The following is a 57,264-nucleotide window of genomic DNA, read 5'->3' on the forward strand; positions in this document are numbered from 1 at the left end:
TCGTAGGGCTGGTTGGGGGAGTCGGGGATGACCGTGTTCAGGCGCCGGTCGTCGTCGGTGATCTCGAGCTCGGGCTCGGCGTCGTAGACAGGGGCATCCGACATGTTGTTGTCGGGAAGGAACGAGATGAGCGTGCGCGCGTAGTCGAGCGCGTCGGACTCGTCGCTCGCGAGGTAGTGCGCCACACCCGAGACGGTGTTGTGCGTCAGCGCGCCGCCGAGCTCCTCCATGCCGACGTCCTCGCCGGTGACGGTCTTGATGACGTCGGGACCGGTCACGAACATCTGGCTGGTCTTGTCGACCATGATCACGAAGTCGGTGAGCGCGGGCGAGTAGACCGCGCCGCCGGCGGCGGGGCCGCAGACGATCGAGATCTGGGGGATGACGCCGGATGCCGCGGTGTTCCGCCGGAAGATCTCGCCGTACTTGCCCAGGGCGACGACGCCCTCCTGGATGCGCGCGCCGCCCGAGTCGAGGATGCCGATGATGGGCACGCCGGTCTTCAGCGCGAGCTCCATGACCTTGATGATCTTCTCGCCGGCCACCTCGCCGAGGGAACCCCCGAAGATCGTGAAGTCCTGCGAGTACACCGCGACCTGCCGGCCGTGGATCGTGCCGGTTCCGGTGACCACGGCATCGCCGTAGGGACGCTTCGCCTCCATGCCGAACGCGTGGGTGCGGTGCCGGACGAACTCGTCGAGCTCGACGAACGAGCCGGGATCGAGCAGCTCGGCGATGCGTTCGCGAGCCGTCATCTTGCCCTTGGCGTGCTGCTTCTCGATCGCGGACTCGCCCGACGCGGTCACCGCTTCGTGGTACCGCCGCTTGAGGTCGGCGAGCTTGCCGGCGGTCGTGGAGAGGTCTGGGCCGTCAGTCGATTCGGTCACGCCGTTCACTCTACCGGCGAGCATCCGGCCGACTTCGTTGATGGTTTCCTACAAATCCGCCGGGTGACGTGGTGCATTCCCGTCACGCGCGGAACTGGGAGACTGTCGGCATGGACCTTCCGCTCAGCCGCGCGGCGGTGCCGCGCCTCGAGTTCCTCGCGTCGACGGGCTCCACCAACGACGACCTCCGCGCCGGCGCCGTCGGACCTGAGGCGGCGGCCTGGCCGCATGGATCCGTGATCGTCACCGACGACCAGACCCGCGGGCGCGGGCGCCTCGGTCGCGTCTGGCTCGCCCCGACGGGCAAGACGCTCGCGATCTCCGTGCTCCTGCGTCCGGCGCTCCCGGGCGGGACGGAGTTCCCCGCCGACGCGTACGGCTGGATCCCGCTCATCGCCGGCGCCGCCATGACGGAGGCGGTGCGACGCGAGGTCGACGCCGCGGCATCCGCAGTGCTCGACGCCGACGAGGACGACCGCAGCGGCGGCGTCGACGTGGCACTCAAGTGGCCGAACGACGTGCTCGTGTCGGACTACAAGGTCTGCGGCATCCTCTCGGAGCTGCTGCCCGGGGCCGGCGCGGTCATCGTGGGCGCGGGCCTGAACCTCACCCTCGACGAGCACGACCTTCCCACGCTCACGTCCACGTCGCTCCAGCTCGTGACCGGCGTGCCGCCGCACGCCGACCGGGTGCTCGCCGACTACCTCGGCACCTTCCTCGGGCTCGTGCGGGCATTCTCCGAGCACGGGGCGGACGCCGCGGCGAGCGGCATCGCCGACCGGGTCAGCGGCCTCTGCGGCACCCTGGGAACGGACGTGCGCGTCGAGCTGCCCGGCGGACGGGAGCTCCTCGGGGTCGCCGAGCGCCTCGACCGCGACGGCCGGCTGGTCGTGCGCGACGGGAATGGGGAGCTGCAGGCTGTCGCCGCCGGGGACGTCACGCACCTGAGGTATTAATGGGCGTATGAGCCCAGCCGTGCCGCAGCCCGCCGTTCCGCCGGCGATGCCGGCCGAGCGCGTCGTCGCACGGCTGCGGCGGCATGCGCGAGTGCTCATCGTGCCCGCAGCGCTGCTCGTCGTGGTTGCGGGCGCCGGAACCTACGGGGTGCTCGTGCTGCCCGAGTTCTGGCAGCAGCTCGCCGTCGTCGGGGTCGGCCTGCTCGTCCTGGTGCTCGGGTGCATCCTGCCGTTCCTCGCCTGGCTCGCCCGGCGGACCACGATCACCACCCGGCGGATCATCTCCCGCAGCGGCCTGTTCGCGCGCGTGCGCCGGGAGCTGCTGCACAGTCGCGGGTACGACGTGGTCGTGCGCCGGACGTGGGGGCAGAGCGCGTTCGGGTCGGGCGACGTGCGGATCAACACGGGGCACGAGCATCCGTTCGTCATCGCCGACGTGCCCAAGCCATTCCAGGTGCAGGCGGCGCTCCAGGAGCTCATGAACGAGGCGCGATCCCACGTGGCCGACCGGCGGCGCGCCGACCAGTCGATCGCCGACGGCGACACCATCGCCTGGGGCGGACGCTGAAGCCGATCGCGGTGCGGCGATCGCCCGATGGCGCCGTTCTTTCCACGTGGTGCGGCGGCGGGCGCCCGGAGGACGTAACGTAGACAGGTGGTCTCGTGCGCCCCCGAGCGCGAGCCGCATGATGAAGGGTTCCAGTTGGCCGACGAATGCATCCACGGTTTCGATGACGGCCTCTGCGCCATCTGCTTCCCGCCGAAGGAGCCCGAGCCCAAGCCGGTGGTCGTCGCTCCGCGCACCCGGAACGCCGACGGCACGCGGGCCGCGCGTCCGGCGCGTCCCGCCGCGCGGGTCCCGGGGAGCGCCCGGGCCGGAGCGCCCGCGGCCGGCACGCCCGTCGACCCCAAGACGGTCCGCATCTACCACCTGACCCACGTCGACAACCTCGCGTCCATCCTCGGGGAGGGCGCGCTGCTCGCCGACGGAGCCGGTGCGGCGCCCGCGGTCGACCTGTCGGCGCCCGACGCGCGCGCGTTCCGTCGGGCCGCCCCGATCGACCACGTCGACGCGGTCGTCGCCGACTATGTGCCGTTCCTGCTCTCCACCGACGCCCACGTCTGGAACGCCATCCGCACCGCGACGCCCGATCCGCGGCTCGCGTCGGGGGCCGTCGAGCGCCAGCCGGCCGACCACGTGATCCTCGTGAGCTCCGTCGCCAGCGCCGTCGGGGCGCGAACCGACACGGCGGGAACGGTGGTCGTCACCGACGCCGACGCCGCGGCGGGCGGCGTGGCCGCGGCATCCGAGTGGCCCGATGTGCTCCGGATGCTGCAGCGACTGCATCGCGAGGAGGAGGGGTCGCGCATGCTGTCAGCCGAGTTCCTCGTGCGGGAGTCACTGCCTCTCGAGCGCGTGCTGCTCATCGCGGTCGGGAACGACCGGGTCCGCGACCGGGTGCGCACGGCGCTCGACGCGGTCGGCCTCAGGACCCGTGTCGCGGTGTACCCGCCGTGGTTCCAGCCTACGGCGCTCGTGGAGGAGTGACCTCGGCGGCACTCGTCGCCGTGGCATCCGTCGCCGTCGCGGCATCCGCCGCTCGCGCGGAATCCGACGCTTCGTCGGGCTCTTCGAAGATCGCGCGCTGCGCCTCCTCGACCCGGTCGAGGTTCGACAGGCCGTCGCTGCGATGCTGCCCGTAGACCCAGTAGCGGTAGAGCACGAATCGGAAGGCCGTGCCGAGCGCGAGGCCGACGACGTTGGTCGAGATGTTGTCGGCGAGCAGGCTGGTGTATCCGAGCCAGTGGTGGGTGATCCACAGGCAGCCCAATGAGATGAGCATGCCGCCGACGGACACGATCGTGTACTCGATGAACTCGCGCACGTAGTTCCGCCGGCGGTGCGCCCGGAAGGTCCAGTAGCGGTTGCCCAGCCAGTTGAAGATGATCGCGACGCTCGTCGAGATGGTCTTCGCGCCGATCGCGGACTGCGCCCAGTGATCGTCGCCGAAGACCCCGAGCCGCAGCAGGTTGAAGAGCGTGACGTCGATCACGAGGCCGATGAGGCCGACCACGCCGAACTTGACGACATACGCGAGCAGGCCGTGCCAGAGGCGGGCGAAGGCGCTGCCGACTCGTGTGGACACCGCCACATCCTATGTCGTCGGCCTCGGCCTAGACTGAACGAGGCGCCCTCGCAGCGGCGCATCGACGGACGACGGCGAATGGAGTGCACGGGTGCGGGTCGGAGTGATCGGCGGCGGGCAGCTCGCCCGGATGATGATTCCCGCGGCGATCGAGCTCGGAGTGGAGCTCCGGGTCCTCGCCGAGGCCGACGGCATGTCGGCGGCGCTGGCCGCCGACCGCGTTGGCGACTACACCGACGCCGAGACGGTGCTCGCGTTCGCGCGTGACGTCGACGTGGTGACCTTCGACCACGAGCACGTGCCGCAGGACGTGCTGCGGCGTCTCGTCGACGCCGGCATCCCCGTGCACCCCGGGCCCGACGCGCTTCGCTTCGCACAGGACAAGCTGCTCATGCGCGAGCGCCTCTCGGAGCTCGGCCTGCCGGTGCCCGACTGGGCGCGCGTGCAGACCACCGACGAGCTCGACGACTTCATCCGCGACCACGGCGGGTCGGCGGTGGTCAAGACGCCGCGCGGCGGCTACGACGGCAAGGGCGTGCGCGTCGTCCGCGCTGCGGCCGAGGTGGCGGAGTGGTTCACCACCGTCGCCGAGGACGGCCGTGGCGGAGCGCTCCTCGTCGAGGAGCTCGTCGACTTCCGCCGTGAGCTGGCCCAGCTCGTGGCTCGCCGGCCCTCCGGCGAGATCGTCGCCTGGCCCGTCGTCGAGACCGTGCAGGTCGGGGGCGTCTGCAGCGAGGTCATCGCGCCCGCCCCGCATTCGGCGGGTCGGCTAGCGGATGTCGCCGCGGATGTCGCGATCACGATCGCCGAGGGCCTCGGCGTCACCGGCGTGCTCGCCGTCGAGCTGTTCGAGACGACCGACGATCGGGTCCTCGTGAACGAGCTCGCCATGCGGCCGCACAACAGCGGTCACTGGTCGATGGACGGCTCGACGACCGGCCAGTTCGAGCAGCACCTGCGCGCGGTCCTCGACCTGCCCCTCGGCGGCACCGGAAGCCACGAGGCGTGGTCGGTCATGGTCAACGTGCTCGGCGGACCATCCGAGGGCACCCTCGCCGACCGCTACCCCGAGGCGCTCGCCGGGCACCCCACCGTGAAGCTGCACAACTACGGCAAGGCACCGCGACCGGGCCGCAAGGTCGGCCATGTCACGGCGATCGGCGACGACCTCGACGACGTCGTCTACGAGGCCCGCGCCGCGGCGGCGGTCTTCCAGGACTGAGCGGGCAGCGCGCGGAATCAGAGGTCGGCGTGCAGCTGCCAGACCCGCTCGGCGGAGTCACGCCAGCTGAAGGCGCGAGCCCGGTCGTGCCCGGCGATCGACAGCCGCTCGGCGATCGTCTCGTCGGTCGCGACCGTGGAGATCGCCGCGGCGAGCCGGTTCACGTAGCCGTCGCCCGCGACGCCGACTGCCACCGCCAGCCCGGCTCCCGCCGCCGTCTCGACGTACTCGGGGATGTCCGAGTGGATCACGGGCGTGCCGAGCGAGAACGCCTCGATGAGCGTCGCGGGGTCGCCCTCCTCATGCCGTGGTGCGATGAACGCGACCGCGCCGCCGAGCACCACCGCCAGGTCTTCGTCGGAGAGCGTGTCGAACGACTGCACCATGCCGCGACGGAGCCCTGACTCCTCCGCCACGTTCGCGAGCTGTTGCTCGCCCCACTCCCGCGGCCCGATCACCGCGAGCGGAAGCTCCGGCATGCCAGGGCGGCCGAGTGCGGCGAGCACATCGCCGACGCCACGGTGCGGCTCGAGCGAGCCGATCGTGACCAGGTAGGCGCGTGGCAGCCCGAGGGCCTCGAGTCGCCGTTCGACATCCGGTGGGACCGTGAGTCCCGACCGAGCCGCGGAGCTGATGACCCGGATGCGGTCCCCGAAGTCGTAGAGGTCGCCGATCCGGCCGGCAAGCGCGTGCGTCGAGGCGACGACGGCGTCCGCGTGCTTCCAGGCGCGCTTGAGCATCGCGCGTCGCCAGGCGCCCTCGACCGTCGACAGCGACTCGGGGTGCGTCGACGCCATGGTGTCGTGCACGGTCACCACCACCTGGTTGCCGCTCGCGCGGTCGTGCTTGCGCAGCGGCGCGAACAGGCTGGGGGAGTGGATGATGCCGCCCCCCGGCGAGGTCGTCAGTCCGACCTGCCACGCGGCGGCGAGCTCGCGGCGGGCCAGTGAGGTGCGGTAGAGGTCGGCGAGCCCGGGGAGTTCGGCCTCGATGCGCTCGTAGTCGGCGGGCGGAGACGACGAGACGATGCCGGCCACCTCGCAGTCGGCGGGAGCGCTCGAGATGAGCGAACGCGTGAGGTCGAGGGTGTACCGCCCGACCGCACCCGGTACGGGAGCCGTCAGCTGGTCGACGATGACGCGCAACCGTGTGGTCATGTCCGCTCGCCTCCTGTTCCCGTTCAATCTATCGCCAGCGTCTGACCGCCCGCCGTGCCCTGTGGAGAGCGCGACGGACCCTCTGCGTGCCTTCGGGGAACTGCCAGTGCAGCCGTCTACACTCATCGGGTGACTGCAGCTACCACCCCGCTCGTGGGCGTCGTGATGGGTTCCGACTCCGACTGGAACGTGATGCGCGAGGCATCCGAACTGCTCGAGGAATTCGGCGTCGCCCACGAGGTCGAGGTCGTCTCGGCGCACCGCACGCCCGAGAAGATGATCGCCTACGGTAAGGAGGCAGCCGCCCGCGGCCTCAAGGTGATCATCGCCGGCGCTGGGGGAGCGGCCCACCTGCCGGGCATGCTCGCCTCGGTCACGACCCTGCCCGTCGTGGGCGTGCCCGTGCCGCTGTCGCGGCTCGACGGGCTCGACTCCCTGCTCTCGATCGTGCAGATGCCGGCAGGCGTGCCCGTGGCCACCGTGTCCATCGGCGGCGCGAAGAACGCCGGCCTCATCGCCGTGAAGATCCTCGCGACGTCGGATGCCGCGTTGAGCGCCGCCCTCGCCGACTACGCCATCGCCCTCGCCGCCCTCGTCGAGGAGAAGAACGAACGGCTCAAGTCCACCCGATGAGTCTCGCCGCAAGCCCGATCCGCTTCCCGGATGTCGCCTCCCGCACGGTCATGACCCGCCGCGCGTGGTGGCTCATCGTGCTCAACGTGCTCATCCCCGGCTCCGCCCAGGTGCTCGCCGGCGACCGCAAGCTGGGACGCTTCGGACTCGGGGCGACCCTGACGCTCTGGTTCCTCGCCGTCGCCGCCCTGGTCGTCTGGTTCGTCTGGCCGACCGTGCTCTACACGGTGTTCTCGACGAGCATCACCCTCTGGGTGGTCGCGGCCCTCCTCGTGTTCTACGCGGTGCTGTGGGCCATCCTGACCCTCGACACGCTGCGCCTCGTGCGGCTCGTGAAGACCGCTCCGTCGGCCCGTGCGTGGGTCGCCGCGCTGTCGGTCGTGCTCATGGTGGCCGTCTCCGGCACGGCTGCCTACGGCGCGTACCTCGCGACGACGGCGAGCGGATTCCTCTCCTCGGTGTTCGTGGCCGGACCGAGCGAGCCGCCCATCGACGGCCGCTACAACGTGCTCCTTCTCGGCGGCGACGCCGGGCCCGACCGCGACGGGCTCCGGCCCGACAGCATCCGGGTGGTGAGCATCGACGCGGAGACGGGCCAGGCCGTCACCATCGGCCTCCCACGCAACATGGTCGACGTCCCCTTCAACGAGGACTCGCCCCTGAATTCGGTCTATCCCGAGGGATACGGAGCCATCGACGGCTGCGAGGTGGACGTCTGCATGCTCAACTCGATCTACACCGAGGTCGAGCTGAAGAGCCCCGACATGTATCCCGACGCGGTCTCGCAAGGCTCCGAACCGGGCATCGAGGCGATGCGGGATGCCGCGGAGGGCATCACCGGATTGCCGATCCAGTACTACGTGCTGATCGACATGGCAGGATTCCAGCAGCTCATCGACGCACTGGGCGGCGTGACGATCAACGTTCCCGAAGACGTACCGATCCACGCCGACGAGACCTTCACCACGGTTGCGGAGTGGATCCCCGCCGGCGAGCAGCACCTCGACGGCTACCACGCGCTCTGGTACGCGCGGTCCCGCCATGGCACGAGCGACTACGACCGGATGGCCCGTCAGCTGCAGCTCCAGGAGGCAGTGCTGGCGCAGTTCAATGCAGCCAACGTGCTCTCGAAGTTCCAGGAGATCGCTGCGGCGGGATCGCAGGTCGTGAAGACGGACGTGCCGCAGGGAATGCTCGGGTACTTCGTCAACCTCGCGTCGAAGACGAAGGAGCTGCCGGTGATCGACGTGCCGCTCGTGCCCGACAACGGCGTGGATCCCGAAGATCCCGACTACGACTACATCCGCCAGCTGGTGCAGCAGGCCGTGTTCCCGCCTGCGTCAGAGGAGCCGGCGGAGGGCTGACCTGCCCCGTGGACGCGACGGTCAGGTGATCAGGGCCTTCAGCCACGTCGGGATCATGCCGCGGCGACGGATCAGGCCGTGCACCGTTCCCGTGCCGATCGCCAGCACCTGCGCGAGGCGCTGGGGGCCGCTCACCATCGAGACGATCATGCCGCCCATCTCGCGCTTCAGCACCGCGAGCACCCAGCGCGGGCGCTTGCGAGCGTTCCGGAAGATGAGGTCGATGTTGTTCCTTGCGATGTAGTAGCGCCGGAACGGGGAGTGGTACTGGTATGTTGCGATGCGTCCGCTTCGACGATGGCGCATGGGGATGCCGAACGGACGCAGCTCGGCGCGCCGTCCGATGGAATGGCGGATGTCGGTTCCCTTCGCGACGGCGATGCGGAAGCCGTGATCGCGCACCCGAAGGCAGTACTCCGTGTCGACGCAGTCGATGACGAGGCCCTCATCGAACACCCCGGCGACTTGGAGGCACTCACGCGAGATGACGAAGCCAGACTGGATGGCCTCCGGGACGAGCCCCAAGCCCTCTGGCGACCACCACGTGGGAATGGCCGGCTGGCCGTTCACCCGGTCGGTGCAGACGATGCCGAGCCGCGTCACGGGGTTGGCGCGTGCGAAGGTGCCGAGGCACGCGGCGACGTAGCCGTCGGGAAGGGCGGTGTCCTGGTCGGTGTTAACGACGAAGTCCGCGCCGTCGTCGAGTGCGGCCGCGACGCCGACGTTGAGCGCTCGAGCGATCCCCGCGTTCCGCTCGAGGCGGATGACGCGCACCGACGGGGCCGCTAGCCGCTCCAGAACCTCATCCGCTGCTGGGCCGGACCCGTCGTCGACGACGATGACCTTGTCGACTTGCGCGGCCAGCGCCCGCACGTTCCCGAGCACGGCGGAGTCGGGTTGGTAGGTGGGAACGACCGCGATGACCCGCGGTGCCGCGCCCCATGGGACCGGCCGTCGCTCGCGGACGGGGACGGTTCCGACGGGGCGCGCATGGGGCATTAGGCTATTTTAGAGCCGCCGTCGGAAGGAAATGATCGAGCGTGTCCGCCGCCAAGAAGCCAGCAGGTCGCGCCACGACGCCCCGACCTCCCTCAGTGGACGAACTCCGCACCGAGCAGGAGCTCTCGCTCGTCGACCGGGTGATCGGCCTCGAGCAGCAGCTCAACGAGCGTTCCGAGCGCCAATTGCTGTCGCCCTCGGAGCAGGTCGCCGTCGAACGGCGCCTGCACGCCATGAGCACCTCGCCTGAATGGCGCATCGGTCGGCTCGCCACCTTCCCGCTCCGCGTGGCCCGCTACGTCAAGCGCCGAGTCATCCGATGACGGCGCGGACCCGAGGCGCCGACGGTATCGAGGTCTGGATCACGACCGCGGGGCGGCCGGGCACGGATGTCGCGACATCCGTGGGCTGCGCCGCCGCGGCAGGCGTCGCTCCCGAGAACATCTTCCTCATCATCGATGCGGAAGGCGGAGCGGATGCCCGCGAGGCCAGGGCGCTCGTGGACTCCCTCGGACTCGGCCAGCTCGCGGCCGACGTCGCGGCGCTCGACGAGCGCCTCGGCGCGACGACGGCCCGCACCATCGTCCTGGTCCGGTCCGCGAGGCTGGCGACGTCGGGATGCGCGGCGATCAGCGGATTCCTGGACCGGTTCGCCGAGGTGGCCATGGTCTACGGCGACTCCAACGACAGCGGCGGCCGTGACGTGCTGCGACCGGCGTACTCGCCGATTCGATTGCGCGGCAGCGACTTCCTGGGCCCCATCATCGGCCTCCGGGTCGACGCCATCCGCGCGCTCGGCGGCATCACGGGAATCGGCGTCGACACGTTCGCTTTCGAGCTCGCGTTGCGCGCCGGCGCATCCGTCGCCCTCCTGCCCGAGGTGATTGCGACGAGCGACGCCCTCGCCGTCGGTCCGACCGACGACCTGCGGGCCGCTGTCGAAGCGGTGTTGCCCCCGAGGGCCGCCGTGGAGCAGCTCACGCCGGGACTCCGTCGCGTGCGATATGGCGTTGCGGGCGAACCCCTTGTCTCGATCGTCATCCCCACACGCGGTGGGTCCGCCTGGATCGCGGGAGCCGATCGCGTGCTCGTGGTGGATGCCGTGCGGGGGATCGTGGAGACCTCGACCTATCGCAACGTCGAGTTCGTGATCGTCGCCGACGCCGAGACACCCGGCGAGGTGCTGGCCGATCTCACGGCGCTCTGCGGCGACCGGCTGACCCTCGTGAGCTGGGATGCCGAGTTCAACTTCAGTGCCAAGATGAACCGCGGCGCCGCGGCCGCGCGTGGCGACTACCTGATCCTGCTCAACGACGACGTCGAGCTCGTCACGGTTGACTGGATCGAGACGATGCTCGGACTGGCACAGCAGCCCGGCGTCGGCATGGTGGGGGCCCAGCTCTACTTTGAGGACAGCACGCTGCAGCATGCGGGCCAGGTCTACTCCGGAGGTGTCGCCGGTCACGCCGCCTTCGGCTGGGCCGGGGGCCGCGACGACTCCCTGCGCTCCCTCACCATCGATCGCGAGGTCTCGGGTGTGACGGCCGCCTGCGCGATGATCTCCCGCGACCTGTACACCGAGGTCGGCGGCTTCACCCTGGCTCTGCCCGGCAACTACAACGACGTCGACCTCAACCTCAAGGTACGCGCCACAGGCCGCACAGCCGTGTTCTCGCCGTGGGTCCGGCTATATCACTTCGAGTCCAAGTCGCGCGATCCGCGTATCCTGCCCACCGACCTCGAGACCCTGCAGGGCAGGTGGCTGCGCCGGATGCAGGTCGAGATGTACTCCCGGATGCTCTGACCCCGACAGTAGGCGCCGTGTCAGAGCCGCTCGGCCAGGCCGGCGTCGCCGCGCACGCGCACGACGGCATCGGCGAGGGCGTCGGGAGAGGTGTCGCAGGCACGCCGCGTTGTAGCGGGCGATCGCATCCGGCGGGGATGGGATCATCTGGTGACCACGATCGAGAGTCGTCACCCGAGTTCGAGTACTCCTGCCGCGGCGGCTACGGAGAGCGCTTCGCGCCAGTCGCGCATCGGCGTGAGTCCTGCGGCCGCCCAGCGGTCGTGACCGAGTACCGAGAAGGCGGGGCGCGGTGCAGGCCGGACGAAGGCGGCGCTGTCGGTGGGGGAGATGCGCTCGGGGTCTAGTCCGGCCTCCTCAAGCACAGCGCGGGCGAATCCGAACCAGCTCGTGCTGCCGCTGTTCGTGCCGTGGTAGATGCCCGCCGGGGCATCCGCGTCGATCAGCTCGACGATCTGCACCGCCAGGTCGGCGGTCCAGGTGGGCTGGCCGACCTGGTCGTCGACGACGGTCCACGTCTCGCGGGAGTCGGCGATCGCGAGCATGGTCTTCGCGAAGTTCGGGCCGCCTGCTCCGTAGAGCCACGCCGTGCGGACGATGTAGGTGCTCTCGGGGTTCGCCTCGAGCGCGAGACGCTCGCCCGCGGCCTTCGTGCGTCCATAAGCCGAGATCGGGTCGTACGGTTCGTCCTCGGCGTACGGCTCGCTCGCCGATCCGTTGAAGACGTAGTCGGTCGAGATGGACACGAACTTCGCCCCCGCCTCGGCGGCCGCGGTCGCGAGGTTCAGTGCTCCGGTGGCGTTCACGGCGTAGGCCTCATCCTCGTGCGTCTCGGCGTCGTCGACCTTGGTGTACGCCGCAGCATTGATGACGACGTCGTGGCCGGCAACGGCTGCGCGGACCGCCGCGGAGTCCGTCACATCCAGGTCCGCCCGTCCGAGAGCGGTCACCTCACGGCCGGTCAGTGCCTTCTGAAGGTCGAGGCCGAGCATTCCGGATGCGCCGGTGATGAGGTATCGCACGGCGCCTACTGCCCCTGGGCGGTGTAGCGCGCCTCGGTGGCGTCCTTCTGGGGAGCCCACCATGCCTCGTTGTCGCGGTACCACGCGATGGTCGCGGCGAGGCCGGCGGCGAAGTCGCCGTACGAGGGCGCCCACCCGAGCTCGGCGCGGAGCTTGGAGGAGTCGATCGCGTAGCGCAGGTCGTGGCCGGGGCGGTCGGTGACGAGGTCGTAGGCGTCGGCGGGCTGCCCGAGTTCGGTCAGGATGAGCTCGACGACATCCTTGTTGTTCTTCTCTCCGTCGGCGCCGATGAGATAGGTCTCGCCGATGCGCCCCTTCTCGAGGATGGTCAGGACTGCCGACGAGTGGTCGTCCGCGTGGATCCAGTCCCGCACGTTCTCGCCGGTGCCGTAGAGCTTCGGGCGTTCGCGGCGCAGCACGTTCGTGATCTGGCGGGGGATGAACTTCTCGACGTGCTGGTACGGACCGTAGTTGTTCGAGCAGTTCGAGATCGTCGCCTTCACCCCGAAGGAGCGCACCCACGCGCGCACGAGCAGGTCGCTTCCGGCCTTGGTCGAGGAGTAGGGGCTCGAGGGGTTGTACGGCGTGTCCTCGGTGAAGCGCTGGGGATCGTCCAGTTCGAGGTCACCGTAGACCTCGTCGGTGGAGATGTGGTGGAACCGCACGTCGTGACGGCGTGCCGCCTCGAGCAGCGTGTAGGTGCCGACGATGTTGGTGTCGAGGAACGGCCGCGGGTCGTCGAGCGAGTTGTCGTTGTGGCTCTCGGCGGCGTAGTGCACGACGGTGTCGTGCTCGGCGAACAGGGAGTCGACGAGCGGGGCATCCGCGATATCGCCCTTGACGAACCGGAAGCGATCCTCGGGCAGTCCTTCGAGCGAAGCGAGGTTGCCGGCGTAGGTGAGCTTGTCGAGCACGGTGACGGTGTGGTCGGTGCTCTTCAGCACGAAGTGCACGAAGTTCGAGCCGATGAAACCGGCGCCGCCGGTGACGAGGATTCTCATGCGCGTGGGTACCTGCTTCTCTCACTGTCCAAATCTCAACGAGTCTACCGGTCGATGGTGCCGCCATCTGGGCCCAGTCGTGTTCGCCGACTCGGAATCGTAGGACGCCCGCGGTGGGCATCCGGCCCCCCATGGTGGAAGATTGATCCACTCGAGTCAGGAGACGATGGCGTGGTCGGACCGGAAGTGTACGAGGATCGATTGATGAACCCGATTGGCGAACTGGGAATGGTTCCTTCGGAACCGCACTGGCGGCCGCGACACCTGCCGGTCTCCGCGTGGCACGAGCACGGATTGTTCGCGCGCTGGCTCGTGGGCGCCGTCCGCCCGCGCAGCGTCGTGGAACTGGGCACGCACAACGGGTACTCCTATTTCGTCTTCTGCGGCGCCATCGCCGAACTCGGCATCGACGCAGGGGCGCACGCCATCGACACCTGGCAGGGAGACGACCAGGCCGGCTTCTACGACGATGCCGTATTCGCCGAGGTCGAACGCATCAACGAGCGGGAGTTCGGCGGATTCTCGACCCTGCACCGCGGATACTTCGACGACTACGTCGGCGAGTTCGCACCCGGCAGCGTCGACCTGCTCCACATCGACGGGCGGCACGGCTACGAGGATGTGAAGCACGACTTCGAGTCGTGGCTGCCCACGCTCTCCGATCGCGGCGTGGTGTTGTTCCACGACATCGCCGAGCACCAGCCAGGATTCGGAGTCTGGAGGCTATGGGAGGAACTGGCCGAGCTGTATCCCTCGTTCGCCTTCGAGCATGGTCACGGGCTCGGCGTGCTGGGAGTGGGCTCCGCGCTCCCCGCCGGAATCACGGGATTGTTCGACCTCGACGAACAGGACGTCGCGACGGTCCGTGCGCTGCACGAGGAGTGGGGGAGTGCGCTGACTGCGGAGTACGAACTCGCCGAGGCGCGCGCCGCCCTCGTCCGGCAGGCCGAGAGGATCGAGGTGCTGGAGGGGGACGTCGCCGCGCTCACTGACGAGGTCCGTTCCCTCCACGCTCGCATCGCCGAGATCCAGCAGACGTTGAGCTGGCGGATCACCAAGCCCCTGCGCGTCGTCCGGGCCCACGGACGGCGCTGAACCGGCCGGAGCGGGCGCCTTCGCTAGACTGTTGCGGTGCAGATCCGAGAACTGAAGATCCCCGACAGCTATGAGGTGACGCCGAAGCAGTTCGGTGACGACAGAGGGGTCTTCCTGGAGTGGTATCGCCATGATCGGCTCGAGGACGTCGTCGGGCACTCGCTCGATCTCAGACAGGCCAACACGTCGCGCTCGGCGCGCGGGGTCGTGCGCGGCATCCACTTCGCCGACATCCCGATCGGCCAGGCCAAGTACGTCACGGCGATGCACGGTGCTGTTCTCGACTACATCATCGATATCCGCGTGGGATCGCCGACCTTCGGCCAGTGGGACTCGGTGCTGCTCGATGACACCGATCGTCGGGCCGTCTACATCGCCGAGGGACTCGGCCACGCCTTCGTCGCACTCACCGACGACGCCGTCGTGAGTTACCTCGTCTCCGACACCTTCAATCCCACGCGCGAGCACGGGATCAACCCGCTCGACGAGCAGGTCGCCCTCGAGTTCCCGATCCCCTTCGACGAGCTCCTGCTGTCACCCAAGGACACCGATGCACCGGGCCTCGCGGCCGCCACCGAAGCAGGGCTCCTGCCGACCTGGGATGGCGCACGGGCGTTCTACGACTCCCTGAACCGGAAGGACGGCTGATGCGCGGAATCATCCTCGCCGGCGGATCGGGCACGCGGCTGTGGCCGATCACCAAGGGCATCTCCAAACAGCTGATGCCGATCTACGACAAGCCAATGGTGTACTACCCGCTGTCGACGCTCATGATGGCCGGCATCCGCGAGATTCTGATCATCACGACGCCGGAGTACCACGAGCAGTTCCGCGCCCTCCTCGGCGACGGGTCGTCCCTCGGGCTGCGCCTCGAGTACGCCTCGCAGCCATCGCCCGACGGTCTCGCGCAGGCCTTCATCATCGGCGAGGAGTTCATCGGCGACGAGAGTGTCGCCCTCGTGCTCGGCGACAACATCTTCCATGGCACGGGCCTGGGCTCGTCGCTCCGCAAGAACACCGAGATCGACGGCGCCGTGATCTTCGCCTACCAGGTCAGCAACCCCCGCTCGTACGGCGTCGTCGAGTTCGACGAGGACTTCACCGCACTGTCGATCGAGGAGAAGCCCGAGACGCCGAAGAGCAACTACGCCGTTCCCGGACTGTACTTCTACGACAACTCTGTCGTCGAAATCGCCAAGAACATCACACCGAGCGCGCGTGGCGAGCTGGAGATCAGCACCGTCAACGAGCGCTATCTCGAGCAGGGGCGTCTGCACGTCGGCGTGCTCGACCGCGGAACCGCGTGGCTCGACACGGGGACATTCGAGTCGATGATGCAGGCATCCGAGTACGTGCGCGTCATCGAGGACCGGCAGGGATTCAAGATCGGGTGCATTGAGGAGATCGCCTGGCGTGCGGGCTGGATCGATGACGACGCGCTTGCGGAGCTCGCGGCCCCGCTGGTCAAGAGCGGCTACGGCCGGTACCTGATGCAGCTCATCGGTCGCTGAACGACGAGGTTCAACGGCCCGCGCGGCGCGTCATCCTCGTCGCCCAGGCAGCGCGCGTCGAGAGGCCGATCGCGATCGTGGCGCGCAGGGGCCACAACAGCGGGTGGGCATACTTCTTCTCGATGAAGCGGCGCGCGCTGGCGTGGTGGGCCTCGATCATCGCGGCCGACGATCCGCCCGAGGTGGAGTGGGCACCCGTGTGGAGCACCTCTGCCGCCGGCTGGTAGACGTTGCGCCACCCCGAACGGTGGAGGCGATAGCCGAGGTCGACGTCTTCGAAGTACATGAAGAACGACTCGTCGAAGCCCCCGTTCTGCTCGAATGCGGCACGCCGCACGAGAAGGCAGGAACCGGAGAGCCAGCCTGCGTCGCGCTCGGCGACGGCATCCTCGGCGGCGTGGTAGCGGTGCGTCCAGGGGTTGCCCGGCCATATCCCGGCGAACAGGGCATGTCCGACGCCGTTGCGCAGCGAGGGGATGCTGCGCGCGGAGGGGTAGACCGTCTCATCGCTGTTGCGCACGAGCGGACCGACGCTGCCGATGCGCTCGTCGCTCTCGGCCGTCGCGATGAGGGTGTCGAGCGATCCCGGAGACAGGATGACATCGGGGTTGCTGATCAGGACCCAGCGAACCGAGGCTGGCAGCGCACGAACAGCCGCATTGATCGCTCCGCCGTAGCCCGGATTGGACGGCAGCGGGAGGTACGTTCCGCCGTAGCGCTCGACGAGCGGTTCCACAGTGCCCTGGGGCAGGTTGTCGGCCACGACTATCGAGACCGGGGTCGAGGTCGAGTCCTCGATGCTGGTGAGGAATGTCGAGAGCTCGTCGTCGGAGCCGTAGCTCACGGTGACGACGGCGCGTTCGATCATTCCATCGATGATACCGAGCGCACCAGACCCGCTTTTCACAGGAGGGCGGGCTCGACGAGTCCGGACACGTTGAACTGTACGTACCCCGCTCCATGCGGATCGGAGATGACATCCAGGTGGGCGGCGGGGTCGATGAGGGCGAGCGGGACGCCGTCGATGGTGGTGGCACCCGCGCTCAGGACGAGTTGCGGCCCGGAGAAGTTGGCTCCGGTGAGCGAGAACGACACGTCGTAGGTGCCCGGCTCGCTCGGGAGCTGCATCCGGAGACCCTCGCTGTTGAGGCGGTACACCGTCTGTGCGAGCGGCGTCGCGAGGGTGAAGCCGGTGATCCAGTCGACCTTCTCGTGCACGACTGCACGGATGATGACTGTCAGGTCGGCGCCCGGGTGGATGGGGCGGCTGACGGGCGTGCCGTCGGGATGCGCGATCCAAGCGCTGGTCAGGGTGATCGGCTCGCCGCTGACCACGTGGTGGCGTTCCGCGGAGGCCTGCTCTGCGGCGACCCTGTCGCGCTCGTAGCCCTCGCGCAGTGTGCGGATGCCCTCGCCCACATCGCCGTTGTGCACGACCTGGCCCGCGTCGAGCACCACGGCGCGCGTGCAGATGTCGGCTACTTGGTCGGCGGAGTGGGAGACCAGCACGATCGTGCGGCCCTCCCGCTGGAATTGCTTGATCTTCGAGATGCACTTCTGCTGGAAGGGCTCGTCGCCAACCGCGAGCACCTCGTCCACGAGGAGGAGGTCGGGGTCCGAATGCACGGCGACGGCGAAGGCGAGCCGCACGTACATGCCCGACGAGTAGAACTTCACCTGCGAGTCGATGAACTCCCCGATGCCCGAGAACTCCACGATGTCGTCGAAGACCGCGGTGGTCTCCTCTTTCGACATCCCGAGGATCGCGGCGTTCAGGTACACGTTCTCACGGCCGGACAGGTCGGGGTGGAAGCCCGCGCCGAGTTCCAGCAGCGCCGCGACGCGCCCGCGTCGCTCGACGACTCCGGACGTCGGGTCGATGATGCCGCCGATGACCTTGAGCAGCGTGCTCTTGCCGGAGCCGTTATGGCCGATGAGTCCGACGGTCTCGCCGATCTCGATGTCGAGTCCGACGTCCCGGAGGGCCCAGAAATCGCTCTTGGACGCCTTCCGGTTCGAGAAGTAGAGCAGCCGCTCCTTGATGGACTTGTCTTTGTGCAGCACGAAACGCTTGGAAACGTCGGTGAGCCGGACGACGGGCTCAGTGGAGGGTGTCGGCATTTACAGTTCCTGGGCGAAGTTGCTCTGAAGGCGGGAGAAGACGCGCTGGCCGATCCACAGTAGGACGACCCCGACTACGAGGGCCACCAGCATCCGCCACTCCAGGTTCGGCGGCCAGTACTGCGCGGGGTCCTCGGATCCGGCCACCCACATGGCTTTCTGCATTCCGAGCACGGCGAGCGTCACCGGGTTGGCGAGGTAGAGCTCCTCGAGCCACGAACCACCCAGCACCTCGTGGACGAATGCCATGGAGTAAACGATGGGGGACGCCCAGAAGAAAATCAGGATGAAGATCTCGACGAGGTGCTGCACGTCGCGCAGGTAGACGTTGAGTGCCGAGAGTACGAGGGCGAGGGCGGTCGCCACCACCATCGTGAGCAGGATCGACACCGGGACGTAGAGCAGTTCGGCGTGCAGTGGCGGGCGGGCGAGCACCAGCGTCGCCGCGACGAGCACGAGGAACTGCACGACGAAGTTGAACAGGGAGCCGCCGACGGCCGCGAGCGGGAAGATCTCGCGTGGCAGGTAGACCTTCTTCACGAGACCGGCGTTGGCGATGACGGAGGTCGTTCCTGAGGTGATGATCTCGCTGTAGAGCCCCCACACGGTGAGGCCGGTGAAGACGAAGATGGCGAAGTCGGGGATTGAACGCGCTGCACCCAGGAACTGGCCGATCGCGACATAGTAGATGAGGAGTTGGGCGAGAGGCCGCACGAGCGACCAGACGATGCCGAGCGAACTGCCCTTGTACTTCGCGCGGAGTTCACGGCTGATGAGCAGTCCGAGCAGTCGCCGGTAGGCGGCGATCTCCCTGATCGATTGGATCGTGCTGCGGCCGACGGATCCATCCCGGCCGATGCGTTTCAACGGCTCCGCGATGACGCGCGCAGGCGGTTCCGTTCCAGGTGACGTTTCCATCGCCCACTCTTTCTGTGCTGATTCCGGCAATCTTACTGGCCGGTACTGGAGGGCCCGTCCACACCCCGCGTGGTCACCGGCATGGCGGGTGTGGTCGCTAGAATCCGTGGGAACGGATGCGTGGTGTGGCCCGTGTCCGAGTGACATGACGAGAGTGACGCGATGAGCCCCGATGTGAACGAGACAAGCCACGACTGCACGGCTGCGCAGTGCGCGCAGATCCGCCGCGAGAGGGATGACCTGCTCGCGGCCATCCGGGATTTGAGCCACTCCCAGCTCATCAGTCGAGACGTCGAACTGGGGCTCCGCGCCGAGCTCGTGCAGGCGCGCATCGACCTCATCCACTCCGAAGGGCGCACGAAGCACGTCGCGGACAGCATCCGCAACTCGACCACCTGGAGGATCGGCAGGCTCTTCACGAAACCGCTCGGAATCGGAAGCCGCCTGCTCGGAAAGGGCAACTGAGCGTGGCGACGCGTCCACTGTTCTCGGTGCTCGTGCCGGTCTACGACCCACCGGCGGGTGTTCTGCAGGAGATGATCGCATCCGTCACGTCGCAGACCTCGGACGACTGGGAACTCGTGCTCGTCGACGACCGTTCCCCCTCGGAGCACGTCGCCCGGATCCTGAGGGATGCCGCGGCGCGCGATCCGCGGATCCGGTGCGTGACCCGGGCCGAGAACGGCGGGATCGTCGCAGCGTCGAACGACGCGCTCGCTGAGGCCCGCGGAGAGTTCATCGCCCTCCTCGATCACGACGACCTCCTCGAGCCGCACGCGCTGAGCACGATGGCCGCGGCGATCCGGCGCCAGCCCGAGGCTGACTACCTGTATTCGGACGAGGACAAGGTGAACACGGCCGGGGACCGTTTCGACCGTTTCGATAAGCCCGACTGGTCGCCCGAGCGGTTGCGCGGGCAAATGTATACGGGCCACCTCTCGGTCCTTCGCACGAAGCTCGTACGCCAGGTCGGCGGATTCTCCGCCGAGGCGGAGGGATCCCAGGACCACGACCTCGTGCTCAAGGTGACCGAGAGGGCCCGGCGGGTCGTCCACATCCCCGAAGTGCTCTACCACTGGCGCCTGGTTCCCGGCTCGACGGCCGAGGACATCGAGAACAAGCCGTACGCCTGGGACGCCGGCGTACGCGCCGTCGACGCGCACCTGTCGCGCGTGGGCATCCGCGGCCGCGCCGAGCGCGGGCCCGTTGCCGGCACCTACCGCATCGACCGCGAGCCGGAGCTCGACCGATCCGTCAGCGTCATCATCCCGACGCGTGGGACCGCCGGCGTGATCTGGGGCCGTGAACGGGTGCTCGTGGTCGAGGCGGTGCGCTCGCTGCTCGCGCGGACCGCCCACCACGACGTCGAGATCGTGGTCGTATATGACGTGGGCACGCCCGATGCGGTGCTCGACGAGCTCCGCTCGATCGCGGGCGACCGCCTCACGCCAGTGCTCTTCGAGGGCGTGTTCAACTTCAGCCGCAAGTGCAACGTCGGAGCGCTCGCCGCGCGGGGGGAGACCCTCGTGTTCCTCAACGACGACGTCGAGGTGACCAGCGACGAGGCGCTGGGTCAGCTCCTCGCGCCCCTGCGCGAACCCGACGTCGGCATGACCGGGGCGTTCCTCTTCTTCGAGGACGGCACCATCCAGCACGCCGGCCACGCCCACCACGACGGTCACTTCTCGCACCCGTACTTCGGGGAGAGCGCAGAGACGTACGGCGCCTTCTCGTCGCTGCTGGTCAACCGCGAATGTTCTGGACTGACCGCGGCGTGCATCGCGATGCCGCGGGAGCTCTACCTCAGGGTGGGTGGATTCTCCGAGGCGTTCCCGGGCAACTTCAACGACGTCGACCTCAGCAACAAGGTCCGATGGCAGGGGTTCCGGTTGGTCTGGCTTCGCGACGTGCGGCTGTTCCACTTCGAGTCGCGCAGCCGCGACCCCCTCGTGCACTCCTTCGAGCATCGCCAGATCCTCGAGCGATGGGGTGCGCCAGAGAGGGACCCATTCCTCGCCTGACCGAACCACCGGCGACGGACTGCCAGAATGGTCGGGCACCCCGGAGCCCCGTGTCGTCAGAACGGATCCGTCCCCGTACACGGCGGCCACGCAGGATCCCGGCCGTTTCCATCGAATCGGTCATGACTAGGTGAAGCAGACCCGCACCTCCGGACGAGGGTTCCGGCCCGAGATCGGCGCCTTGCTCGCGCTCGCCGTAATTGGCGTCGTCCTGTTCCAGCTGCATCCCGCGTCCATGGCCGGCAGATACGTGGGCGTCGTCGTCGTCTTCGCCATCAGCGGCTTCCTCATCACGTCGCATCTCTTCCGCGAACTCGAGACCACGGGTCGCGTGCGGCTTAGCCACTTCTTGCCCGCCGCATCCGGCGTTTCATCCCGGCGGCCACCGTCGTGCTGGTCTTCTGCCTCGTCGCCGCGTTGACGGTCGTCCCCGCAACGGCCCGCGACCAGACGCTGCGACAGATGGCGGCCAGCGCCGTATATGTGCAGAACTGGACGCTCGCGGCGGATTCGACCGACTACCTCGCGTTGTAGAGCACGCCGACGATCGTGCAGCACTTCTGGACGCTCTCGGCGGAAGAGCAGTTCTACATCGTCTGGCCGATCTTGCTCGTGGCCGTCGCATTCTTCACGCGACGACGGACTGCGAGGGTACGGCGCACGGCCGTGATCTGGCCCTCGGCTCGATGCTCGTCGGCTCGTTCCTCGTGTCGGTCGTGGGAACCAAGGCGAACGATTCGCTTGCGTTGTTCGTCGCCCCCACCGCATCTGGGAATTCGCCGCGGGCGGTCTACTGGCGCTGCTCATGCCGGTGTGGGTCGTCGATGCCGTCGCCGAGCGGCCGCGGGCAGTCCTGAGCTGGGCGGGTGTCGCTCTCATCGCCGCCTCGATCTTCCTCATGACGGATGCGGCGCACTTCCCGAGAGCGCTTGCGTCGATTCCCGTGCTCGACACGCTGCTCGTCATCGCGGCGGGCTCGACCGGCGCGAAGTGGTCTCGTTTGTTCGTCGGCGGCACCCGGCCCGTGCAGTTCGTCGGCGAGATCTCGTACTCGCTCTACCTCTGGCACTGGCCGCTCATCATCCTCGCACCGATAGTGATCGGGCATCCGATCGGCATGAAGACGGTTGTGGCCGTCGCGGTGCTCTCGGTCGTGCTCGCGATCGCGTCGAAGTTCGTCGTCGAGGACCCGATCCATCGGCGAAGCGTACTGAGGCGGCGCACGACGTACCTGACGGCGGCGCTCAGCATGTCGGTCGTCGTTGGCCTGGCCGGATGCACGGTCATCGACGACGCCTCGAAGACCGCCCTGGCGGTCGGACAGCAGCAGGCCGTCCTGGCCACCGGGCCGTGTGCAGGCGCGGCGGCCTTCGAGGGACCCGACTGCTCGGACCCCTTCACGCCGACCCGACCACTCAACGTGATGGGCGGCACGAGGGACGGCAAATGGGTCGGTGCGGACTGCGACTCCGGCACGCTGGTCGTCGGCATCGTCGACTCCTTCGAGCGCACGTACGGATCGGGCCCTACAGCGTCGCGCTCATCGGCGATTCGCACGCCGCGGATTGGCTGCGGCCGCTCAGGGATCTGGCCGATCAGCAGCACTGGAGACTCGACACGTTACTTCGCGGATCGTGCCCGATCGGCGCGGGCCCCATGAAGGCGGCCGGTGGCCTCAACGAGGCGTGCAACGCCTGGTAGAAGCAGTCGATCGCGCATCATCGCCGAGAAGCCCGACCTCGTGACCATGTCGTCGCTCATGCCCGTCGTCTACGGGTCGTACGACTACCAGTTCCCCGCGTACGAGCAGCAGGTCGACGGGTACGCGTCGTATATGCGCCGGCTGGAGAACGCCGGCATGGGCGTCGCCGTCATCCGCGACACCCCGTTCATGGCGGCGAACGTCCCCGAATGCCTCACGACACCGGGCCGTGCGCCCCCACTACACGGCCCCGCGACAGGGCTCCCTCGACGGCCGAGCGGAGCCCATGCTCGACGCCGCCGCTCGCGTGCCCGACGTCACGGTCATCGAGATGTCGCAGTACTTCTGCGACGCGGTCGCCTGCTATCCGAGCGCGGTCGACGTGGTGATCTACTACGACCAGCAGCACGTCACGACGATGTACTCGCGCACGCTCGCTCGGCCTCTGCTGGCCGCCATCATGGGCGCAGGCTCCCGCTAGACCACCGGAGGCCGCGGTGTGCCCCGAATGGGCCCACATGACGTGTCTTCTCGCGCACGACGGCTGTCCTGGCGTAGCGTTTAGCGGAGCGTGCTCCGAGCAAGTCCCTACCGGAAGCGCGTCGCACAGAACTAGGAGTCAGGCCGTGCAGGTTGAGAACCTCAACGGGAACAGACCGGTCAAGCGGGCGCGGTGGCGGACACTGGTGGCCCGCGTGGCGATCTTCGGCGCCGTCGCAGCCCTGTTCGTGGCGCTGCCCGCCCCTGCTCAGGCCTTGTCCGGGGCGGAATTCGACCCCGGCGCCATCATCAGCGACGGCGAGTTCTACGACGGCGCGGCGATGACCGAGGCCCAGATCCAGAACTTCCTAGTTTCGCAGGTCGGCTCGTGCGCGAACACGAACTGCCTGGCCGCCTACACGGCCGACACGCCGACCCGCACCTGGGGGTTCGGCACGTGTGCGACATACACCGGTGCTCCCGCTGAGTCGGCCGCGCGGATCATCTTCAAGGTGCAGCAGGCGTGCGGCCTGAGCGCAAAGGTCATCCTCACGACGCTCCAGAAAGAGCAGTCGCTGATCTCCGATCGGGCGCCGTCCGACGGCGTCATGCGGAAGGCCATGGGCTACGGATGCCCCGACACCGCCGCGTGCGACTCGACCTACTACGGCTTCTTCAATCAGGTCTTCGCGGCCGCGCGCCAGCTGACCTGGTACGGCAACCCCGGCGGCTCGTTCACCTACATCCGCGTGGGCGAGGTCAACGCAATCCGCTACCACCCGAACGCGGCCTGCGGTTCGAAGAACGTGCTCATCCGCAACCGTGCGACCGCGGCGCTCTACTACTACACGCCCTACACGCCGAACGCTGCCGCCCTCGCCAACCTGGGCGGCACCGGCGACGCGTGCAGCTCGTACGGCAACCGCAACTTCTGGGTCTTCTACAACAACTGGTTCGGTGACCCGACATCGGGCAGCAACCCCGTCGGCAGCGTCGACGTCGTGCAGGCACTTCCCGGCCATGTGCGCGTGGCGGGCTGGGCATGGGATCCCGACACGTCCGCGTCGATCGACGTGCACGTCTACATCAACGGGGTCGGCACCGCACTGCACGCGACCAACATCCGACCCGACGTCGGCGCCACATGGCCCGCGATGGGGTCGGCCCACGGTTTCGACGCCACCCTGCCGACGACGAGCGAGGGAGCGCAGACCGTCTGCATCTACGGCATCAACCTGGGTGTCGGACGCAACGTGCTGTTCGGCTGCCCGGTCGTTCCCGGCATGACCGGCTCGCCGACCGGCGCGATCGACTCGGTCACGGCTGCAGCCGGCGTCGTGAGCGTGTCGGGGTGGGCGTTCGATCCCGACACCACCGCCTCGACGCCCGTCCACATCTACGTCGACTCGTCCGGGTACGCATTCACCGCGGATGACGCGCGGTCCGATATCGCGGCCATCTACCCTGCCTACGGCGGCGCCCACGGCTTCGTGCGGACGGTCCCTGTGGGTCTGGGGGTGCACACCGTATGCGCCTACGGCATCGAGACGTCGGGGATCGGGGCGAACAAGCTCCTCGGTTGCCGCACCGTGAATGTGATGAGCGGCGCCCCGATCGGAGTCGTCGACGCCGTCGTCGCGACGCCCGGCGCCTTCACGGTCTCGGGCTGGGCGTTCGATCCCGATTCCACCTCCTCTGCGCCGGTGCACGTGTACGCCAACGCGAACGGAATCGCGGGGACCGCCGATCAGCCGCGTGCGGACGTCGCGGCGGCATATCCGGGCTACGGCGCCGCGCACGGCTACTCGATCACCGTGCCCGCGAGCCCGGGGCTGAACTCCGTCTGCGCGTACGGCATCGACATCGCGGCGCCCGGAGGCAACAAGGCGCTCGCCTGTCGCACCGTCGCGGGCATGAGCGGCTCGCCCGTCGGCGTCGTCGACGCCGTGACGGTGAGCGCGGGCAACATCACCTTGACCGGGTGGACTTACGATCCCGACACGGCGGCGTCCATCCCGGTGCACGTCTACGTCGACACGAGCGGCTACGCCTTCACGGCGGACGGCGATCGCCCCGACCTCGCGGCGGCATTCCCGGCCTACGGCGCCAAGCACGGCTTCTCGGTGACCGTGCCCGCGTCATCCGGCTCGCATGCGGTGTGCGCGTACGGCATCAACACCTCTGCAGGCAGCAACGTCTCGGTCGGATGCAAGACCGTCACCGTCCCGTGAGCGACGGTGCCCGAGGGGGACGTGGGGTGCGCGGTACCGAGAACGGTCGCGCAGCAAATCGGCCGGCCGCGATGAAGCAGATCCTACGCATCGCCGTCGCGGCGGTGATCGGTCTCGCCGTCGCTGGCATGATCCTTCTGGCTCGGGGCGCCGACCTGCTCAACGGCACGCGCGGCATCCTGACGCTCGCGTGTCTGGTCGTGCTCGTCCCGCTGTCGCAGAGCCTCTCGCGCCGTCTGGCGATCGGGGGCGCGCTCCTGATCGGGTGGCTTCCGCTGCTCTGGTGGTTCGACCTGTTCGACATGACGGATCGGGCGACGTGGTTCCTCGCCTCCGCCTGGGGCGTGTTCGCCTTCTGGATCGCCGTCGCGGCACGTCCGGTGGACCGTGTGAAGCGCCTGGTGCCGCGGTTCCGTTGGACGGATGTCCTGCCCCTCGCGGCCGGAGCTTCGGCCCTGTGGCTTTACAATCCGTTCTTCGTATCGGCCAACGACACGACAACGCTGAATCTGTTCATGAAGAGCGGATGGGACCATGTGGCGCATTTCTTCATGGTGTCCCATCTGGCCGCCTCGGGCTCGATCCAGGCAGCGGACCTTCAGGCGCCGGACGGCAGTCCGTTTATGGGGTCGGCTTATCCGCGGCACTTCCACGTGTTGACGTATGCGGCGAACGAGTTCACCGGTCGCAGCGCCGAGTATGCGAACGGCGGGATCAACGCCTACGGCGAAGGCACCGCCCTCGTGCTGATATCCATGACTGTCGTGCTGACGGCAGCCCTCGCGCAGCTTCCGGGCCTCGTCGTGCGGCCGCTCTTGGCATGGCCCCTGTCCGCGCTGGTCATCGCGGCGTTCCTATTCGGGCCGGGCTCCGCGTCCGTAGCCGCAGGCTTCCCGAACTTCGTACTCTCGTGCGCGCTCGTGGTCGTGTCGGCCTGCGTCGCCGTGTCCACGCCGCGGGTCCTCGTCCCGCTGCAGGTCGGCGCGATCGGGGGCCTCCTCGTCGCGATCGCGCACACCTGGCTGCTGCTCGTGCCGCTCGGCGTCGCGGCCGCGTTCATTGCCGTCATCCCGTTCCAAAGGAGCCGGTGGTGTGTGGGTCGGGTCTGGACCATCGCGAGTGCGGCTATCCTGGCCGCGAGCGCTGCGGCCGCGTTCGAGGCCGTCGTCATCTCTGCGTCCTCTCTCAACGGCGAGACGCTGACGGTCGGCGGCGTCGAGGCCTTCCCGACGGGCCTCGTCGCCCTCGTATCGCTCGGCGTCCTCGGCCTCGTGGCGATCACGTTCCAGCGCGACGCAAGGCCGGGGGCGACCTCGTCCCGTCGGGCGTCGAGTTCCTGGCTGGTCATCGCCACCGCGCTCGTCATCCTGGCTGGCATCGCGGTGCAACAGCTCCTCGCAACGGGCAGCCTCACCTACTACTTCTCCAAGTTCGCAACGAGCATCGCGCTCATCGGTTTCGGTATATTGTGCATCGTCGTTGCAGGGCTATCTAGTCGAACCGTCGCATCGCCGGCGCCGAGGGCGACACGTGCCGTTCGCGTGCTGGGGAGTGCCTTGCTCGTCACGGCCGTTATGCAGCTATTCGGCTACGTGGGCCCGACCCTCGGCGGGCAGATCAGCGAGCAGGCGGCGGGTCTACGTTACCGATCGGACTCGTTCATCCTCACCTCGGGCGAATCCGGCGAGGCTCGGCGCCTGACCGCGGCGGCAGGAGTCCGGGCGGAGAGGGATTGGACGCCGACCGTGTATTTCGCGCCGCTGCCCGGGGACCAGCAGCTCCGTCTCGCCAACCAGTGGCACCTATCGATGAGCGGCAACTGGTCGCTGCAGTCCGACACGTACGGCACTGTGCTCGACGACATGGCGATCGCGGACTGGTCCGACCCCGTCGAGCTCGCGCGTGACGTCCGCACGATCCTGTCGAGCGATCCCGAGGTCGTGGTGCTCGTTGATCCAGACCTACGGGCCGACATCATGGACCACGTGGACGACGACGACGTCGATCGCGTTGTCTCCTGGTGAGCCGTCGACCCAGCGGACTGCTCAGCGGCGCGACAACGCGGACGTGATAGCGTGGCTGCCCGCAGGTCCGGGCCCAGCGCGCGGACGACCCCCGGCGCCATCGGGGATAGTGCGGCGGCACCGTCGAGCTTCCCCGTACGAACGCGGAGGGGTGCAGGGTGAATGGACAGGGCGATTGGCTGTCACGCACTCGCGGCCGACTCTCCTGTCTGTTAGAGCCCGCCATGGGCGGTCTTCCGCGCCGGCCGGTGCTTTTCTGTTCCCCGTGATCGCCGCGCTTGTCATGGTTGTCCATCGTGGCCGGCCTCCGTGACTTCGCCTTCTTCATGCTCGGATAGGTGCTTCGGCTGGCTGTACCCGAGGAGCCGCGCAAATGATCACGACGTCCTGAGCTGCGCCGGCGCACCGTGGAGCCGTGCGCTCGCTCCAACTCCGGACCGAGTCCATTGGGGTCGAACCTCTCGGAAGCCTCATCCGTGCTGCCACTCGCTCTCGTCCTTTTCCCGGCCCTCATTCTGGTTCGCCGTAGCGCCGCTGCGGCGGGATCGGATGACTGACTGGTTGACGATTGCGATCGACGCCCACATTTTCTCTTCTTGGCCCATCTGTCCGTTCCCGGTTGGGACCTCGTCGCTCGGGTGTTCCTCTTGGATCGGGTACCGGCCGAACGTCTTCGAATCGGGTTCCTCGTCCTGTTACCCGTGGTGCTCGCAATTGTCATCGAAAAGGTCGAGGGAGCCCGCCTCAGAGTCGCTCTGGCGCCAGCTTTGATCTGCTCGACTCTGACGCCCGGAACCGTCGCGCTGATGACGATTCGAGTGCGGGTCGCCGATGTCGTCACCACGGTGTGTTCGACGAGTGAGGGTCGCCCACGTGGCATGGGAGTTCGGAATGGGGAAGCCGGCGTCGACCAAGCCCTCGCCCGACGTCGTCCTAACCTCGTTCGACGCATGCTCGACCTTCGCCCAGCGCGAAGTCGATCATGTGATCACTGCTCAACGAAACGTCCCCGAGAGGTCCTGCCTTGACCTCCGGCTCACGGTCGAGAAAGAGGACATCGATCGTGCGGATCTACGATGTCGTGGCGCGGTCCGGCGCCCAGATCGTCTCAGAACGTTGCGAGAGGGCGAGTGCTAATGTGCCGGTTGCTAGACTCCGCCGGGTTGCTTTGCTGATGGACGCAGGGTGATGGCGCGCGGCCATGTGTGGCTTCGCGCAGAACGGGAGTCCGCGGACTCGAGGATCCAGACGGAGGAAGACTGCAATGACGCCTGTGGATGAGCCAGCTGCGAAGCAGGTCTGGCGTCGGATGGGCGACCTCTATCGTGGGTTCGTGGTGACCAGTGCCGCCGGGCTCCCGAACTGGCGGGTGGTGACCTGGTTCCCGGCGCTCGCCACCCTCTCCGCTTCTATCCTCATTGCCCTCGGCATCAGCGGGACCTCATCAGGAGCGCATTGGTCTCTCCTGGGAGCAGGCTCAGACCCGAGGCTCATCTCGGGTGTACCGCGCGGAATTCGTTCAGACGAATGGCTCGTCCAACAAGGCTGGATCGTTTCGCAGCATCTTCGTGGATTCCCCGCTGTGAACGGGCTGTTCCCGGGTGGAACGGACATGACCGTCCTCAACGAGCTCCCTTCGTGGGACTGGTCAACATTGTTACGACCGCATTTATGGGGCCATCTCCTCTTCGGGCTCGATGTCGGTGTCGCATGGCAGTGGTGGGTGCCTGCGTTGGCCCTCGTGATCTCCTGCTACCTCTTCCTCGTAGCGCTGGTGCCACGACGACCTGTTACGGCCGCGCTCGTTGCGATCAGCCTCTTCTTCACCCCGTTCCTGCAGTGGTGGTACACGGCGAGTTCGTTCTGGTGCGTCGCGTGGCCCCTGTTGGCGATGGCCGGCTTCATATGGATCATCAGGGATGGAAGGCTCTGGGTTCGGGTCGTGTGGTCAGCCGTCATCGGCTACACCGCGGTGACGTTGGCCATGGGACTATATGTGCCCTTCATACTTCCCGGGATCCTTGTCCTGTTGCTGATGTGCGTCGGCTTCCTCCTGCGCGACAGGCCGTGGAGAAGCGGGGCGTCGGCATTCTTCCGGCGTCTCGTCCCGTTGTTCGCAAGTGCGGCGGCGGCCGTCCTCCTGATCGTTGGCTGGGTGTCCTCCCACTGGGAGACGTTCTCGGCGATCCAGTCGACGCTCTATCCCGGACAGCGCGTCGATCCGACCGGTGCGGCCTTCGCGAGGGATCCCTTCCTTCTAGGCATACTCGGTTCGACCTGGTCCGAATCCCTAAAATCGGTTGGTGGCACCACTGCCCTCGGGCTGAACCCTTCCGAGTCTTCGACCGTCATTCTGCTCGCGCTGTTCGTAGCGCCAGGCGCGATCTGGTTCGTTGCCCGCTCGTTGCGCCGCGGACGTGGCCTCGAATGGCCGCTTATCGCGTTCCTGGCCTGCTTGCTGACGGCCACGGCCTACCTCCTCATCCCGGGGTGGGACGCGGTCGCTCATCTGTTCTTTCTCGATCGAGTACCCGCGGAGCGGTTCCGAATCGTCTTCGTGGTACTAATGCCGGTCGCGTTCGCCGTCATCGCGGACTACCTCGACAGGCATCCCCGTGAACGGACGTGGCCGGTCGGACTGGTCGGAGGACTGTTCACCACGTTGGTCATCTCGGCTGGCTGGTACGTCCTCAAGACGCACAGCCCTGAGGTTCTCGGCGCCGCATCGCATTGGAAGATCGTGGCCGTCCTCACTGTCCTCTGCGTCGGCCTCCTGTTCGTCCGGCCGTTGATAACGCTGGCAGCGCTGCTGCTCCTCGCGGCCACATTCGTGATGAGTTGGGGTGTGAATCCGGTTTATCGCGGAGTCTTCGATCTCAGTGATACCGAGGCCGGTAGGGCTATCGCGGAGGTGGACGAAGAGGATCCCGGCACGTGGATCGGCATCGGTTCGTACGAGGCGATGGCGTTGCTCATAGAGTCCGACGTTCAGTCTTTGAGCGGAGTCCAAACCTACCCGTCCCCTGAGATGTGGGCGATGATAGACCCGGAGGGCTCCTACGAGCAGGAGTGGAACCGCCTGGCGCATATCCAATGGGCCTTTGGGACAGGCGAACCCACCGTGTCGAATCCGCAGCCCGACGTCGCAGTCGTCACCATGGACCCTTGCTCCTCGTTCGCACAGGAGAACGTCCAACACATCGTCTCCGTTGAGGAAGCGCCGTCCACGGAGTGCTTAGCCGAACGGGAGAGCCTCTTGCAGGGCCATTTGCCCCTGCATGTCTACGATGTGGTGCGGCCCAATGATGAGTGATGGCGAAGCCACAGGTCCCGGCACGAGACTCCGCGTCTCGGTGGCCATGTGCACTCACAACGGCGCGGCCTTCGTGCGGGACAACTCGAGTCGGTGTTGCGACAAACCAGGGCCGTGGACGAGATCGTGGTCTCCGATGATGCTTCGAGCGACGGCACGCTCGAGATCATTCGATCGGTGACCCGGAATCTCGTCGACCTTGACGTCGTGATCCTCGAAAATCCCACGCCTCTCGGGCTGGTCGCGAACTTTGCCCAGGCGATGGAGGCGTGCACTGGCGACGTGATCTTCCTCTCGGATCAAGACGATGTATGGCACGACAAGAAGGTAGGCATCCTTCTCCAGTCGTTCGAGAGCGACCTCGATCTCCTTCTCGTTCACGCCGACGCCCGACTCGACGATGAGGACGGCGATTTCAGTGGGGCCACGCTCTTCGAGGCGCTGGAGGTCGCAATGGACGACATCTCGAGAATACGGAGAAGAGAGAAGCATTCGACCTCTTCCTGCGCCGTAATCTCGCGACCGGAGCGACAATGGCCATTCGCGCTTCCCTCCTCCAATCGGCGCTGCCATTTCCATCGCAGTGGATTCACGACGAATGGCTTGTGGTCATCGCGGCCGCGCATGACGCGCTGACAGTGGAAACCGAGCAACTTGTCGACTACCGGCAACACTCCACCAACCAGATAGGTGCGAGAGTCCCCACGCTTGGATATCGGATCAAGCGGCTTCTCGAACCGCGCGGAACGCGCAACGCTGATCTGGCGGCCCGGGCGTTCGCGCTCGCTGGCCGCCTGTCCGAGCAGGGCGCGCCGTCGGACTACCGGACGGCCGCCGAGCTGAAGGCGGAGTTTGAAGGCGCGCGCGGTACTTCCCGGCGCCCGCTGGCGACGGCCGTTGAAGATATCGCGATTGGTGATTTCCGGTGGTTATGGCAGGTGGGCCAGCCGCGGTCGCATGGACATTGTCCGGGATCTTTTGCAGCCGCACGACTAGAGGCGATGCAGTACCTGCTTCTCGATCTGCGCATCTCATGGGCCGCGCGGGCGCGTCGCGCGCCCCGGCCGACTGCCCCGTGGTCGGGTGATGCCTGGTGCTGCTCGGTTAGGGTTATTGGGACGAGAGGTTTCCGAGGTGCGCATCCTTTTCATCCACGAGGTGAATTACTCCAGCAAAGTCATCTACGAGATGCACGAGTTCCCCGAATTGCTGGCGCTGGCCGGTCACGAGGTGACATTCTTCCATTTTCCGGAATCGCTCTCGCCGACCAAGAATCTCTGGCGCACGACGCGTGCCCGCATTCACGGGAGGGCATATTCGGAAGCCCGCATCGAATTGGTCACGCCACCCACCTTCGGCGGTCGCCAGCTGCGACGCTACCTCGCCCCGCTCACCAATCTTCCCGCCCTCCGTGCGGAGATCTCAGGCGGACGGTACGACGTCATCGTGCTCTACGCGGTTCCGACGACGGGGTGGCAGGCCGTGGGCATGGCGAACCGACGAGGGGTCCCGGTGGTGTTCCGCGCTCTGGATGTATCGCACAAGATCCGTGCAACGCCACTCGCCTCGCTCATCCGGAAGGCTGAGCGGTACATCTATCGTAAGGCGGATGTGCTGTCGGCTAACAATCCTGCTATGGCGAAGTACTGTGTCGACCTTTCGGGTCGCACGGGACCGACCGTCGTGAATCTTCCGCCAGTTGACCTGACACACTTCGCGAGCAAGGCCGCCGACCGTTCTGGCGACGCCACCCTTCGCGACTCACTGGGGCTTGCCTCGACCGACAAGGTACTGCTGTACATGGGCAGCTTTTTCGAGTTCTCTGGGCTCGACGTCGTCATCGACTCGTTGGTACCGGAATTGAGTAAGCACCCGGATCTCAAGCTCGTCCTTGTGGGAGGTGGGGAGCTGGAGGCAACGTTGCGCGCGCAGGTGGAACGATTGAACCTGGTCGGCAGGGTTCTCTTCACCGGTGTCGTGTCCTACGCTGATCTGCCCGCTTACCTCCGCATGGCCGATGTGGCGATTAATCCTTTCCGCGCGGAGCTCGTGACCCATGTGGCGTTCCCACACAAGGTGCTCCAGTACATGGCGGCTGGCGTGCCTGCGGTGTCGACGTCGCTCGACGGTCTGCGCGGTGTGCTCGGCGATAGGGCCGGCGTGCAGTGGGGGCGCGATCCAGCGGAAGTCGCGACGGCGGCGACAGCGCTCGCATTCGATCAACCCGAGGTTCGGGAACGCGCTGCCCAGCATCAGTTGGAGTTCGTCGAGGGCACCTTCTCGAAGGAATCAGCGATCGCCAGCTTCGAGGCGACACTATCCGGCGCTGGGCTAGCATTGAGGGCATGAGTGCCCGTGTCCTAGTTCTCGGCGGCACGGGAATGCTCGGTAGAGCAGTCGTTGCATGCCTGCTCGGTTCTGATGCTTCGGTTTCGGCGACCACCCGCAAAGTCGAGCGTGTCGCCGCCGAAGAGCGAACGTTCTTCCGTGCGTTCGACGTGGATCGTCAAGATGTTGGCGATGTCGTCGGTGATCTGGGTCGCGGCGATTACGTCATCAATTGCATCGGTGTGATCAAGACGCACATCGATGACACCTCGTCGTCCTCTCGGCGGAACGCCATCGCGATCAACGCTCGGTTTCCGTATCGGTTGGCCGAAGAGGCAGAGAGGCGCGGTTTCAGAGTCATCCAGATCGCGACCGACTGTGTGTATTCCGGTGCAGCCGGGCGCTACGTGGAACCTGCGTTGCACGATGCGACTGATGTGTATGGAAAGACGAAGAGTCTGGGAGAGGTTCCCAGCCCTGCCGTGCTCAATCTGAGGTGCTCCATCATCGGAACCGAGATGAAGGGAAAGACGTCGCTCCTCGAGTGGGTCCTCTCGCACCCCGACGGATCCGGCTTCACTGGCTACATGGATCATCGCTGGAACGGTGTCACCGCCCGTGCGTTCGCCTTGGTCTCGGCGGGAATTATCAGGACGTCGAACCCGATAGCAGGGGTCCAGCACCTGGTTCCCGCCGATGAGGTGACTAAGGACGAGCTCTCGCGGGTCATCCTCGGATCATTTGGACGCGTCGGCGTGACGGTCACGCCCACGGTTACCGGCGATCCCATAGATCGTACGTTGGCCACGATCCATGAGGAGGCCAACCTGCGCCTGTGGAAGGATGCCGGATTCTCCTCCGTCCCCACCATCGCGGAGATGGTCAACGACTTAGCGGTTTCGGTCCGCCTAACCAGAGAGGCCTCATGAACAACAGGAACGTCGAGGGCGCAGTAGTCACCATCACAGGCGGCACGGGTTCGTTCGGATCGACGATGGCGAAATACTTGCTCACCAAGGGCGTCGGCGAGGTGCGGATCTTCAGCCGGGACGAATCCAAGCAGGACCTCATGCGGCATGCGGTCAAGGACTCGCGAATGAGGTTCTACCTCGGAGACGTGCGTAACGGGCACAGCGTCTCCGACGCAATCCGCGGCGCTGACCTGGTCTTTCATGCCGCCGCGCTCAAGCAGGTGCCGTCTTGTGAATTCTTCCCGATGGAAGCCGTGGCCACCAACGTAACCGGTAGTTCCAACGTCATCCGGGCTTCGGTGGATCACGGCGTCAAGTCAGTGGTGTGTCTCAGCACGGACAAGGCGGTCTATCCGATCAACGCGATGGGGATGTCGAAAGCACTGATGGAGAAGACCGCGGTGGCCATGGCGAGGAACAACCTCGATTCCGACACCGTCATCTCCATCACTCGCTACGGGAATGTGATGTATTCGCGGGGATCGGTGATCCCTCTGTTCATGGCACAACTGGCCGCCGGAAACCCCCTGACGGTAACTGATCCCGAGATGACGCGGTTCCTGATGTCGTTGGCACAGTCGGTTGATCTCGTCGAATACGCGTTCGCGCACTCGCAGACGGGCGACCTCTTCGTTCGCAAGGCGCCGGCAAGTACGGTAGGCGTCCTCGTTCAGGCTGTCGCCAGCATTGTCGGTGTCAAAGCTCCCGTCGTCGATGTGATCGGCACACGCCACGGAGAGAAGCTGTTCGAGTCGCTCCTCAGCACCGAGGAGATGGCTCATGCCCAGGACTTCGGAAGCTACTACCGGGTTCCGCTCGACACCCGCACCCTCGACTACACGCCATACTTCGAGGAGGGAGAGAAGATGGTGAGTGCGGCCGATTCCTATACATCGCACAACACGGAGCGTCTGGATGTGGCTGCGGTCGAGGACCTCCTAAAGTCCCTTCCCGAGATCCAGGCTTACCTGGCCGACAAATGAGCGCCATGAAGATCAAGGTCGCCACGATCGTCGGCACTCGACCCGAGATCATCCGACTGTCGCGTACGATCGCGCGACTGGACGAAGTGGTCAACCACGTCCTCATCCACACGGGGCAGAACCACGACCGTCAACTCAACGAGGTCTTCTTCGAGGAGTTGAGCATCCGCGAGCCCGACCATTACCTGGATGTCGACACGTCCAGCCTTGGCGCCACCATGGGGGACACGCTGCGTAAGACGGAGCGGGTGCTGCTCGACGAGCGACCTGATGCCGTCCTGATCCTTGGCGACACCAATAGCGCAATCTCCGCCATCATCGCCAAGCGGATGCACATCCCCGTTTACCACATGGAAGCAGGCAACCGCTCGTTCGATGAGAACGTCCCTGAAGAGACGAATCGACGACTGGTTGATCACGTGGCCGATTTCAACCTGACATACACGGAGCACGCCCGACGCAACCTTCTTGCGGAAGGGCTGCATCCGCGACGGATCGTCGTGACGGGTTCCCCCATGCGTGAGGTCGTCGACTTCTATCGTGATCTCATCGATGCCTCCGACATTCTCGGTCGTCTGGGACTGGACGCGGGCAGGTTCTTCCTCGTGAGCGCCCATCGGCAGGAGAACGTGGATTCAGCAGACCGGCTCGCCACGCTCCTTGAGACACTGCAGGCCGTGCACCGTGAGTGGAATCTCCCTGTGCTCGTCTCTACGCACCCACGAACCCGGAATCGTCTGGGGACCATCCCCGGATTTGATGCGATTGAAGGGCTCGTGTTCCATGAGCCATTCGGATTCCTCGACTACAACAAGTTGCAGAAGTCTGCAATGTGCGTTCTTTCCGACAGCGGCACGATCAGTGAGGAATCGGCCATCCTGGGATTCCCAGCCGTGACGATTCGGGATTCCATGGAACGACCAGAAGCGCTGGATGCTGGCTCGATTGTCATGACGGGATTGAGCGCGGCTGAGGTAATTGCCGGGGTGCGAGAGGTAACGGCGGCGACATATTCGACGGAAACGAGCCTCCCACCTGGCTACGAGGTCGGGGACGTGTCGCGACGAGTTGCCCGGCTGATTCTTTCGACCGCCACCAAACATCGTGAGTGGTCCGGAATTCGCTAGGTCAGTGGGACAGAGTTCCGGTCTGAGGCTCGGGTGGATTCCTTCCACGCGAGCCAAGCGGTTGCCACGATCAGCAAAGTGTTGACGGTGATCGACGTGACAATTCCCCCCGGTGGCTGCCAGTCGGGGTCGAGGACGAACAGTCTCCAGGATCCGTCAATGCCGACCGCGTAGCGCTTGAGGGCCGTGAGGAACGAGTAACTCTGACACGCCGCCCAGCCGAGCCAGACAATGAAGAGTGCCCGAGCGGGATGGCGGAGTCGACCCCGCCCTCCATCCGAATCCATCGCCGCTCATCAACGAGCTCGTGGCTTCGTGGATCGCGCCGGGGCGCGAGGTCGCCGGCGAGGTGCTGCGCCATGACATCGCACGTCAGGCAGAACTCTGGCTCGCCTCGTCGCGCTCTCGTCGGTGCTGGCGGCGCTCGTCACCATGCGATCGATGGCCGGCCGTGGGCGGCGTGCCCACGGGATCGCCGGCGCAGTGGGGGCGGCACTGCCGCTTCAGTCGCGACGAATCCAAGCAGGACGCGATGCGGCACACGCTGCAGGACCCCCGGTAGTCGTTCTACATCGGCGACGTGCGCGACCCCCGCAGCGTCGACCAGGTGATCCGTGGATCCGACCTGGTCTTCCACGCCGCAGCACTCAAGCAGGTGCCGTCGTGCGAGTTCTTCCCCATGGAGGCCGTCGCGACGAACGTCACGGGCAGCTCGAACGTGATCCTCGCATCGCTCGAGCACCAGGTGAAGTCCGTCGTCTGCCTCAGCACCGACAAGGCTGTCTACCCGATCAACGCGATGGGCATGACCAAGGCGCTGATGGAGAAGACGGCGATGGCGCACGCGCGCAACAACCTGTCGTCGGACACGGTCATCTCCGTCACGCGCTACGGGAACGTGATGTACTCGCGCGGCTCGGTCATCCCGCTGTTCCTTCGCCAGCTCGCGTCGGGCAAGCCGGTCACCATCACCGATCCGGGGTTGACCCGCTTCCTGATGTCGCTCGCCCAGTCCGTCGATCTCGTGGAGTACGCCTTCACACAGGCCTCCACCGGCGACCTCTTCGTGCGGAAGGCGCCGGCGAGCACCGTGGACACGCTGCTTCGCGCGATCGCGAACCTCGCCGGGGTGCCAGATCCCGACGTCCAGGTGATCGGCTCACGGCACGGTGAGAAGCTGTTCGAGTCCCTGCTGAGCACCGAGGAGATGGCCCACGCCGAGGACTGCGGCGACTACTTCAAGGTCTCACTCGACACCCGTTCGCTCGACTACCGGCCATTCTTCGAAGAGGGCGAACCGCGTCGGAACGGATGAGGCCTACACCTCGCACAACACCACACGACTCGAGGTCGCCGAGGTGGAGGAGTTGCTGATGACCCTTCCCGAGCTCAAGGAATACGTCGCAGGTCGCTAGGGCGCGCGCACCGGTGATGGCGCGGCGATCACGCGATCGGGCTCGGCTGCACCGCGCCACGCGGTCGACCACGCGAGTCCAGCGGCCGCGAGGATCGCGAGCGGGACGACGATGAGCCAGGTGAGGTTGCCGAGGGGCGCGGCCCAGTCGGGGTCGCGGATCACCTGGCCCCACGTTCCATCGGCACCGACGGCGTAGCGCTGCAGCGCGATCGCGAAGCACACGATCTGTGCATACGCCCAGCCCGCCCACGTGAAGGCGAGGGCTCGTCGGGTGAGGCGGGTACCCGACTCGGACAGTCGTTCGGCGACGAGCTGGCCGACGCCATAACAGAGGATCGCGAAGAGCGCGAGGTTGTACCGACCCTGCCAGATGTAGCCGCCGCTGGTCACGTAGATGCCCTGGATCGCCGCCGGGACCAGGACGAAGGCGGCGGTGAGGGCGATCGCCGCGCCGAGCGCGCGGCCCCGGAGGAACGACAACCCCCCGAAGACCAGGACTCCCGCGAGCACCGACCACGTGAAGTAGACCACCAGCGGCGCCGGTGTGTCGAGCCACCCGAAGTTGCCGATCATGCCCTGGGCGTATCCGAAGAACTCGCGGATCATGTGGAGGAAACCCGAGGCTGGGCTCGTTCCGGTGCCGGGATACTCCTGGAAGTTCTCCTGGCTCTGTCCTGGCAGCGCGGCCGTCGAGACCGTCCAGTAGAGCGCGAACGCCGTCGCCGCCGCAACCACGGCGATCGAGACCTGTACCCATCGGCTGCGCACGAGTTGGCGCACCCGCGGCCATCCGGCGAGGAACAGCGGCACGGCGAGGGCGATGAGCACCCAGAGCGGCGACAGTGCCCGGGTGTTGACGGCCACGGCCGCGCTCGCCATGAGGATGATCGCGCGCTCGCCGAGCAGCGCCCGGTCGGGTTGCCGCACGATGGCCATCATCGCCGCGAACACGGCGAGCGTCGCGGTGGTCTCGACGGCGTTCGGATTCACCGATCCCGAGAGGAAGAACAGCATCGGCGGCGCCCCGATCGCCATCGCGGCCAGGGGGACCGCCCGCCGCGTGAGGGTGAAGGCGATGGATGCCGCGAACGCGAGGAAGAGGGAGGAGAGCAGGGCGCTCACGATCCGCATCGCGTACACGCCACTCACGTCGCCGAGGAAGATCGTCGGCCATCCGACGAGCGCGTAGTAGACCGGATTGTAGAGGCCTGCCGTGGTGGTGGAGTCGACGAGTCCCGAGGTGTCGCCTCCCAGCTCCACCTGGCAGTCCGCGGACTGGCCTGGATGGAATGCGGTGCAGGTGCGCGAGTGCGTGTACGCGATGTACAGGGGGACCCGCACGACCTGACCGAGCTCGGACCACTCGCCGACCAGCTGGCCCCGCGCGACCGATGCGGCCTTTACCATGTGCGCCGGCTCATCCGGAGACGCGGAGACCGGGGTGGTGACCGCCCAGCCGATCGACAGGATGCCGAGCAGCAGCCAACTGATCGCGAACGCCGACCATCGAGTCGGGAGGACGCGCGGTCGTGGGCGTCGAGACACGGAAGACGGATCCGCAGTCGCCATGGAGTAAAGTTCCCTTGATTTCAGGATCGGCTCGGTGACGGGTGCGCACCTGAGTAGACACTTTACCGATCGTCGGCCGGCGAACCGATCGACGATCGGTCTTCACGTGCTGGTGCAGGCCGGCGGGAGGACGGACCGGCCCATGCGCCTCACCACTGCGCGCGGAGCCCGCGCGGCGCTCGCCGGAGCCCTGGTCGCGGCGACGATGATCGGTCTCGTCGTCTGCATCGCCGGTGGTTCCCCGGCGATGCTCGCCGTCGCGGGGATCGCATCGGCGTCGACGGCACTCGCCACTCGTATGGGGTGGCGAGTCGGCCTTCCCCTGAGCGTCGTCGCGCTCCTCGCGCTGAGCGCGGTACTCGTGCGCGTGGCTCCGCTGCTCGGCTCGGATCTGTTCTGGAGCGCCGCGATCGGCTTGACGGTCATCGGCCTCGCCGGCGGGATCATCGTGGCGGCCGGCCGCAGCGCCCTGCCGATCCCGTCGCGCCGCGAGCTGGTGGTCGCCCTGGCAGCGCTCGTCGTGCCGGTGGGTTTCCTGGTGCTGACGACCATCGCGTTCGGCACAGGGGCCGGCATGCACGTCGGGTGGGCGATGAACAACGACACCGCCTGGAACACCGTGTCGTCGCGGCTCATCCTCGCTGACGGGGGCATCGCGTCGTGGAGCACCCCCAACCCGTCGCCGCTCGCGAACGGGCTCATGGCCCTCTGGTACGCGCCGGGCCGCCCCGAGCTCGGGTCGCTGCAGCACGACGTCGCTCGGCAGACGGAACTGCTGCTGCTCATGACCGCGATGGCCTCGACGTTCGCGGGCCTCCTGACCGCGCGGGGTGGGATCGGCCGCCGCATCGCGATCGTCGTCGTCGGCGGTGTCATCGGCGGGCTCATCCCGCTGACCTGGTTCGTCTCGGGATACGTCATCCAGTTCGGCTTCTTCAACGTCGTCCCGGTGATCGTCGTGATGCTCGCGGCCTGGATGCTGTGGACCGTATCGAACCGGCACCCGGTCCTCGCGACCGTCGGCCTCCTGATCAGCACGCTGGTGCTCTTCGCCTCGTGGGCGCCGGTCGCTGCGCTGCCGGCCGCGCTCGCCCTCGTGGCCGCGATCCGCGGGTGGATCCATGGCGCCAAGTCGCCCGGTGCGGTCGTCTCGGTCGGAGCCGCGGGCGCCCTGCTCGTCGGCTATGTCGTGCTCGTGACGCTCCCCGACCTCCGGCGCAGTGGACACGCGCTCGCCGCCAACGGCGCTGCTCCGGCGAGCACCTTCATCGGATTCATCGCCGCCGTCGCGATCGTCATCGGCATCGCCGCGGTGGCGGCCTTCGTCAGGGCTCGTCGGACCGAGGCGCTCGGCGTCGTCGTGCTCGCCGTCGCATCCCTCGGCGTGGTGGCCTACCTGGTCGGGCAGCGGGCGGGACAGCCCGAACTCTGGGGGTACTACCCGGCGAAGTTCGCCTGGATCGTGGGCATAGTCTTCGCCGTCATCGCCGCTGCGGGCACCTTCGCGTGGGTGGGTTCCCACCGCACGCGAACCTGGCGCGTGGTGCCGGTCGCGGTGGCGGCCTCGGCGATCGCGATCCTCACCGCGGCGACGGTCAGCCCGACGAGCCCCAGCGTGTCCGGTGTGTTCCCCCTCCTCGGGCTCATCCGCCACCCCGAGGCCGGCGACCATCAATCGGAGCTGCTCTTCAGCCTCGCCGACGGCGGCCCGACGATCGCAGCGCGGCTGTCGGACGAACAGCCGTGGGCCGAATCCTTCGCGAACTTCTGGCTGCTCCAGCTGCACTCGCTGTCGAGCGAGGAGTCGATCAGGAGCTACGCCTACTTCCTGGACAGCGGCGACGTCGACGAGATCTGCTCAGCCGTCGAGGCGTGGGACTCGGACGTCCGCGTCGTGACGCGTGACGAGCAGCTCTCGTCAGAGCTGGAGCAGGCCTGCGGCGGGCTCCCGATCACCGTCGAGGTCAGGGAGTAGGGCGGCCGTCGTTCAGGCCCTGGTGACGCCCGTCCTCGGGAAGCCCGGCCTCGAGGTCACGGAGGCGGAGGTCCTGCAGTGCGGAGATCTCCGCGAGGACCCGGGTCTTGCTTTCGAGGTCGGTCAGCTCTGAGCTGTGCTGGATGCACACGAGGAAGAGGATGGCGATGCTGACGAAGAAGACGAGGTTCGTCGGCTCTCCCACTCCCAGCAACTCCGCCGCCCAGGCGAGGATGGCGGGGAAGACGCCGATGATGAGCGCCAGGGTGCCCGCGATCAGCCACCAGATGGCGTGCCGTTCACGCAGGCGCCGCCGACGGAGCATCTCGATGACGACGAACAGGGTCGCGAGTGCGGCGAGGATTCCGAAGATGTATGACGCGATGCTCATGATGCCTCGAGGCTAGGAGGTGACCGCGGGCCGGGTGAGCGCGAAGCCATAGGCCATGAACGCTCGTGCCAGGTATGCGGCGGACTTGAAGGGATTGTGCGACGGTCGGCCGCCTGCCCGGGGGCGCATGGTGACCGGCACCTGCTCGATGACGCAGCCCGCGTGCGCGGCGATCACGAGCGCCTCGATCGTGTCGCCGAGGTACTCGGCCGGGAAGTGCTCGGCGAAGATGCCGACGGCGCGTGGACCGCATGCCTTGAAGCCCGAGGTGGTGTCGGTGAGCTTCGCCTTGGTGGTGCGGCTGAGCAGCACGGCGAGCACGCTCATCGCCCAGCGGCGGGGACCGCTGACGCTGTAGTCACCCTCACCCGCGAATCGGGCGCCGATGACGATGTCGGCCTGCTGCAGACGCTCGAGCATGGCGGGGACGCTGGCAGGGTCGTGCTGGCCGTCGGAGTCGATCTGCACCACGTTGCGGTAGCCGTGGTCGATCGCGTACTTGAAGCCGGTTCGCATCGCCCCGCCCACGCCCAGGTTGTAGGGGAGTACCGCGACGTCGGCGCCGGCAGCCCGCGCGACGGCCGTCGTGTCGTCACTGGAGCCGTCGTTCACCACGAGGATCTTCGCGCCGGGGAGCTTGACGCCGATCTCGGCGATGACGGATGCGATGACCTCCTCCTCGTTGAATGCGGGCAACACGATGAGCGTGTCGTCGAGGGGTGTCTGCATGGCGTCGATTCTACCCAACGGCAGGGCTCCGCCCGCCCCGGGGGCGGGCGGAGCCCTGCGCCGGACGGCATCCGCGTGTCGCCTAGGGTATACGGGTGAGTGAAGAGACGGGCGAGCCCACGTCGCCGCCGATCGTGCGGGAGACGGGCCGGCGCGTCAACGGGCTCCTGGTGGTCATCGTCGCGACGGCGATCGCGGGCGCCACAGGGTACGTCATCCAGGCGGTCGCGGGCTTCGGGCTCACCCCAGCCGAGTACGCGGGATTCGGCACCTACTGGGCCACGCTCTACCTGGTCGTCGGCGGTGTCTCGGGCATCCAGCAGGAGGTCTCCCGGGCAAGCCATCCGCCAGAGGCTCGGGCGATCCCCGACCGGAACACGAACCTCTTCGCGTTCGCGAGCATCTTCGGCCTGCTCATCCTCGCGATCGTGTGGGGAACGGCGCCGCTCTGGGCCGGCCGGGTCTTCGGCGAGGATGCGTTCGTCGATGTCGTCGCGATCGGCATCGGCGCCGCATCATACGCATTCTTCGCGGCGGTCTGCGGGGTGCTGTACGGACGCAAGGCGTGGATTCCGCTCGCGGTCGTCACGATCCTCGACCCGGCGCTCAGGCTCGTGCTGCTCTCGATCGCAATCGCGTCCGACGCCGCCCAGGTGTGGATCGACCTCGCCGTCGTGGTGCCGATCCCCATGACCGTCATCGTCGCCGTGCTGATCGTGAGGCGGTTCGTGCGCGGGCGCACGCGGGTCGACGTGCCCCTGCGCGGGCTTGTCGGCAACAGTGCGAAGACCATCGTCGGTGCGACGGCGACCGCGGTCCTCGTCAGTGGGCTCCCGCTCTTCATCGGCGCCAGTGCCGCGAGCGAGGACCCCACCGAGGTCGGTGCCCTCATCTTCAACATCACCCTCACCAGGGCGCCGCTGGTGATCCCATTCCTCGCCCTGCAGAGCTACCTCATCGTCTACTTCCGCGAGTCCCGGAAGCGCGCCGCGATCGCGCTCACCCGGATCCTGCTCAGCGTGCTCGCCCTGACGGCCGTTGCATCGGTGCTGGCGGGGCTGTTCGCGCCTGCCGTGATCGGCGCGCTCTTCGGCGACGACTACGTCGTCTCGGGGTGGACCGTGGCGGGCCTGGTCGCATCGGCAGGGCTCACCGGTGCGCTCTGCGTCACCGGCCCTGCGACGATCGCCCGATCGGGACACACCGCATTCCTGGTCGGGTGGGTCGTGGCCGCCGTGACGCTCATCACGGTGCTCTTCGCTCCGTTCGACCTGATCACGCGCACCATCGCCGCCCTCGCACTCGCGCCGGCGCTCGGGCTCATGGTGCACATCGGCTACCTGATCGCGATGGGCGTCAGGCGAAGACGTGCCGAAGCAGGCTCGTGAAGCCCGACCGGTCGCGTGCCGCGACGGCCGACGGCATCCGCGAGAGCGCGTTGAGACGGCTGGAGAGGTGGAAGTTCGCGGCACGTGCGGCGCGATTCCAGCCGACGGACCGTGTGCGTGCGGCGGCGTCCCGCAACACGTCGCGTTCCTCCCCGAATCGGGAACCGTCGTTGGCCGACCATGAGGACACACTGGCGGTGTGACGTCGGTACATGAAGCTCTCGACCGCGTCGTAGACCAGCACGCCGCCGTCGAGGATGATGTCGAGCTGCAGGGCGAGGTCGAGCGCCACGTTCAGCTCAGCTTGGAAGCCGTGGCTCTGGGCCACCTCTCGTCGCCAGCAGATGGACGGGAAGTACGTCCAGTTGCCCTTCAGAAGGCTCGCTGCCAGCGTCTCGCCCGACAGCATCCGATCTTCGACGACCTGCTTGCGGAAGTACGACTTCACGCGGTCGGGGAGCGGATTCGCGGGAGCGCCATCCGCATCGATTACGATGACACCCGGCTGCACGTACGAGGCGGCCGGGTACGCGGCGAAGGTCGCGTGCATCCTCTCGACGTAATTGGGGAGCATGATGTCGTCGCATCCCATGACCGTGACATAGTCGGCGCGCGCGCTGTGGATGCTCTCCTGGAAGTTGCCGTTCACGCCGAGGTTGACGGCGTTGCGACGGTACTGGACGCGCGGGTCCTGGATGGACGCGACCCACCGCCCAGGCTCGAGGTCGGGATACACGTCGTCGATGACCACCAGCCGCCAATCGGGATCGGTCTGTCCGAGGACGCTCTCGACCGATGCCCGCAGCAGCGTCGGATCACCGTAGTACGGCATCATGATGTCGATTGTCACGGATTCCCTGTCGCTGCCGAGTGTCTGTGCAGTGGAGCACGCCGGGTGATCACCGCGGAGTCCGTGCCTGCGCGAACAGGATACCGGAGGACGTCCGGGCCGACGGAACCTGCAGGGCGGGCGGGCGGTGATCCATGCCGTGGCTAGCATTGACTGCGCGGTGGACACCGATCGAATGCGAAAGGCGGGGCGGTGATGAGGATCTCGGTTGCCCTGTGCACCCACAACGGAGCGGCGTACGTGCGTGAGCAGGTGACGAGCATCCTCACGCAGTCGAGACCCGTCTCGGAGATCGTCGTGTCCGACGACGCGTCCTCGGACGGAACGGTCTCCCTGATCGAGCGCACCGTCGCCGATTGGAGGGCGGAGGGTCGGCGGACCCCTCTGGCGCTGCGGGTGCTCCGCAACGAGCAGCCACTCGGCGTGACGGCGAACTTCGAGCAGGCCCTCGCCGCGTGCACCGGCGAACTCGTGGCACTCTCCGACCAAGACGACCGGTGGCGACCTCGGAAGATCGAGACGATGGCGACCTCGTTCGAAGCGCGTCCGAACCTGTCCCTCCTGTTCTCCGACGCCTCCATGATCTCCGGCGCCGGCGACCGCATGGGGATGACCCTCTTCGAGACGCTCGGCGTCACCGCGTGGGAGCGAGCCGAGGTGCACGCCGGCCATGCGTTCGAAGTCCTGTTGCGGCGCAACATCGTGACGGGCGCGACCGTCGTCCTGCGTCGCGACCTCGTCGGCCGCGCGGCACCGTTTCCGCGTGAGTGGGTCCACGACGAATGGCTCGCCGTGGTCGCAGCGGCGACCGGTGAGGTCGATTTCCTCGAACAACCGCTCATCGACTATCGGCAGCACGGGAGCAACCAGATCGGCGCGACGGTGCTCACCGGGACCGGACGGCTCGCCCGCCTGCGAACCCCGCGAACTGGACGGAACGAACGACTCCTCGCCCGTGCGGCCCGTCTGGCCGAGCGGATCGGGTCATTCCGGCCGGAGCCCGATCCACCGCGAATCGACCATGCGGCCGACAAGCTGGAGCATGAGAAGGTCCGCACCGCGCTGCCTCCCGCTCGTCTCGCTCGCGTCCCGGGTGTCCTTCGAGAATGGCGGACGGGTCGCTACGGGTCCTGTGGCCTCGGGGGGCAGGATGTGTTGCGCGACCTCGTGCAGCCCGTCTGAGGTGACTGCCACGCGGAGCGGTGGCTTTCGCGACGGCGGGCACGCGGGCGCCTTAGCTTGCTAGCGTGGTGGCGGAGGGGGGTGCCCATGCCTGCGGACGAGGGCGACGCGTCGGCTGACAACGCTCCGACGGCCGGCCGTGAGTACGCTGAGCGCCTCCGCTCGCTCGAGGACGCCCGCTGGCGCCGCGTGCTCAACGTGCAGGCGCCCTACCGCTGGAACATCCGTCGCCTCCGTCTCGGTCGAGTGCTCGACGTCGGGTGCGGGCTGGGCCGCAACCTCGCGCACCTCGATGGCAATGGCGTCGGAGTGGACCACAACGCCGACTCCATCGCGATCGCTCGCGAGCGGGGCCTTGAGGCCTACACCGTCGACGAATTCAGGGATTCGGGTCGAGCCGCTCACGAGAGCTTCGACTCGCTGCTGTTCGCACACGTCATGGAGCACATGGACTGGGATGCCGATGTCCGGCTCGTCACGGAGTACCTGCCGTACCTGAAGCACGGCGGTGAAGTGTGCTTCATCACGCCCCAGGAGCGTGGGTACACCTCAGACACGACCCACGTGCACTTCGTCGACTTCGACGGGCTCCGGTCGATCGCGGCGGCAACCGGCCTGCACGAGTTGCGCTCCTTCTCGTTCCCGCTGCCTCGGCTCGCCGGCACGGCCTTCACGTACAACGAGTTCGTCTTCCTCGCGGAGAAGCCCTGATCTCCTTGCACCACCGCGACCCGTGAGCCCTCGGGCGCGGCAACTCAGCCGAGCCGCTCCACCGTCGGCGCCGGCGGCCGCCCCGCCGCGAGCGCGTCGCGCCAGCTCATGTCGCGAGCGGCCTTCACTGCGCAGACGACGAGGAGCAGCCACCCGCCCTCGCCGAGGGCGAAGCTCTCGGCGAAGCTCGTCACCGCGATGACGACGAGCATGAGCGCGGGCCACACGTACACGACGCTCCGTCGGGTCGAGGCCAGCAGCCACGCGCGCACGAGGGCCACCCCGACCAGTCCGACGAACAGCAGCAGCCCGATCACGCCGACCTGGAAGTACACGTCGACGTAGGCGCTGAGCGCCGATCCGTGCGGGCGGCCGGTCGCGAGCTCGATCCACGAGTACGGTGCGGTCTCCCTCCAGGAGCCGACCCACCCCCATCCCTGCAGCGGGTTGAGGCTGAGGTAGCGGGAGAGCTCGCGCCAGACGTCGAGCCGCACGTCGAACTCGGCCCGAGCGTCGAGCAGCTCGATGATCCGGATCCTGAGAATCCACGCCGTGACGAGCGCCGCGATCCCGGCAACGAGCAGGGCGATCTGCCAGCGCCAGCGCGTCGCGGGGGCAGCGCGCCGCAGCCCGTAGAGCGCCGCGGTCGCGACGCCGGCCGCCCCGAGCGCGATCCACGTGGTCGGAGACCCGGCGAACACGATGCAGAAGGCGGCGAGCAGGATCGAGGCGACGGCCTTGCCTCGCGTGATGATCTTCGTGCGCCATTCGACGACGAAGGTGAGCAGCGCGATGAGTGCGACGAAGCCGAGCAGGTTCCGCGATCCGAAGAGGCCCTGGATCGGCCCGAGGCGGGCGAGGTCGCCCTGGATCCCGAGGATGCGGATGGGCACGTCGAGCAGGATGCCGGACAGCACCTCCAACCCGATCGACACGGCGAGGAGCATCCGCATGACATCGCCGAACGCCCGCACGATCTGGATGGTGTCGCGCATGAGCGCCACGTACACCCCGAGGAAGGCGAAGGCGATGAGGTAGGCCACGCGCAGCGCCGTCGCCGCCGGGGCATTGGCGCCGGGCCCGCTCCAGAGCACGGATGCCGCACACCACCCGACGAACACGAGGATCGTGATCGGGAGGATGCCGTACCACTCGACGGCGCGCCAGCGGGCGACGAGCGACAGGGCGCAGAGCGCGAGCAGGCCGCCGAGCGCGGCGAGGAGACCCGGCCAGCCGATGAGACTGCGCACGGCGTGCGTGGTGAAGGCGAAGCCGACGACGAGCAGGGTGAGGGCCTGGGCGAACCTGGCGGAACCGGCGAACTCCCGCAGGGCGCGCGCGAGATGCGCACCGCCGGCGGCATCCGTCATCGAGCCACCTCGGGCGGCGGCATCCGGGAGGCGCGGACGGGCGGGGGAGCGGCGGGGATCGGCTCGGGGTCCCACTGGCGCTGCTTCGTCGACCAGGCGATCGCGATGAGGAGCACCCAGCCGCCCTCGATGAGGAGCCGGCTCTCCGCGAGGCTCTGGCCGATGAGCGCGACGAGCAGGAGGACGGGCACGAAGGACGCCGCGGTGTGGGGGAGGAGTCGTCCGGTCTCGTCGCGCGGTCGATCCACCGCAAGGAACCACGAACGCCACAGTGCACCGATCACGATCGAGGCGAAGGCGATGACCCCGACGATGCCGAGCTGCAGCCACACGTCGAGCCAGGCGTTGTGCGCCTGCAGGTACTCGACGCCGTTGCGCACCGCCAGCCCGTCGAACGGCTCGACCCACGGCACCCAGTAGCCGACCCAGCCCCAGCCGAACCATGGGCGCTGGGCGGCCAGGCCGATCACGGCGTTCCAGATGTCGAAGCGGCCGGTGAGGTCCTCGCTCTTGCCGAACAGCTCGAGCAGCGCGTTCCAGAAGACCACGAGCAGGCCGACGGATGCCACGAGCGCGCCGGCCGCGGCCCAGTACACCCCTCTGCGACGATCGGGTCCCACCCGCCGAGCCCACACAGCGAAACCGAGCGCCGCGAGCACGAGGACGGCCACGAGGATGACCGTCGCCGAGCGGGTGAGGAGCAGGACGCCCCCCGACACGACCAGCCACCCGATGCCCTGCGCCCGCCGGATGCTGCCTGCGGCCAGCAGGGCGCCGAACACGATCAGCCCGAGCAGCGCGACCATGCCGAGGATGTTGCGACTCGCGACGATGCCTTCGATGGGACCGCCGTCGAACAGCAGTCCACGCGACCAGTAGAAGGCCATGGGCAGCTTGCCCGCGTCGGGGTCGAAGTCGGGGAAGTTCGGCAGCACGGGCTCGCGCACGAAGATCGCGACCCAGAGCTCGAACACGATCGACAGCCCGAGGACCCACTTGATGGCGCCCCCGAGTGCCCGGACGAAGCGGTCCCAGGTGAGGCAGAGCACCAGGGCGACGGCCACCAGCGTGGTCACGAGGGTGATCGTGACGCCGAGCGCGCTGGCGCCCGGGTAGTACGACCACGCGATCGACAGCACCGCGATGAGGAGGAACGCGATGGTCGACTTCGGCACGCGCCGCCAGCGCCAGCTCGGGCGCTCGCCGACGAGGAGGGCGATCGCGCCGCCGATGACCACGAGCGCGACCGCGGCGAAGCCCCACCAGCCGAGCAGGTTGCGCCAGAACTGGCCGGCGAGCACCGTGAAGAGGGCGAACGTCGCGTACGCGCCGATGAGGGTGCGACGTCGGCCGGTGGTCATGGGTCCAAGGCTATCGCGCGGGGCATTGCGAGCAGATGACGGATGCCGCGAGCCGAACGCGGGCTCGCGGCATCCGTCATCGCGGCATCGCGGATCAGACGAACGCGGCCGTGCCCGTGATCGCGCGGCCGACGATGAGGGTGTTCATCTCGCGGGTGCCCTCGTAGGAGTAGAGCGCCTCGGCGTCGGCGAAGAAGCGGGCGACGTCGTACTCGAGCACGATGCCGTTGCCGCCCACGGCCTCACGGGCCCAGGCGACCGTCTCGCGCATGCGCGCCGTCGTATACGCCTTCGCGAGCGCCGAGTGCTCGTCGCGCTGCTCGCCGCGGTCCAGCATCTCCGAGACGCGCACGACCATGCCGAGCGACGCCGTGATGTTGCCGAGGCACTTCACGAGGAGGTCCTGGATGAGCTGGTGGGAGCCGATGGTCCTGCCGAACTGCACCCGCTCGCCCGCGTACTTCACGGCGGCCTCGTAGGCGCCGACCGCCGTGCCGACGGCGGCCCAGGCCACTTCGGCGCGGGTGAGCCGGAGCACCTTCGCGGTGTCGCGGAAGGAGTTGGCGTTCTGCAGGCGGAGCGACTCGGGCACCACGACGTGGTCGAGCGTGATGTCCGCGTTCTGCACGGCGCGGAGGCTGACCTTGCCCTCGATCTTCGTCGCGGTGTAGCCGGTGGTGTCGGTGGGAACGATGAAGCCCTTGACCTGCCCGTCCTCGACGTCCTTCGCCCAGATCACGGTGATGTCGGAGAAGGTGGCGTTGCCGATCCAGCGCTTCGATCCGTTGAGGACCCACGAGTCGCCGTCGCGCGTCGCGGTCGTGCGGAGGCCCTGGGCGGAGTCGGAGCCCGAGAGCGGCTCGGTGAGCCCGAACGCGCCGATGATCTCGCCGCTCGCGAGCTTCGGGATCCACTCCGCGCGCTGCTCGGGGGAGCCGCACACGCTGATCGAGCCGGTGGCGAGGCCGTTCTGCACACCCGCGAAGGTCGCGACCGACGGGTCGACGCGGGCGAGCTCCATCGCGACGAAGCCGCGGAAGACCGCGGAGTTCTCGAAGGGCCGGGTCTCCTCCCAGCTGAAGGAGAACGCGCCGAGCTCGGCGAGTGGCTTCACGACCTGCATGGGGAACTCGGCGCGGTCCCAGTAGTCCGCGACGATCGGTCGCACGTCGGAATCGAGCCAGGCTCGGAGCCTGGCGATCGCCTCCTTCTCCTGGTCACTGAGAAGGGACTCGTACGAGTAGAAGTCGCTCGCGAGCGGCTCGAACGTCATGACTGCTCCAATGCACAATGCGTCGTGGGTGGCCCGTCGAGCCTAGGACCGGGCCGGCGGCGCCCGAAGCCGTTGGTAGTTTGGACCCAAACTCCGCGAAGGGACCACCGAGCATGTTTGTGACGATCGCCAACACTCCGCGCGACTACGCCTGGGGGTCGACGAGCGCGATCGCCGAGTTCCGGGGCGTGGCCCCGTCGGGCGCGCCCGAGGCGGAGCTCTGGCTGGGCGCGCACGCGGGCTCGCCGGCGGTCGTCGTGGACGAGGCATCCGTGGGCCACGCCGACCTCGCCGAGTGGATCGCCGCCGCACCCGAGCAGGCCCTCGGTGCCCGGCTCGCCCGGCACGGCGCGCGACTGCCCTTCCTCCTGAAGCTGCTCGCCGCGGCGGAGCCGCTGTCGCTGCAGGCCCACCCGACGCCCGAGCAGGCCCGCGCGGGCTTCGCGCGCGAGGAGGCCGACGGCGTGCCGGTCTCGGCCTACGACCGCAATTACCGCGACGAGTTCCACAAGCCCGAGCTCATCGTCGCGGTGAGCGAGACGTTCGACGCGCTCTCGGGGTTCCGTCCGCTCGACGAGGTGGCCGGGATCCTGCAGACGCTCCGGGCGGCGGATGCCGCGGACGCCGCGCCCGATCCGGGCGCACTCGACCTGCTCGCCGCGCACCTGGGTTCGGAGGAGCCGCTCCGCGACACCGTCGAGTGGCTGCTCCGCGACGGACGCGGCGGCGACACGGGGGAGGCCGCGTGGGTCACCGAGCGGGTGACGGCGCTCGCGGCATCCGACCCCGCCCGCCGGTCGCCGTACGCACTCTCGTTCGAGACCGTCGGCACCCTCGCCGAGGTGTACCCGGGCGACCCCGGCATCGTCATCTCGCTGCTGCTCAACCGCGTGCGGCTCCGTCGGGGTGAGTCGTTGTACCTCGCAGCGGGCAACATCCACGCGTACCTCGCTGGCCTCGGCATCGAGCTCATGGCCGCGAGCGACAACGTGCTGCGCGGCGGCCTCACGCCGAAGCACATCGACGTGACCGAGCTGCTCGAGGTGCTCGACTTCACCCCGATCGCCCCGCCGCGCCTCGAGCCCGAGCCGGTCGCGCCGGGCGTCGTCGCGTTCCGTCCCGACGTCCCCGACTTCGTGCTCTACCGGGCTGAACCGGCGTCGACCTCGGGCACTGCGGCGCTCGACGCAGGCGCCGGCGACCAGGCATCGGATGCCGCGCGCGTTCCGCTCGACGGTCCGGCGATCGTGCTGGCCGAAGGCGGTTCGCTCCGTCTCCGGGGGCGGCTGGGGGAGTCACGGCTCGCCCGTGGCGAGGCGGCCTACGTCACGCCCGACGAGGGCGCGGTGGAGATCACCGGCGACGGGATCGCCTGGGTGGCGACGACCGGCGCGCCCGAGGCATCCGCCGGCTGATCGATGGCGGCCGGCCGACGCCGGCTGCTCGATGGCGACCGGCCGACGCCGCCTGAGCGACGGCGTGCCGTGCGCCCTCGTCAGCTGGCGGCGGCCACCTCGCGGTCGCTCGCCTCGCGCACCCCGAAGAGCCGCCGGTACTGCGTCGGCGTGGTCTGCAGCACCTTCAGGAAGTGGTGCCGCATCACCGCGGCTGCGCCGAAGCCGGTCTCGCGGGCGATCTCCTCGAGGGTGAGCGAGGTCTCCTCGAGCAGTTGCTGGGCCCGGAGGAGGCGCTGGCGGTTGAGCCAGGCGTTCGGCGTCGTGCCGGTCTCCGCGCGGAAGCGGCGGGCGAAGGTGCGGGGCGACATCAATGCCTTGCGCGCCAGCAGGTCGACGGTGAGCTCGTGGTCGAGGTGCTCGAGCATCCACTCGGTGACCTTCGCGAACGAGTCGCTGTGGCACTCGGGCACCGGGGTCTGGATGAACTGCGACTGGCCGCCGTCGCGCTGCGGGGGGACCACCATGCGGCGGGCGACAACGTTCGCGGCGCTCGCCCCGAGCTCCGTGCGCACGATGTGCAGGGCGGCGTCGATGCCCGCGGCGGTGCCGGCACCCGTGACCACCTTGCCGTCCTGCACGAAGAGCACGTCGGGGTCGACCTCGGTCTGCGGGAAGAGCTCGGCCATCTTGTCGGTGTACATCCAGTGCGTGGTGGCCCGGCGCCCGTCGAGCACGCCGGCGTAGCCGAGCGTGAACGCACCCGAGCAGACCGAGAGCACCCAGGCTCCGCGATCGACGGCGTCGCGGATGACGTCGAGCACGCGCTCGTCGGCCGGCGAGCCGACCAGGGACGCGGGCACGGCGACGAGGTCGGCCTCGTACGCGAAGTCGAGGCCCTCCTTCACGACGACGTCGAAGCCGAGCTTGGTCGTGATGGGGCCGGGGTCGGCGGCCACGACGTGGAAGTCGAAGATCGGCCCCCCGTGTTCCCGGCGATCGATGCCGAAGACCTCGCAGATCACCCCGAACTCGAACGGCGCCATCTGGGGGAGCGCGATGCAGGCGATGGTCTTGAGCACGTGGTCCTCCGGTTGGCAGGAAAAAGTCGTTGTGTGGCCACTCTGCCACTATCGGCAGGATGTCGCAAGGAGTACATTTTCTGCCATGACCACTCTCGTGTTCCTCATCATCGCGGGCCTCGCCGTCTGGGGCGTGCTCGCCACCGTGCTCCGCCTCGAGGGCGACGGCTACGGGCGTCCCGAGATCCGCAACCGCACCCGCCACGCCGAGAACCTGCCCACCCGCACCGTCTGACCGCTGGGCGCGCGCTGCGCCGGCCGCTCCTGGCCCGCGCAGCGCGACCCGCCTCGGCTCGACGCCGCCCGCCCCGTTACGATCGTGGGAGCGCGCGGACCTCCCGCACGCGGGAGGCGGGAACATGAGCTGGCTGGTCACCGGAGGCGCCGGATACATCGGCGCGCACGTCGTTCGGGCGTTCGCCGAGCAGGGCATCGACACGGTCGTGGTGGACGACCTCTCGTCGGGCCGGCACGGATTCCTCCCGCAGGGCGCGGCGTTCGTGCACGGCACGATCCTCGACGGACCGCAGCTCGAGGCCACGATGAAGCGCTACGACGTGCGGGGCGTGGTGCACCTCGCCGGATTCAAGTACGCGGGCGTCTCCGTGAAGCGGCCCCTGCACACGTACCAGCAGAACGTCACCGGCACCGCGACCCTCCTCGCGGCGATGGAGGCCAGCGCGGTCGAGAAGATCGTCTTCTCCTCGAGCGCCGCCGTCTACGGCACGCCCGACGTCGACCTCGTCACCGAGGACACCCCGAAGCGTCCCGAGTCGCCCTACGGCGAATCCAAGCTCATCGGCGAATGGCTCCTGGCCGACCAGGCCCGCGCGACCGGGCTCGCGCACACGAGCCTGCGCTACTTCAACGTGGTCGGCTCCGGCACGTCCGAGGTCTTCGACGCGAGCCCCCACAATCTCTTCCCCCTCGTGTTCGACGCGCTGCTCGACGGGCGAACGCCCCGCATCAACGGCGACGACTACCCGACGCCCGACGGCACCTGCGTGCGCGACTACATCCACGTGGCGGACCTCGCGGCCGCCCACGTCGTCGCCGCCAAGCGGCTCGACGCCGGCGAGCCGATCGAGCAGGTGTACAACCTCGGCTCGGGCGACGGCGTGTCCGTCGGCGAGATCATGCGGGCCGTCGCCGAGGTCACCGGCATCGACTTCACGCCCGAGATCGCCCCGCGGCGCGAAGGCGACCCCGCTCGGATCGTGGCCTCGGGCGACCTCGCGGCCCGCGACCTCGACTGGCGGATGCGGCATTCGCTCACCCAGATGGTCGAGAGCGCGTGGGAGGCCCGCCGCGCGGCATCCGACGCCTGATCCCGACGAGTGACCCGCCGCGGCCGGCGGCCACGGGCGCTCGACCCTGAAGTGCAGCCGCCAAGATAACGTCTCCGGAACGGCCTCGGCGTGTCGCGCGCGGGTTGAAGCCTCGACGGCCGGTTGAGGGTTTACGATCCGCGACTTGACTCACGCGAATTACACCGGTGTAATTGGTCAAGACACACCCTCTGGGTGGTCGGTACAACTGGGTGGGAGACGATATGGGCAATCCTGAATATCGTTCTGGAGTACCTGACGATTGGTTCGTCGATCCGGTGAGGCTGGGCGTGCCGGGGGTTCGGCAGGGCACTGGCGACGACAATCCGCTGGCATGGCAGAGCGACGCACTGTGTGCGCAAACCGATCCGGAGGCGTTCTTCCCTGAGAAGGGCGGCTCCACACGCGACGCGAAGAAGATCTGCACCGGCTGCGAAGTGCGCGGGGAGTGCCTCGAGTACGCCCTGTCGAACGATGAGCGGTTCGGCATCTGGGGCGGGCTCTCCGAGCGCGAGCGCCGCAAGCTCCGCAAGCGCGCGGTCTGAGCCCGGGTCCGATGCGACGCTGACGTCGCATCGGACCGGGGCGACCACGCGACCGGACGGCCTGATCCGCGCGGCTCGGCATGGGGCGGCGATTCGTGGCACGCCCGCCTCGGTTGCGGATGCCGCGGCAGGCGCCGCCTAGGCTGTCCCCGATGTTCCCCAGAGTCACCGCCGTCCTCGTCGTTCGTCACGGCGGCGACCGCCTCGCGCAGACCCTTGACGCGATCCGCGCCCAGGCGCGCACACCCGACTCCCTCGTCGTCGTCCTGTCCCAGGCCGGTGCGGAGGCGCGAGCGCAGGCCGCGGCGGCGGGCGCGTCGCATGTGGTCGAGCTCCAGGAGCCGCTCTCGTTCGGCGAGGCGATCCGGGCGGGCGAGCGGGTGCTCGAGACCCCCACCTCCGATGCCGATGCGCTCTGGCTGCTTCCCGACGACGCCGCGCCCGAGCCCGAAGCGCTGGCGGCACTCGTCGCGACGCTCGAGACGGGCAAGTCCGTCGCCCTCGCCGGCCCGAAGCTGATGGGCTGGGACGAACCCGATCGCATCACGTCGCTCGGCCGGACGATCACCCAGCTGGGCCGGAGCGTGCCCATCGTCGCCGACGAACTCGACCAGGGCCAGCACGATGGGCTGAGCGACGTGCTCGGGCTCGATCCCGCCGGCCTCCTCGTGCGGCACACGGTCTGGCAGGCGCTCAGCGGATTCGACCCGGCGCTGCCATCGGCCGACGATGCGCTCGACCTCGGCGTGCGCGCGCGGCTGTCCGGCCACCGGGTCGCCGCCGTCCCGGCCGCGAGGGTGCGCTTCGGCGGCTCCGGCGTCGCCGGTCTGCCGCTCGACGGGCGAGCGCGAACCCGGCGACGGAACACCCGCATCGCCCGAGCCGCCCAGCTGCATCGACGACTCGTGTACGCGCCGGCGCCGGCGGTGCCCCTGCACTGGCTGACCTTCCTGCCCCTGGCGCTCCTCCGTTCCGTGCGGCTGCTCCTCGTCAAGCAGCCGGGCGCGATCCCCGGCGAGTTCGGCGCCGCGATCGCCACCATGTTCTCCGGCATGCGCGTGTCCCGCGCGCGCCGGGTGCTCAAGTCCTCGCGAAGCGCCAAGTGGTCGGCGATCGCACCGCTGCGCATGCAGCCCGACGAGCTCCGCCGACGCCGTCAGGCGGCCACCGAGGAGCGCCGCAATCGCGCCAGGGGTCGCTCTCAGGAGCTCCAGTTCATCGGCACGGGGGGTGGATGGGTGCTGCTCGCGACGGCTGCGGCATCCGTCGGCCTCTTCTCGTGGCTCATCGGCTCGGGCGGCGTGGGCGGCGGCGGGCTGCTGCCCCTGTCGGGCGTGTCCGGCCTGTGGCAGAACGCCGCCTACGGGTGGCGCGACGTCAACACCGGCTTCGTGGGGGCGGCGGATCCGTTCAACGGTGCGCTCGCCGTGCTCGGGACCCTGACGTTCTGGTCGCCGTCGTTCGCCATGGTGCTGCTGTGGCTCGTCGCGCTCCCCGCAGCGGCGATCGGCGCGTGGTTCGCCGCCTCACGACTCACCGAGCGCGGGTCGCTCCGCGCGGTCGCGGCGCTCGCCTGGGCCGCCGCACCGCCGTTCCTGTCGGCGCTGGCGGACGGACGACCGGGGCCGGTGCTCGCCCACGTCCTGCTCGGCTGGCTCGCGTTCGCCGTCTTCGGCGCCGCCACCTCGTGGGCCGCGGCGGCGACGGCCTCGTTGCTCTTCGCGGCCGTCATCGCGGCCGCCCCCAGCCTCGCACCCGCACTCGTCGTCGGATGGATCGTCGTCCTCGCCGTCAGCGGCCGTGCCGCCGTGCGCCTGGTCGGACTTCCCATCCCGGCGCTGGCGCTCGCCCTGCCCCTGATCGTCGAGCAGGTGCGCCTCGGCACGGCGTTCGGTCTGGTCGCCGATCCCGGCCCGCCCGTCGATGGATCGATCCCGACCGCCGGGCAGCTCGCACTCGGGTGGCCCGCCGGGGGATGGGGCGGGTGGGGCGAGCTCGTCGAGTCGTTCACGTCGCTCGAACCGTGGATGGTCGCGGGCGCGCTCGTCGCGCCGCTCGTGATCGCCGCGCTCTGCTCGGTCTTCGCCCCCGGATGGCGTCGCGGGGTGCTCGCGCTCGGCACGGTGCTGCTCGGCTACGCGACGGCCGTCGCGGCGTCGCACCTGTCGGTGGCGGCCGTCGGTGCCGAGTCGGTTCCGGTGTGGGCGGGAGCCGGCATGAGCCTCGCATGGCTCGGCCTCGTGCTCGCGGCGATCGCGGCGCTCGACGCCCTCCGGCGAGGTGCCGGCGCCGTCGGATGGGTGGTGGCCGCGTTCAGCCTCGCGGCGGTGCTGCCGCTCTCGTACGCGATCGCCGTCGACGTCGTGCCGCTCGCGCCCGCGACCGAGCGAGCCCTGCCGGCGTACGTCGTGGCCCAGGCCGAGAACGATCCCAGGGTGACGACGCTGCTCATGCAGCCGCAGGCCGACGGCGGCATGCGCTCCACGCTGGAACGGGGCATCGGCCCCACCCTCGATGACCAGTCGACCCTCGCGCAGACCAGGACGGACCCGACCGCCGACCAGGAGCAGCTCGCCGAGGTCGCGGGCAACCTCGCCTCCCGCAGCGGCTCCGATCCCGAAGCGGCGATGCGCGAGTTCGGCGCCTCCTTCGTGCTGCTGGCCCCGGCTCCAGGCGACGGCC

Annotated in this window: 52 protein-coding genes and 2 pseudogenes (2 of these 54 running past the window's edge); 37 read left to right on the plus strand and 17 right to left on the minus strand. The window is 68.2% G+C overall.

Going from position 1 to position 57,264, the window contains the following annotated elements:
• Positions 1-887 carry the 5' portion of an acyl-CoA carboxylase subunit beta gene (locus tag AC1DZA_RS04170; protein ID WP_476760612.1) on the minus strand. It extends 712 nt beyond the left edge of the window, so the window shows 887 of its 1,599 coding nt (coding positions 1-887); the start codon lies at positions 885-887; its stop codon lies off the left edge, out of view.
• Between the two features lie 110 nt (positions 888-997).
• On the opposite strand from AC1DZA_RS04170, the gene AC1DZA_RS04175 reads away from it, so the two are divergent.
• From AC1DZA_RS04175 to AC1DZA_RS04185, 3 genes are all read left to right on the plus strand, one after another.
• Positions 998-1,843 carry a biotin--[acetyl-CoA-carboxylase] ligase gene (locus AC1DZA_RS04175; RefSeq protein WP_476771819.1) on the plus strand — a complete coding sequence of 282 codons (846 nt, stop codon included), beginning with the start codon at positions 998-1,000 and terminating at the stop codon, positions 1,841-1,843.
• A gap of 19 nt (positions 1,844-1,862) precedes the next feature.
• Positions 1,863-2,411 (plus strand): PH domain-containing protein, encoded by a 549-nt coding sequence (locus AC1DZA_RS04180; RefSeq protein ID WP_476771820.1) that lies wholly within the window; start codon positions 1,863-1,865, stop codon positions 2,409-2,411.
• Positions 2,412-2,546: 135 nt separating this feature from the next.
• The gene (locus tag AC1DZA_RS04185; RefSeq protein ID WP_476771821.1) at positions 2,547-3,392 is read left to right on the plus strand and encodes a DarT ssDNA thymidine ADP-ribosyltransferase family protein; all 846 of its coding nucleotides are present in this window, start codon (positions 2,547-2,549) and stop codon (positions 3,390-3,392) included.
• Here the strand turns inward: AC1DZA_RS04185 and AC1DZA_RS04190 are convergent.
• Positions 3,370-3,990, minus strand: a complete 621-nt coding sequence (locus AC1DZA_RS04190) for a GtrA family protein (protein WP_476771822.1) — start codon at positions 3,988-3,990, stop codon at positions 3,370-3,372. The two genes, AC1DZA_RS04185 and AC1DZA_RS04190, sit on opposite strands and share 23 nt — an antisense overlap.
• 91 nt (positions 3,991-4,081) lie before the next feature.
• On the opposite strand from AC1DZA_RS04190, the gene AC1DZA_RS04195 reads away from it, so the two are divergent.
• Positions 4,082-5,212 carry a 5-(carboxyamino)imidazole ribonucleotide synthase gene (locus AC1DZA_RS04195; RefSeq protein WP_476760607.1) on the plus strand — a complete coding sequence of 377 codons (1,131 nt, stop codon included), beginning with the start codon at positions 4,082-4,084 and terminating at the stop codon, positions 5,210-5,212.
• 17 nt (positions 5,213-5,229) lie between these two features.
• On the opposite strand, the gene AC1DZA_RS04200 is transcribed toward AC1DZA_RS04195, so the two are convergent.
• Entirely contained in the window at positions 5,230-6,369 is a 1,140-nt protein-coding gene (locus AC1DZA_RS04200; RefSeq protein WP_476771823.1) for a glycosyltransferase, read from the minus strand.
• Positions 6,370-6,534: 165 nt separating this feature from the next.
• Between AC1DZA_RS04200 and purE the strand changes: the two genes are divergently transcribed.
• Both purE and AC1DZA_RS04210 read left to right on the plus strand, forming a co-directional pair.
• Positions 6,535-7,002, plus strand: coding sequence for a 5-(carboxyamino)imidazole ribonucleotide mutase (purE, locus tag AC1DZA_RS04205; RefSeq protein WP_476760618.1), 468 nt, complete (start codon positions 6,535-6,537; stop codon positions 7,000-7,002).
• The gene (locus AC1DZA_RS04210; RefSeq protein ID WP_476771824.1) at positions 6,999-8,366 is read left to right on the plus strand and encodes an LCP family protein; all 1,368 of its coding nucleotides are present in this window, start codon (positions 6,999-7,001) and stop codon (positions 8,364-8,366) included. The genes purE and AC1DZA_RS04210 overlap by 4 nt, the downstream gene beginning before the upstream one ends.
• Before the next feature lie 21 nt (positions 8,367-8,387).
• Here AC1DZA_RS04210 and AC1DZA_RS04215 read toward each other — a convergent pair whose 3' ends face one another.
• Positions 8,388-9,365: a glycosyltransferase gene (locus AC1DZA_RS04215; protein WP_476771825.1), complete on the minus strand. Its 978-nt coding sequence runs from the start codon at positions 9,363-9,365 to the stop codon at positions 8,388-8,390.
• A 41-nt stretch (positions 9,366-9,406) separates the two neighbouring features.
• On the opposite strand from AC1DZA_RS04215, the gene AC1DZA_RS04220 reads away from it, so the two are divergent.
• Together AC1DZA_RS04220 and AC1DZA_RS04225 are read left to right on the plus strand one after the other, a co-directional pair.
• Positions 9,407-9,688 carry a hypothetical protein gene (locus AC1DZA_RS04220; RefSeq protein WP_476771826.1) on the plus strand — a complete coding sequence of 94 codons (282 nt, stop codon included), beginning with the start codon at positions 9,407-9,409 and terminating at the stop codon, positions 9,686-9,688.
• Positions 9,685-11,169, plus strand: a complete 1,485-nt coding sequence (locus AC1DZA_RS04225; RefSeq protein ID WP_476771827.1) for a glycosyltransferase family 2 protein — start codon at positions 9,685-9,687, stop codon at positions 11,167-11,169. The genes AC1DZA_RS04220 and AC1DZA_RS04225 overlap by 4 nt, the downstream gene beginning before the upstream one ends.
• Positions 11,170-11,339: 170 nt before the next feature.
• On the opposite strand, the gene rfbD is transcribed toward AC1DZA_RS04225, so the two are convergent.
• The gene (gene rfbD, locus AC1DZA_RS04230) at positions 11,340-12,191 is read right to left on the minus strand and encodes a dTDP-4-dehydrorhamnose reductase (RefSeq protein ID WP_476771828.1); all 852 of its coding nucleotides are present in this window, start codon (positions 12,189-12,191) and stop codon (positions 11,340-11,342) included.
• A gap of 5 nt (positions 12,192-12,196) precedes the next feature.
• The gene (gene rfbB / locus AC1DZA_RS04235) at positions 12,197-13,192 is read right to left on the minus strand and encodes a dTDP-glucose 4,6-dehydratase (RefSeq protein WP_476771829.1); all 996 of its coding nucleotides are present in this window, start codon (positions 13,190-13,192) and stop codon (positions 12,197-12,199) included.
• 294 nt (positions 13,193-13,486) lie between these two features.
• Here rfbB and AC1DZA_RS04240 point away from each other — a divergent pair, with 294 nt between their 5' ends.
• The 3 genes from AC1DZA_RS04240 to rfbA are packed head-to-tail and all read left to right on the plus strand — an operon-like array spanning position 13,487 to position 15,798.
• Positions 13,487-14,287 (plus strand): class I SAM-dependent methyltransferase, encoded by an 801-nt coding sequence (locus AC1DZA_RS04240; protein WP_476771830.1) that lies wholly within the window; start codon positions 13,487-13,489, stop codon positions 14,285-14,287.
• Between the two features lie 36 nt (positions 14,288-14,323).
• Positions 14,324-14,935 carry a dTDP-4-dehydrorhamnose 3,5-epimerase family protein gene (locus AC1DZA_RS04245; RefSeq protein WP_476771831.1) on the plus strand — a complete coding sequence of 204 codons (612 nt, stop codon included), beginning with the start codon at positions 14,324-14,326 and terminating at the stop codon, positions 14,933-14,935.
• Positions 14,935-15,798, plus strand: coding sequence for a glucose-1-phosphate thymidylyltransferase RfbA (gene rfbA, locus AC1DZA_RS04250; RefSeq protein WP_476771832.1), 864 nt, complete (start codon positions 14,935-14,937; stop codon positions 15,796-15,798). The genes AC1DZA_RS04245 and rfbA overlap by 1 nt, the downstream gene beginning before the upstream one ends.
• 10 nt (positions 15,799-15,808) lie before the next feature.
• Here rfbA and AC1DZA_RS04255 read toward each other — a convergent pair whose 3' ends face one another.
• The 3 genes from AC1DZA_RS04255 to AC1DZA_RS04265 are packed head-to-tail and all read right to left on the minus strand — an operon-like array spanning position 15,809 to position 18,837.
• Positions 15,809-16,666 (minus strand): glycosyltransferase family 2 protein, encoded by an 858-nt coding sequence (locus AC1DZA_RS04255; protein WP_476771833.1) that lies wholly within the window; start codon positions 16,664-16,666, stop codon positions 15,809-15,811.
• Positions 16,667-16,701: 35 nt separating this feature from the next.
• On the minus strand, positions 16,702-17,919 hold the full coding sequence (locus tag AC1DZA_RS04260; RefSeq protein ID WP_476771834.1) for an ABC transporter ATP-binding protein: 1,218 nt from the start codon (positions 17,917-17,919) through the stop codon (positions 16,702-16,704).
• On the minus strand, positions 17,920-18,837 hold the full coding sequence (locus AC1DZA_RS04265; protein ID WP_476771835.1) for an ABC transporter permease: 918 nt from the start codon (positions 18,835-18,837) through the stop codon (positions 17,920-17,922).
• A 162-nt stretch (positions 18,838-18,999) separates the two neighbouring features.
• On the opposite strand from AC1DZA_RS04265, the gene AC1DZA_RS04270 reads away from it, so the two are divergent.
• The 17 genes and pseudogenes from AC1DZA_RS04270 to AC1DZA_RS04350 form a co-directional block, all read left to right on the plus strand.
• Positions 19,000-19,302 carry a hypothetical protein gene (locus AC1DZA_RS04270; protein WP_476771836.1) on the plus strand — a complete coding sequence of 101 codons (303 nt, stop codon included), beginning with the start codon at positions 19,000-19,002 and terminating at the stop codon, positions 19,300-19,302.
• Between the two features lie 2 nt (positions 19,303-19,304).
• On the plus strand, positions 19,305-20,858 hold the full coding sequence (locus AC1DZA_RS04275) for a glycosyltransferase family 2 protein (RefSeq protein WP_476771837.1): 1,554 nt from the start codon (positions 19,305-19,307) through the stop codon (positions 20,856-20,858).
• 130 nt (positions 20,859-20,988) lie between these two features.
• Positions 20,989-21,279 carry a hypothetical protein gene (locus AC1DZA_RS04280; RefSeq protein WP_476771838.1) on the plus strand — a complete coding sequence of 97 codons (291 nt, stop codon included), beginning with the start codon at positions 20,989-20,991 and terminating at the stop codon, positions 21,277-21,279.
• A gap of 345 nt (positions 21,280-21,624) precedes the next feature.
• Positions 21,625-22,011, plus strand: a pseudogene (locus AC1DZA_RS04285) (acyltransferase family protein); the annotation flags it as partial.
• A 293-nt stretch (positions 22,012-22,304) separates the two neighbouring features.
• Positions 22,305-22,559: an SGNH hydrolase domain-containing protein gene (locus tag AC1DZA_RS04290; protein WP_476771839.1), complete on the plus strand. Its 255-nt coding sequence runs from the start codon at positions 22,305-22,307 to the stop codon at positions 22,557-22,559.
• 230 nt (positions 22,560-22,789) lie between these two features.
• Positions 22,790-23,041: an SGNH hydrolase domain-containing protein gene (locus AC1DZA_RS04295; RefSeq protein ID WP_476771840.1), complete on the plus strand. Its 252-nt coding sequence runs from the start codon at positions 22,790-22,792 to the stop codon at positions 23,039-23,041.
• Positions 23,042-23,186: 145 nt separating this feature from the next.
• On the plus strand, positions 23,187-25,271 hold the full coding sequence (locus tag AC1DZA_RS04300; RefSeq protein WP_476771841.1) for a hypothetical protein: 2,085 nt from the start codon (positions 23,187-23,189) through the stop codon (positions 25,269-25,271).
• A gap of 26 nt (positions 25,272-25,297) precedes the next feature.
• Complete coding sequence (locus AC1DZA_RS04305) at positions 25,298-27,295, plus strand: hypothetical protein (protein WP_476771842.1); 1,998 nt, start codon at positions 25,298-25,300, stop codon at positions 27,293-27,295.
• Between the two features lie 831 nt (positions 27,296-28,126).
• On the plus strand, positions 28,127-28,432 hold the full coding sequence (locus AC1DZA_RS04310; protein ID WP_476771843.1) for a DUF7654 domain-containing protein: 306 nt from the start codon (positions 28,127-28,129) through the stop codon (positions 28,430-28,432).
• Positions 28,433-28,559: 127 nt separating this feature from the next.
• The gene (locus AC1DZA_RS04315) at positions 28,560-30,608 is read left to right on the plus strand and encodes a DUF7657 domain-containing protein (protein WP_476771844.1); all 2,049 of its coding nucleotides are present in this window, start codon (positions 28,560-28,562) and stop codon (positions 30,606-30,608) included.
• A gap of 114 nt (positions 30,609-30,722) precedes the next feature.
• Entirely contained in the window at positions 30,723-31,244 is a 522-nt protein-coding gene (locus AC1DZA_RS04320) for a glycosyltransferase (RefSeq protein WP_476771845.1), read from the plus strand.
• 498 nt (positions 31,245-31,742) lie between these two features.
• Entirely contained in the window at positions 31,743-32,957 is a 1,215-nt protein-coding gene (locus AC1DZA_RS04325) for a glycosyltransferase (RefSeq protein WP_476771846.1), read from the plus strand.
• The gene (locus AC1DZA_RS04330) at positions 32,954-33,865 is read left to right on the plus strand and encodes a sugar nucleotide-binding protein (protein ID WP_476771847.1); all 912 of its coding nucleotides are present in this window, start codon (positions 32,954-32,956) and stop codon (positions 33,863-33,865) included. The genes AC1DZA_RS04325 and AC1DZA_RS04330 overlap by 4 nt, the downstream gene beginning before the upstream one ends.
• Positions 33,862-34,890, plus strand: coding sequence for a polysaccharide biosynthesis protein (locus tag AC1DZA_RS04335; protein ID WP_476771848.1), 1,029 nt, complete (start codon positions 33,862-33,864; stop codon positions 34,888-34,890). The genes AC1DZA_RS04330 and AC1DZA_RS04335 overlap by 4 nt, the downstream gene beginning before the upstream one ends.
• Positions 34,891-34,895: 5 nt before the next feature.
• Positions 34,896-36,017 (plus strand): non-hydrolyzing UDP-N-acetylglucosamine 2-epimerase, encoded by a 1,122-nt coding sequence (gene wecB / locus AC1DZA_RS04340; protein ID WP_476771849.1) that lies wholly within the window; start codon positions 34,896-34,898, stop codon positions 36,015-36,017.
• A gap of 580 nt (positions 36,018-36,597) precedes the next feature.
• Positions 36,598-37,332, plus strand: a complete 735-nt coding sequence (locus AC1DZA_RS04345) for a polysaccharide biosynthesis protein (protein WP_476771850.1) — start codon at positions 36,598-36,600, stop codon at positions 37,330-37,332.
• A 28-nt stretch (positions 37,333-37,360) separates the two neighbouring features.
• Positions 37,361-37,432, plus strand: a pseudogene (locus tag AC1DZA_RS04350) (hypothetical protein); the annotation flags it as partial.
• On the opposite strand, the gene AC1DZA_RS04355 reads toward AC1DZA_RS04350, so the two are convergent.
• Positions 37,429-38,979: a DUF2142 domain-containing protein gene (locus AC1DZA_RS04355; RefSeq protein ID WP_476771851.1), complete on the minus strand. Its 1,551-nt coding sequence runs from the start codon at positions 38,977-38,979 to the stop codon at positions 37,429-37,431. The pseudogene AC1DZA_RS04350 and the gene AC1DZA_RS04355 sit on opposite strands and share 4 nt — an antisense overlap.
• A gap of 166 nt (positions 38,980-39,145) precedes the next feature.
• Here AC1DZA_RS04355 and AC1DZA_RS04360 point away from each other — a divergent pair, with 166 nt between their 5' ends.
• Positions 39,146-40,978, plus strand: coding sequence for a hypothetical protein (locus AC1DZA_RS04360; protein ID WP_476771852.1), 1,833 nt, complete (start codon positions 39,146-39,148; stop codon positions 40,976-40,978).
• On the opposite strand, the gene AC1DZA_RS04365 is transcribed toward AC1DZA_RS04360, so the two are convergent.
• Together AC1DZA_RS04365 and AC1DZA_RS04370 are read right to left on the minus strand one after the other, a co-directional pair.
• Positions 40,968-41,369: a DUF2304 family protein gene (locus AC1DZA_RS04365; protein WP_476771853.1), complete on the minus strand. Its 402-nt coding sequence runs from the start codon at positions 41,367-41,369 to the stop codon at positions 40,968-40,970. The genes AC1DZA_RS04360 and AC1DZA_RS04365 overlap by 11 nt on opposite strands.
• 12 nt (positions 41,370-41,381) lie before the next feature.
• Positions 41,382-42,098: a glycosyltransferase family 2 protein gene (locus AC1DZA_RS04370; protein ID WP_476771854.1), complete on the minus strand. Its 717-nt coding sequence runs from the start codon at positions 42,096-42,098 to the stop codon at positions 41,382-41,384.
• Positions 42,099-42,193: 95 nt separating this feature from the next.
• On the opposite strand from AC1DZA_RS04370, the gene AC1DZA_RS04375 reads away from it, so the two are divergent.
• Positions 42,194-43,486 carry a lipopolysaccharide biosynthesis protein gene (locus AC1DZA_RS04375; RefSeq protein ID WP_476771855.1) on the plus strand — a complete coding sequence of 431 codons (1,293 nt, stop codon included), beginning with the start codon at positions 42,194-42,196 and terminating at the stop codon, positions 43,484-43,486.
• On the opposite strand, the gene AC1DZA_RS04380 is transcribed toward AC1DZA_RS04375, so the two are convergent.
• On the minus strand, positions 43,455-44,336 hold the full coding sequence (locus tag AC1DZA_RS04380) for a glycosyltransferase family 2 protein (RefSeq protein ID WP_476771856.1): 882 nt from the start codon (positions 44,334-44,336) through the stop codon (positions 43,455-43,457). The genes AC1DZA_RS04375 and AC1DZA_RS04380 overlap by 32 nt on opposite strands.
• A gap of 195 nt (positions 44,337-44,531) precedes the next feature.
• Here AC1DZA_RS04380 and AC1DZA_RS04385 point away from each other — a divergent pair, with 195 nt between their 5' ends.
• Both AC1DZA_RS04385 and AC1DZA_RS04390 read left to right on the plus strand, forming a co-directional pair.
• The gene (locus AC1DZA_RS04385) at positions 44,532-45,518 is read left to right on the plus strand and encodes a glycosyltransferase family 2 protein (protein WP_476771857.1); all 987 of its coding nucleotides are present in this window, start codon (positions 44,532-44,534) and stop codon (positions 45,516-45,518) included.
• An 87-nt stretch (positions 45,519-45,605) separates the two neighbouring features.
• Positions 45,606-46,229 (plus strand): class I SAM-dependent methyltransferase, encoded by a 624-nt coding sequence (locus AC1DZA_RS04390; RefSeq protein WP_476771858.1) that lies wholly within the window; start codon positions 45,606-45,608, stop codon positions 46,227-46,229.
• A gap of 44 nt (positions 46,230-46,273) precedes the next feature.
• Here the strand turns inward: AC1DZA_RS04390 and AC1DZA_RS04395 are convergent, their stop codons facing one another.
• The 3 genes from AC1DZA_RS04395 to AC1DZA_RS04405 form a co-directional block, all read right to left on the minus strand.
• Complete coding sequence (locus AC1DZA_RS04395) at positions 46,274-47,599, minus strand: O-antigen ligase family protein (RefSeq protein ID WP_476771859.1); 1,326 nt, start codon at positions 47,597-47,599, stop codon at positions 46,274-46,276.
• On the minus strand, positions 47,596-48,960 hold the full coding sequence (locus tag AC1DZA_RS04400; RefSeq protein ID WP_476771860.1) for an O-antigen ligase family protein: 1,365 nt from the start codon (positions 48,958-48,960) through the stop codon (positions 47,596-47,598). The genes AC1DZA_RS04395 and AC1DZA_RS04400 overlap by 4 nt, the downstream gene beginning before the upstream one ends.
• 94 nt (positions 48,961-49,054) lie before the next feature.
• Complete coding sequence (locus AC1DZA_RS04405; RefSeq protein ID WP_476771861.1) at positions 49,055-50,233, minus strand: acyl-CoA dehydrogenase family protein; 1,179 nt, start codon at positions 50,231-50,233, stop codon at positions 49,055-49,057.
• A gap of 113 nt (positions 50,234-50,346) precedes the next feature.
• Here AC1DZA_RS04405 and manA point away from each other — a divergent pair, with 113 nt between their 5' ends.
• Entirely contained in the window at positions 50,347-51,648 is a 1,302-nt protein-coding gene (gene manA, locus AC1DZA_RS04410; protein WP_476771862.1) for a mannose-6-phosphate isomerase, class I, read from the plus strand.
• An 80-nt stretch (positions 51,649-51,728) separates the two neighbouring features.
• Here manA and AC1DZA_RS04415 read toward each other — a convergent pair whose 3' ends face one another.
• Complete coding sequence (locus AC1DZA_RS04415; protein WP_309973184.1) at positions 51,729-52,709, minus strand: GlxA family transcriptional regulator; 981 nt, start codon at positions 52,707-52,709, stop codon at positions 51,729-51,731.
• Between the two features lie 85 nt (positions 52,710-52,794).
• On the opposite strand from AC1DZA_RS04415, the gene AC1DZA_RS04420 reads away from it, so the two are divergent.
• From AC1DZA_RS04420 to AC1DZA_RS04435, 4 genes are all read left to right on the plus strand, one after another.
• Positions 52,795-52,944 carry a hypothetical protein gene (locus AC1DZA_RS04420; protein ID WP_309973182.1) on the plus strand — a complete coding sequence of 50 codons (150 nt, stop codon included), beginning with the start codon at positions 52,795-52,797 and terminating at the stop codon, positions 52,942-52,944.
• Between the two features lie 124 nt (positions 52,945-53,068).
• Positions 53,069-54,037, plus strand: coding sequence for a UDP-glucose 4-epimerase GalE (gene galE, locus AC1DZA_RS04425; protein WP_476771863.1), 969 nt, complete (start codon positions 53,069-53,071; stop codon positions 54,035-54,037).
• Positions 54,038-54,261: 224 nt separating this feature from the next.
• Positions 54,262-54,582, plus strand: a complete 321-nt coding sequence (locus AC1DZA_RS04430) for a WhiB family transcriptional regulator (RefSeq protein WP_159606096.1) — start codon at positions 54,262-54,264, stop codon at positions 54,580-54,582.
• 152 nt (positions 54,583-54,734) lie between these two features.
• Positions 54,735-57,264 carry the 5' portion of a glycosyltransferase gene (locus tag AC1DZA_RS04435; protein WP_476771864.1) on the plus strand. It continues 551 nt past the right edge of the window, so only the first 2,530 of its 3,081 coding nucleotides appear in the window; the start codon lies at positions 54,735-54,737; its stop codon lies off the right edge, out of view.

Source organism: Agromyces sp. P2_B3 (assembly GCF_056404815.1).

What these genes read in the sequence shown, in the direction of transcription:
- rfbB (WP_476771829.1), bottom strand. Translation starts at nt 13,192, where the DNA reads ATGAGAATCCTCGTCACCGGCGGCGCCGGTTTCATCGGCTCGAACTTC.
- AC1DZA_RS04360 (WP_476771852.1), top strand. Translation starts at nt 39,146, where the DNA reads ATGCGCCTCACCACTGCGCGCGGAGCCCGCGCGGCGCTCGCCGGAGCC.
- rfbA (WP_476771832.1), top strand. Translation starts at nt 14,935, where the DNA reads ATGCGCGGAATCATCCTCGCCGGCGGATCGGGCACGCGGCTGTGGCCG.
- AC1DZA_RS04265 (WP_476771835.1), bottom strand. Translation starts at nt 18,837, where the DNA reads ATGGAAACGTCACCTGGAACGGAACCGCCTGCGCGCGTCATCGCGGAG.
- AC1DZA_RS04315 (WP_476771844.1), top strand. Translation starts at nt 28,560, where the DNA reads ATGACGCCTGTGGATGAGCCAGCTGCGAAGCAGGTCTGGCGTCGGATG.
- AC1DZA_RS04200 (WP_476771823.1), bottom strand. Translation starts at nt 6,369, where the DNA reads ATGACCACACGGTTGCGCGTCATCGTCGACCAGCTGACGGCTCCCGTA.
- AC1DZA_RS04330 (WP_476771847.1), top strand. Translation starts at nt 32,954, where the DNA reads ATGAGTGCCCGTGTCCTAGTTCTCGGCGGCACGGGAATGCTCGGTAGA.
- AC1DZA_RS04335 (WP_476771848.1), top strand. Translation starts at nt 33,862, where the DNA reads ATGAACAACAGGAACGTCGAGGGCGCAGTAGTCACCATCACAGGCGGC.
- AC1DZA_RS04430 (WP_159606096.1), top strand. Translation starts at nt 54,262, where the DNA reads ATGGGCAATCCTGAATATCGTTCTGGAGTACCTGACGATTGGTTCGTC.
- AC1DZA_RS04210 (WP_476771824.1), top strand. Translation starts at nt 6,999, where the DNA reads ATGAGTCTCGCCGCAAGCCCGATCCGCTTCCCGGATGTCGCCTCCCGC.
- AC1DZA_RS04260 (WP_476771834.1), bottom strand. Translation starts at nt 17,919, where the DNA reads ATGCCGACACCCTCCACTGAGCCCGTCGTCCGGCTCACCGACGTTTCC.
- AC1DZA_RS04225 (WP_476771827.1), top strand. Translation starts at nt 9,685, where the DNA reads ATGACGGCGCGGACCCGAGGCGCCGACGGTATCGAGGTCTGGATCACG.
- AC1DZA_RS04400 (WP_476771860.1), bottom strand. Translation starts at nt 48,960, where the DNA reads ATGACCACCGGCCGACGTCGCACCCTCATCGGCGCGTACGCGACGTTC.
- AC1DZA_RS04270 (WP_476771836.1), top strand. Translation starts at nt 19,000, where the DNA reads ATGAGCCCCGATGTGAACGAGACAAGCCACGACTGCACGGCTGCGCAG.
- purE (WP_476760618.1), top strand. Translation starts at nt 6,535, where the DNA reads ATGGGTTCCGACTCCGACTGGAACGTGATGCGCGAGGCATCCGAACTG.
- AC1DZA_RS04385 (WP_476771857.1), top strand. Translation starts at nt 44,532, where the DNA reads ATGAGGATCTCGGTTGCCCTGTGCACCCACAACGGAGCGGCGTACGTG.
- AC1DZA_RS04390 (WP_476771858.1), top strand. Translation starts at nt 45,606, where the DNA reads ATGCCTGCGGACGAGGGCGACGCGTCGGCTGACAACGCTCCGACGGCC.
- galE (WP_476771863.1), top strand. Translation starts at nt 53,069, where the DNA reads ATGAGCTGGCTGGTCACCGGAGGCGCCGGATACATCGGCGCGCACGTC.
- manA (WP_476771862.1), top strand. Translation starts at nt 50,347, where the DNA reads ATGTTTGTGACGATCGCCAACACTCCGCGCGACTACGCCTGGGGGTCG.
- AC1DZA_RS04310 (WP_476771843.1), top strand. Translation starts at nt 28,127, where the DNA reads ATGTCGTCACCACGGTGTGTTCGACGAGTGAGGGTCGCCCACGTGGCA.
- wecB (WP_476771849.1), top strand. Translation starts at nt 34,896, where the DNA reads ATGAAGATCAAGGTCGCCACGATCGTCGGCACTCGACCCGAGATCATC.
- AC1DZA_RS04405 (WP_476771861.1), bottom strand. Translation starts at nt 50,233, where the DNA reads ATGACGTTCGAGCCGCTCGCGAGCGACTTCTACTCGTACGAGTCCCTT.
- AC1DZA_RS04255 (WP_476771833.1), bottom strand. Translation starts at nt 16,666, where the DNA reads ATGATCGAACGCGCCGTCGTCACCGTGAGCTACGGCTCCGACGACGAG.
- AC1DZA_RS04370 (WP_476771854.1), bottom strand. Translation starts at nt 42,098, where the DNA reads ATGCAGACACCCCTCGACGACACGCTCATCGTGTTGCCCGCATTCAAC.
- AC1DZA_RS04365 (WP_476771853.1), bottom strand. Translation starts at nt 41,369, where the DNA reads ATGAGCATCGCGTCATACATCTTCGGAATCCTCGCCGCACTCGCGACC.
- AC1DZA_RS04420 (WP_309973182.1), top strand. Translation starts at nt 52,795, where the DNA reads ATGACCACTCTCGTGTTCCTCATCATCGCGGGCCTCGCCGTCTGGGGC.
- AC1DZA_RS04215 (WP_476771825.1), bottom strand. Translation starts at nt 9,365, where the DNA reads ATGCCCCATGCGCGCCCCGTCGGAACCGTCCCCGTCCGCGAGCGACGG.
- AC1DZA_RS04175 (WP_476771819.1), top strand. Translation starts at nt 998, where the DNA reads ATGGACCTTCCGCTCAGCCGCGCGGCGGTGCCGCGCCTCGAGTTCCTC.
- AC1DZA_RS04290 (WP_476771839.1), top strand. Translation starts at nt 22,305, where the DNA reads ATGGGTCGGTGCGGACTGCGACTCCGGCACGCTGGTCGTCGGCATCGT.
- AC1DZA_RS04395 (WP_476771859.1), bottom strand. Translation starts at nt 47,599, where the DNA reads ATGACGGATGCCGCCGGCGGTGCGCATCTCGCGCGCGCCCTGCGGGAG.